Source organism: Seohaeicola zhoushanensis, from assembly GCF_014656415.1.
In the GTDB taxonomy this organism is placed as follows: domain Bacteria; phylum Pseudomonadota; class Alphaproteobacteria; order Rhodobacterales; family Rhodobacteraceae; genus Seohaeicola_A; species Seohaeicola_A zhoushanensis.
In genome coordinates this window covers 278,213-333,741 of sequence record NZ_BNCJ01000002.1, presented here as the reverse complement: position 1 = coordinate 333,741, position 55,529 = coordinate 278,213, and the positions used below count along the sequence as shown (strand labels likewise).

General features: G+C 67.1%; 52 protein-coding genes and 2 tRNA genes (1 of these 54 cut by a window edge). 32 read left to right on the top strand and 22 right to left on the bottom strand.

Translation table 11 applies throughout. The features are described from left to right. The 4 genes from IE266_RS05645 to IE266_RS05630 all read right to left on the bottom strand — a co-directional run. Positions 1–561, bottom strand: partial view of a carbohydrate ABC transporter permease gene (locus IE266_RS05645; RefSeq protein WP_189679063.1) — the 5' portion only. Its footprint begins 303 nt before the window's first position; 561 of the gene's 864 nt are visible here — the first part of the coding sequence; its start codon is at positions 559–561; the stop codon falls past the left edge of the window. 262 nt (positions 562–823) lie between these two features. Next, positions 824–1,897 carry an ABC transporter ATP-binding protein gene (locus IE266_RS05640; protein ID WP_189679062.1) on the bottom strand — a complete coding sequence of 358 codons (1,074 nt, stop codon included), beginning with the start codon at positions 1,895–1,897 and terminating at the stop codon, positions 824–826. Positions 1,898–1,906: 9 nt separating this feature from the next. Then, complete coding sequence (locus IE266_RS05635) at positions 1,907–2,971, bottom strand: ABC transporter ATP-binding protein (RefSeq protein WP_189679061.1); 1,065 nt, start codon at positions 2,969–2,971, stop codon at positions 1,907–1,909. Between the two features lie 124 nt (positions 2,972–3,095). Then, entirely contained in the window at positions 3,096–4,832 is a 1,737-nt protein-coding gene (locus IE266_RS05630) for an ABC transporter substrate-binding protein (RefSeq protein WP_189679060.1), read from the bottom strand. A gap of 149 nt (positions 4,833–4,981) precedes the next feature. Between IE266_RS05630 and IE266_RS05625 the strand changes: the two genes are divergently transcribed. The 3 genes from IE266_RS05625 to IE266_RS05615 all read left to right on the top strand — a co-directional run bounded on the left by IE266_RS05625 (position 4,982) and on the right by IE266_RS05615 (position 8,561). After that, complete coding sequence (locus IE266_RS05625) at positions 4,982–5,773, top strand: DeoR/GlpR family DNA-binding transcription regulator (protein ID WP_189679059.1); 792 nt, start codon at positions 4,982–4,984, stop codon at positions 5,771–5,773. Beyond that, positions 5,748–7,325: a glycerol-3-phosphate dehydrogenase gene (glpD, locus tag IE266_RS05620; RefSeq protein ID WP_189679058.1), complete on the top strand. Its 1,578-nt coding sequence runs from the start codon at positions 5,748–5,750 to the stop codon at positions 7,323–7,325. Before IE266_RS05625 ends, glpD begins: the two co-directional genes overlap by 26 nt. Before the next feature lie 174 nt (positions 7,326–7,499). Continuing rightward, on the top strand, positions 7,500–8,561 hold the full coding sequence (locus tag IE266_RS05615; protein WP_189679057.1) for a glycerophosphodiester phosphodiesterase family protein: 1,062 nt from the start codon (positions 7,500–7,502) through the stop codon (positions 8,559–8,561). A gap of 63 nt (positions 8,562–8,624) precedes the next feature. On the opposite strand, the gene IE266_RS05610 is transcribed toward IE266_RS05615, so the two are convergent. After that, positions 8,625–9,464, bottom strand: coding sequence for a universal stress protein (locus IE266_RS05610; RefSeq protein WP_189679056.1), 840 nt, complete (start codon positions 9,462–9,464; stop codon positions 8,625–8,627). A 202-nt stretch (positions 9,465–9,666) separates the two neighbouring features. Here IE266_RS05610 and ccoN point away from each other — a divergent pair, with 202 nt between their 5' ends. From ccoN to ccoP, 4 genes are read left to right on the top strand one after another with little or no spacing between them, the layout of a single operon-like run. Then, complete coding sequence (gene ccoN, locus IE266_RS05605; protein WP_189679055.1) at positions 9,667–11,271, top strand: cytochrome-c oxidase, cbb3-type subunit I; 1,605 nt, start codon at positions 9,667–9,669, stop codon at positions 11,269–11,271. A gap of 15 nt (positions 11,272–11,286) precedes the next feature. Beyond that, positions 11,287–12,012 carry a cytochrome-c oxidase, cbb3-type subunit II gene (gene ccoO, locus IE266_RS05600; RefSeq protein ID WP_189679054.1) on the top strand — a complete coding sequence of 242 codons (726 nt, stop codon included), beginning with the start codon at positions 11,287–11,289 and terminating at the stop codon, positions 12,010–12,012. 12 nt (positions 12,013–12,024) lie between these two features. Next, positions 12,025–12,210 (top strand): cbb3-type cytochrome c oxidase subunit 3, encoded by a 186-nt coding sequence (locus IE266_RS05595; protein ID WP_189679053.1) that lies wholly within the window; start codon positions 12,025–12,027, stop codon positions 12,208–12,210. Beyond that, complete coding sequence (ccoP, locus tag IE266_RS05590; RefSeq protein ID WP_189679052.1) at positions 12,207–13,076, top strand: cytochrome-c oxidase, cbb3-type subunit III; 870 nt, start codon at positions 12,207–12,209, stop codon at positions 13,074–13,076. Before IE266_RS05595 ends, ccoP begins: the two co-directional genes overlap by 4 nt. Before the next feature lie 134 nt (positions 13,077–13,210). On the opposite strand, the gene IE266_RS05585 is transcribed toward ccoP, so the two are convergent. Further along, positions 13,211–13,357 carry a hypothetical protein gene (locus IE266_RS05585; RefSeq protein ID WP_189679051.1) on the bottom strand — a complete coding sequence of 49 codons (147 nt, stop codon included), beginning with the start codon at positions 13,355–13,357 and terminating at the stop codon, positions 13,211–13,213. 103 nt (positions 13,358–13,460) lie between these two features. Here IE266_RS05585 and IE266_RS05580 point away from each other — a divergent pair, with 103 nt between their 5' ends. After that, positions 13,461–14,339 (top strand): LysR family transcriptional regulator, encoded by an 879-nt coding sequence (locus tag IE266_RS05580; RefSeq protein ID WP_189679050.1) that lies wholly within the window; start codon positions 13,461–13,463, stop codon positions 14,337–14,339. Between the two features lie 91 nt (positions 14,340–14,430). On the opposite strand, the gene IE266_RS05575 is transcribed toward IE266_RS05580, so the two are convergent. Continuing rightward, positions 14,431–16,533, bottom strand: a complete 2,103-nt coding sequence (locus IE266_RS05575) for a M10 family metallopeptidase (protein ID WP_189679049.1) — start codon at positions 16,531–16,533, stop codon at positions 14,431–14,433. Positions 16,534–16,882: 349 nt separating this feature from the next. Between IE266_RS05575 and ccoG the strand changes: the two genes are divergently transcribed. The 4 genes from ccoG to ccoS are packed head-to-tail and all read left to right on the top strand — an operon-like array spanning position 16,883 to position 21,117. Continuing rightward, complete coding sequence (ccoG, locus tag IE266_RS05570) at positions 16,883–18,316, top strand: cytochrome c oxidase accessory protein CcoG (protein ID WP_189679048.1); 1,434 nt, start codon at positions 16,883–16,885, stop codon at positions 18,314–18,316. Next, positions 18,313–18,771: a FixH family protein gene (locus IE266_RS05565; RefSeq protein ID WP_189679047.1), complete on the top strand. Its 459-nt coding sequence runs from the start codon at positions 18,313–18,315 to the stop codon at positions 18,769–18,771. The genes ccoG and IE266_RS05565 overlap by 4 nt, the downstream gene beginning before the upstream one ends. A 4-nt stretch (positions 18,772–18,775) precedes the next feature. Continuing rightward, positions 18,776–20,962: a heavy metal translocating P-type ATPase gene (locus IE266_RS05560; RefSeq protein ID WP_189679046.1), complete on the top strand. Its 2,187-nt coding sequence runs from the start codon at positions 18,776–18,778 to the stop codon at positions 20,960–20,962. After that, entirely contained in the window at positions 20,959–21,117 is a 159-nt protein-coding gene (gene ccoS / locus IE266_RS05555; RefSeq protein WP_189679045.1) for a cbb3-type cytochrome oxidase assembly protein CcoS, read from the top strand. The genes IE266_RS05560 and ccoS overlap by 4 nt, the downstream gene beginning before the upstream one ends. 89 nt (positions 21,118–21,206) lie before the next feature. Here the strand turns inward: ccoS and IE266_RS05550 are convergent, their stop codons facing one another. Both IE266_RS05550 and IE266_RS05545 read right to left on the bottom strand, forming a co-directional pair. Next, positions 21,207–22,748, bottom strand: a complete 1,542-nt coding sequence (locus IE266_RS05550) for a D-alanyl-D-alanine carboxypeptidase family protein (RefSeq protein ID WP_189679044.1) — start codon at positions 22,746–22,748, stop codon at positions 21,207–21,209. Between the two features lie 202 nt (positions 22,749–22,950). Continuing rightward, entirely contained in the window at positions 22,951–23,649 is a 699-nt protein-coding gene (locus tag IE266_RS05545) for an HAD family hydrolase (RefSeq protein ID WP_189679043.1), read from the bottom strand. A 99-nt stretch (positions 23,650–23,748) separates the two neighbouring features. Between IE266_RS05545 and clpS the strand changes: the two genes are divergently transcribed. From clpS to hemF, 4 genes are read left to right on the top strand one after another with little or no spacing between them, the layout of a single operon-like run. Continuing rightward, a complete protein-coding gene (gene clpS / locus IE266_RS05540; RefSeq protein WP_189679042.1) occupies positions 23,749–24,090 on the top strand; it encodes an ATP-dependent Clp protease adapter ClpS in 342 nt (113 codons plus the stop codon). Positions 24,091–24,097: 7 nt separating this feature from the next. Then, on the top strand, positions 24,098–25,087 hold the full coding sequence (locus tag IE266_RS05535; RefSeq protein ID WP_189679041.1) for a class I SAM-dependent methyltransferase: 990 nt from the start codon (positions 24,098–24,100) through the stop codon (positions 25,085–25,087). Between the two features lie 30 nt (positions 25,088–25,117). After that, on the top strand, positions 25,118–25,918 hold the full coding sequence (locus tag IE266_RS05530; RefSeq protein ID WP_189679040.1) for an SDR family NAD(P)-dependent oxidoreductase: 801 nt from the start codon (positions 25,118–25,120) through the stop codon (positions 25,916–25,918). A gap of 7 nt (positions 25,919–25,925) precedes the next feature. Then, positions 25,926–26,819, top strand: coding sequence for an oxygen-dependent coproporphyrinogen oxidase (gene hemF, locus IE266_RS05525; protein ID WP_189679039.1), 894 nt, complete (start codon positions 25,926–25,928; stop codon positions 26,817–26,819). 1 nt (position 26,820) lies between these two features. Here the strand turns inward: hemF and IE266_RS05520 are convergent, their stop codons facing one another. From IE266_RS05520 to hemC, 5 genes are all read right to left on the bottom strand, one after another. Then, on the bottom strand, positions 26,821–27,633 hold the full coding sequence (locus IE266_RS05520) for a class I SAM-dependent methyltransferase (RefSeq protein WP_189679038.1): 813 nt from the start codon (positions 27,631–27,633) through the stop codon (positions 26,821–26,823). Positions 27,634–27,750: 117 nt separating this feature from the next. After that, positions 27,751–28,002 (bottom strand): hypothetical protein, encoded by a 252-nt coding sequence (locus IE266_RS05515; RefSeq protein ID WP_189679037.1) that lies wholly within the window; start codon positions 28,000–28,002, stop codon positions 27,751–27,753. Position 28,003: 1 nt separating this feature from the next. Further along, positions 28,004–28,948 carry a fatty acid desaturase family protein gene (locus IE266_RS05510; RefSeq protein ID WP_189679036.1) on the bottom strand — a complete coding sequence of 315 codons (945 nt, stop codon included), beginning with the start codon at positions 28,946–28,948 and terminating at the stop codon, positions 28,004–28,006. Positions 28,949–29,013: 65 nt separating this feature from the next. Continuing rightward, positions 29,014–29,568, bottom strand: coding sequence for a pyridoxamine 5'-phosphate oxidase family protein (locus IE266_RS05505; RefSeq protein WP_189679035.1), 555 nt, complete (start codon positions 29,566–29,568; stop codon positions 29,014–29,016). 54 nt (positions 29,569–29,622) lie between these two features. Then, a complete protein-coding gene (gene hemC / locus IE266_RS05500) occupies positions 29,623–30,582 on the bottom strand; it encodes a hydroxymethylbilane synthase (RefSeq protein ID WP_189679034.1) in 960 nt (319 codons plus the stop codon). A gap of 116 nt (positions 30,583–30,698) precedes the next feature. On the opposite strand from hemC, the gene hemE reads away from it, so the two are divergent. Together hemE and IE266_RS05490 are read left to right on the top strand one after the other, a co-directional pair. Beyond that, positions 30,699–31,727: a uroporphyrinogen decarboxylase gene (gene hemE, locus IE266_RS05495; RefSeq protein WP_189679033.1), complete on the top strand. Its 1,029-nt coding sequence runs from the start codon at positions 30,699–30,701 to the stop codon at positions 31,725–31,727. A gap of 55 nt (positions 31,728–31,782) precedes the next feature. Then, a tRNA-Met gene (locus IE266_RS05490) sits at positions 31,783–31,859 on the top strand. 63 nt (positions 31,860–31,922) lie between these two features. Here IE266_RS05490 and IE266_RS05485 read toward each other — a convergent pair. Next, complete coding sequence (locus tag IE266_RS05485; RefSeq protein WP_189679032.1) at positions 31,923–33,569, bottom strand: tetratricopeptide repeat protein; 1,647 nt, start codon at positions 33,567–33,569, stop codon at positions 31,923–31,925. An 870-nt stretch (positions 33,570–34,439) separates the two neighbouring features. Here IE266_RS05485 and IE266_RS05480 point away from each other — a divergent pair. Next, the gene (locus IE266_RS05480) at positions 34,440–34,754 is read left to right on the top strand and encodes a hypothetical protein (RefSeq protein ID WP_189679031.1); all 315 of its coding nucleotides are present in this window, start codon (positions 34,440–34,442) and stop codon (positions 34,752–34,754) included. An 809-nt stretch (positions 34,755–35,563) separates the two neighbouring features. Here IE266_RS05480 and IE266_RS05475 read toward each other — a convergent pair. Beyond that, a tRNA-Thr gene (locus IE266_RS05475) sits at positions 35,564–35,638 on the bottom strand. A 157-nt stretch (positions 35,639–35,795) separates the two neighbouring features. Between IE266_RS05475 and IE266_RS05470 the strand changes: the two genes are divergently transcribed. From IE266_RS05470 to IE266_RS05460, 3 genes are read left to right on the top strand one after another with little or no spacing between them, the layout of a single operon-like run. Continuing rightward, positions 35,796–35,957 carry a hypothetical protein gene (locus IE266_RS05470; RefSeq protein WP_189679030.1) on the top strand — a complete coding sequence of 54 codons (162 nt, stop codon included), beginning with the start codon at positions 35,796–35,798 and terminating at the stop codon, positions 35,955–35,957. Continuing rightward, complete coding sequence (gene murA, locus IE266_RS05465; RefSeq protein WP_189679029.1) at positions 35,957–37,225, top strand: UDP-N-acetylglucosamine 1-carboxyvinyltransferase; 1,269 nt, start codon at positions 35,957–35,959, stop codon at positions 37,223–37,225. The genes IE266_RS05470 and murA overlap by 1 nt, the downstream gene beginning before the upstream one ends. Continuing rightward, complete coding sequence (locus IE266_RS05460) at positions 37,222–37,692, top strand: DUF2948 family protein (protein WP_268249746.1); 471 nt, start codon at positions 37,222–37,224, stop codon at positions 37,690–37,692. Before murA ends, IE266_RS05460 begins: the two co-directional genes overlap by 4 nt. Before the next feature lie 138 nt (positions 37,693–37,830). Here IE266_RS05460 and meaB read toward each other — a convergent pair whose 3' ends face one another. Then, positions 37,831–38,808 (bottom strand): methylmalonyl Co-A mutase-associated GTPase MeaB, encoded by a 978-nt coding sequence (gene meaB / locus IE266_RS05455; RefSeq protein WP_189679028.1) that lies wholly within the window; start codon positions 38,806–38,808, stop codon positions 37,831–37,833. Positions 38,809–39,073: 265 nt separating this feature from the next. Here meaB and IE266_RS05450 point away from each other — a divergent pair, with 265 nt between their 5' ends. The 4 genes from IE266_RS05450 (at position 39,074) to IE266_RS05435 (ending at position 42,456) form a co-directional block, all read left to right on the top strand. Next, positions 39,074–39,850, top strand: a complete 777-nt coding sequence (locus IE266_RS05450; RefSeq protein WP_189679027.1) for an ABC transporter ATP-binding protein — start codon at positions 39,074–39,076, stop codon at positions 39,848–39,850. Positions 39,851–39,876: 26 nt separating this feature from the next. Next, a complete protein-coding gene (locus IE266_RS05445; protein WP_189679026.1) occupies positions 39,877–40,605 on the top strand; it encodes a transporter substrate-binding domain-containing protein in 729 nt (242 codons plus the stop codon). A gap of 50 nt (positions 40,606–40,655) precedes the next feature. Then, positions 40,656–41,537, top strand: coding sequence for an ABC transporter permease (locus IE266_RS05440; RefSeq protein WP_189679025.1), 882 nt, complete (start codon positions 40,656–40,658; stop codon positions 41,535–41,537). Positions 41,538–41,649: 112 nt separating this feature from the next. Then, on the top strand, positions 41,650–42,456 hold the full coding sequence (locus tag IE266_RS05435) for an ABC transporter permease (RefSeq protein WP_189679024.1): 807 nt from the start codon (positions 41,650–41,652) through the stop codon (positions 42,454–42,456). Here IE266_RS05435 and IE266_RS05430 read toward each other — a convergent pair. After that, positions 42,453–43,022, bottom strand: a complete 570-nt coding sequence (locus IE266_RS05430; RefSeq protein ID WP_189679023.1) for a hypothetical protein — start codon at positions 43,020–43,022, stop codon at positions 42,453–42,455. The genes IE266_RS05435 and IE266_RS05430 overlap by 4 nt on opposite strands. Before the next feature lie 296 nt (positions 43,023–43,318). On the opposite strand from IE266_RS05430, the gene IE266_RS05425 reads away from it, so the two are divergent. From IE266_RS05425 to IE266_RS05405, 5 genes are all read left to right on the top strand, one after another. Further along, positions 43,319–44,638 (top strand): glutamine synthetase family protein, encoded by a 1,320-nt coding sequence (locus IE266_RS05425; RefSeq protein WP_189679022.1) that lies wholly within the window; start codon positions 43,319–43,321, stop codon positions 44,636–44,638. A gap of 207 nt (positions 44,639–44,845) precedes the next feature. Then, complete coding sequence (locus tag IE266_RS05420; RefSeq protein ID WP_189679021.1) at positions 44,846–46,921, top strand: hydantoinase/oxoprolinase family protein; 2,076 nt, start codon at positions 44,846–44,848, stop codon at positions 46,919–46,921. A gap of 4 nt (positions 46,922–46,925) precedes the next feature. Beyond that, on the top strand, positions 46,926–48,635 hold the full coding sequence (locus IE266_RS05415; protein WP_189679020.1) for a hydantoinase B/oxoprolinase family protein: 1,710 nt from the start codon (positions 46,926–46,928) through the stop codon (positions 48,633–48,635). Beyond that, on the top strand, positions 48,632–49,852 hold the full coding sequence (locus IE266_RS05410) for an NAD(P)/FAD-dependent oxidoreductase (protein WP_268249745.1): 1,221 nt from the start codon (positions 48,632–48,634) through the stop codon (positions 49,850–49,852). Before IE266_RS05415 ends, IE266_RS05410 begins: the two co-directional genes overlap by 4 nt. Before the next feature lie 18 nt (positions 49,853–49,870). Continuing rightward, the gene (locus IE266_RS05405) at positions 49,871–50,707 is read left to right on the top strand and encodes an NAD-dependent epimerase/dehydratase family protein (protein ID WP_189679019.1); all 837 of its coding nucleotides are present in this window, start codon (positions 49,871–49,873) and stop codon (positions 50,705–50,707) included. Here the strand turns inward: IE266_RS05405 and IE266_RS05400 are convergent. Next, on the bottom strand, positions 50,682–51,098 hold the full coding sequence (locus tag IE266_RS05400; protein ID WP_189679018.1) for a helix-turn-helix domain-containing protein: 417 nt from the start codon (positions 51,096–51,098) through the stop codon (positions 50,682–50,684). The two genes, IE266_RS05405 and IE266_RS05400, sit on opposite strands and share 26 nt — an antisense overlap. Positions 51,099–51,168: 70 nt before the next feature. Here IE266_RS05400 and IE266_RS05395 point away from each other — a divergent pair, with 70 nt between their 5' ends. Then, positions 51,169–52,488, top strand: coding sequence for an MFS transporter (locus tag IE266_RS05395; protein ID WP_189679017.1), 1,320 nt, complete (start codon positions 51,169–51,171; stop codon positions 52,486–52,488). 138 nt (positions 52,489–52,626) lie between these two features. Here the strand turns inward: IE266_RS05395 and urtE are convergent, their stop codons facing one another. From urtE to urtC, 3 genes are all read right to left on the bottom strand, one after another. Further along, a complete protein-coding gene (gene urtE / locus IE266_RS05390) occupies positions 52,627–53,322 on the bottom strand; it encodes an urea ABC transporter ATP-binding subunit UrtE (RefSeq protein WP_189679016.1) in 696 nt (231 codons plus the stop codon). 208 nt (positions 53,323–53,530) lie between these two features. Then, entirely contained in the window at positions 53,531–54,271 is a 741-nt protein-coding gene (gene urtD / locus IE266_RS05385; protein WP_189679015.1) for an urea ABC transporter ATP-binding protein UrtD, read from the bottom strand. Next, positions 54,268–55,500, bottom strand: a complete 1,233-nt coding sequence (gene urtC / locus IE266_RS05380) for an urea ABC transporter permease subunit UrtC (protein WP_189679014.1) — start codon at positions 55,498–55,500, stop codon at positions 54,268–54,270. The genes urtD and urtC overlap by 4 nt, the downstream gene beginning before the upstream one ends. Positions 55,501–55,529 lie beyond the last annotated feature (29 nt).

Below are 55,529 nucleotides of genomic sequence, written 5' to 3'. Positions count from 1 at the left end.
CTTGGCGGCCTGGTAATAGGCGTCGGGGATCGAGACGAGACCGGCATAGCAGAGCAGCACCACCAGCGAGGTCCAGTGCCAGACGTCCATCACTATGATGGTGATCCAGGCGGCAATGGGCTGCTGGGTCATGTCATAGGGGATGCCCAGCACCTCGTTCAGGAAATAGCCCATCAGGCCGATGCCCGGCAGGGTGAAGATGTTCCACATCGAGCCGACGACGTTCCAGGGGATCAGCATGGGCAGCGCCATGAGGACGAGGCAGACCGGCACCCAGAAGCCCTTCTTCGGCATCGAGAGGGCGATGACGATGCCGAGCGGGATCTCGATGGCGAGGATCATGCCTGTGAAAAGGAACTGCCGGCCCAGCGCGGCGTGGAAGCGTTCGGAGCGGAGGAGCTGCTGGAACCAGCCCAGGCCCTCCCAGAAGAACTGGTTGTTGCCGAAGGTCTCCTGCACCGAGTAGTTGACCACCGTCATGATCGGCACCAGCGCGTTGAAGGCGACGAGCAGGAGCACGGGGAGGACGAAGAACCAGGCTTTCTGGTTGACGGTCTTCATGATTGGCTTCCCCTCATTGCAATGTCGGAACTTTGCTCCCGCCCGGAATCAAGCCGAAGGCGCCGGGCGAGCGCGTCGCCATTGTCGCTCGGACCAATGGCGCTCCAATGGCGACCGTCCCGGCGGGCTGGCGCTTTGTCGACGCCGGGCCAGGCCACAGGACGGGGAGGAACGTGGCCGGCATAAAGCGCGCCGTTCAATCGTTGCGGCGCCATCCCACGGGCAGGCGCCCGCCCGGCTTGCGCAAGTCGCGCCCCGCCCCTCATCGCCCCGCCTCCGTCGCCAGCCAGCCGTCGGCATAGAGCCGCGTCTGGTCCGGCCGGAACGCCAGCGACACCACCTCGCCCTGCGCCGGGACCGGGCCCTCGACGATGGCCGAGACGCGGGTGTCGCCCACCATCGCCTCGACCACCGCGTGGCGGCCAAGGTCGGCGACCTTGCGCACCCGGCCCTCGAGCCCGCCGGGGGCGAGGCTCACGAACTCGGGGCGGATGCCGATCTCGGTCCTTGCGCCGGTGCCGGTGATCCGCCCCTCGAGCGGCACCTGAACGCCGTTGAAGAAGGCCGCGCCGTCGCGCACCTCGCAGGGCAGCACGTTCATGCCGGGCGAACCGATGAAATGGCCGACGAAGGTATGGGCCGGGCGCTCGAACAGTTCGACCGGCGTGCCGATCTGCACGATCACGCCGAGGTCCATCACCACCACCTGGTCGGCGAAGGTCAGCGCCTCGGTCTGGTCGTGGGTGACGTAGATCATCGTCGCCCGCACCCGGTGGTGCAGTTCCTTGAGCTTGGAGCGCAGCTTCCACTTCAGGTGCGGGTCGATCACCGTCAGCGGCTCGTCGAACATCACCACGTTGACGTCCTCGCGCACGAGGCCGCGCCCCATCGAGATCTTCTGCTTGTTGTCGGGCGAGAGGTGCGACGCGCGGGTGTTCAGCATCGCCGTCACTTCCAGCATCTCGGCAATCGCGGTGACGCGCCTGGCCACCACGTCCTCGCTGCGGCCGCGGTTCCTGAGCGGGAAGGCGAGGTTGTCGTAGACCGTCATCGTGTCGTAGATCACCGGAAACTGGAACACCTGCGCGATGTTGCGCCGGTCCGGCGGCAGGCGGGTCACGTCGGTCTCGTCGAACAGGATCCGCCCTTCCGAGGGCGCCAGCAGCCCCGAGATGATGTTGAGCAGGGTCGACTTGCCGCAGCCCGATGGACCGAGCAGCGCATAGGCGCCGCCGTCCTCCCAGACGTGGTCGATCCGTTTCAGCGCATAGTCGTCCTCGGCCGCGGGGTTCGGAAGGTAGCTGTGCCGCAGATTTTCCAGCGTGATCTTCGCCATTCCGCCCCCTCAGGCCGCAAGGGCGCCATCGGGCGCGAAATAGAAGCAGCGCGAGGCGTCCATGAAGAACTGGTGGTCGCGCCCGACTTCATAGGGATGCACCCCCGGCGAGAGCGAGACCCAGCTGCCGCCCGGCAGGCTGAAATGCGCGCTCGATTCCGAGCCGGAGAGCTCCGTCACCAGCACCGTGCCGGTCATCGGCACATCGGCGCCGCGGTCGCGCACCGGCAGGACGTAGTTGGGCCGCACCGCGACGGTATAGTCGCCGTCGCGCAGGTCTGCCGCCGCGCCGGTCAGCTCCCAGGAGATCGCGGACCCCATGTGCGCGCGGCTGCCGCGCTTGGTGATCGGGGCGGTGTTGATCGGCGGGTTCGAGAAGACCTGCGCCGCCGCCAGCGAGCCGGGGCGGCGATAGATGCCGGCGGTGGGGCCGAACTGCACGACCTGGCCGTCCTGCATCAGCGCCGTGCGCCCGCCGAGCATCAGCGCCTCTTCCGGTTCCGAGGTCGCATAGATCACCACCGCGCCGCGACCCGCGAAGAGGTCGGGCAGCTGGTCGCGCAGCTCCTCGCGCAGTTTGTAGTCGAGGTTGGCGAGCGGCTCGTCCAGGAACACCGCCTGGCTTTCCTTGACGATGGCGCGGGCCAGCGCGGTGCGTTGCTGCTGGCCGCCGGACAGTTCCTGCGGACGGCGCTTGAGCATCGGCGTCAGCTGCAAGAGCTTCGCCGCCTGCTCGACCCGGCCCTCGATCTCGGACCTGGCCATGCCCGCCACCTTCAGCGGCGAGGCGATGTTGTCGAAGACGCTCATATGCGGGTAGTTCACGAAGAACTGGTGCACGAGGCTGATGTTGCGCTTCTGCGTCGACAGATGCGTGACGTCCTTGCCGTTCATCCGGATGGTGCCGCTTGCCGCCGGGTCGAGCCCGGCCATCAGCTTGATGAGCGAGGTCTTGCCCGCGCCCGTCTCGCCCAGCAGCACGTTGAACTGCCCCGGCTTCAGCGTCAGCGTCACCGGCTTGATATGGGTCACCGCGCCGACGCGCTTGGTGACGTTTTCCAGCTCGATGGTCATGATATCTCCCCCCCTTCGCGCGCCCCTGCCCCCGGCGCGGTCTTCGGTTGTGGACCAGGGCCCCACGAAGGGGGCCCCGGTGGTTCGGGCCGGCGAGAGGACCGTCCGGCCCGAGGAACGGGCCTTACTTCGACCAGCGCGCCACGAGTTCGTCGTAGTTGACGGTCTCTCCCGGCGGCTTTTCGTTGTCGAGCTTGGCGTGCGGGCCGTTCGGTTTGCCGAGCCATTCGGACGGGTCCTTCGGCTCGTTCAGGCGCGGGCCGCAGCCGCCGTAGACATTTGCCGCCTCGTCGGCCTGCTGCATCCGGGCCATGGTGATGTCCATCTCCTCGGCCAGGCGGTCCATCGCCTGCTGCGGGGTGAAGGCGCCGGAGTTCACGTCACCGATCTGCTGCCACCAGATCTGCGCCAGCTTCGGATAGTCGGGCACGTTGATGCCGGTCGGCGACCATGCCACGCGGTCGGGCGAGCGGTAGAACTCGACCAGGCCACCCAGCTTCGGCGCGCGCTCGGTGAAGCTCTCGTGCCGCACGGTGCTGTCGCGGATGAAGGTCAGACCAACGTGGCTCTTCTTGACGTCGACGGTCTTGGAGACGACGAACTGCGCATAGAGCCAGGCGGCCTTGGCGCGGTCATCCGGGGTGGACTTGAGGAAGGTCCACGAGCCCACGTCCTGGTAGCCGACCTTCTGGCCTTCCTTCCAGTAGGGGCCATGCGGGCTGGGCGCCATCCGCCAGAGCGGCATGCCCTGGTCATCGACGGTGTTGTTGCCTTCCGACTTCGGCTTCACCATGTCGGCGGTGAAGGCGGTGTACCAGAAGATCTGCTGGGCGACGTTGCCCTGGCTCAGCGCCGGCAGCGACTGGTAGAAGTCATAGGAGGCCGCGCCCGGAGGCGCATACTTGCGCAGCCACTCGTCCCACTTGGCAATCGCGAAGACCGCCGCCGGGCCGTTGGCCTCGCCGCCGCGGCTGACGCTGGCGCCGGCCGGGTTGCAGGAACCGGCTTCCATGCGGATGCCCCATTCGTCGATCGGCACGCCGTTCGGCTCGCCCGGCGAGCCGGCACCAGCCATCGAGAGCCAGGCGTCGGTCATCCGCCAGCCAAGGTCGGGGGCGCGCTTGCCATAGTCCATGTGGCCGTAGATGCGGGTACCGTCGATCTCCTTCACGTCGTTGGTGAAGAACTCGGCGATATCCTCGTAGGCCGACCAGTTGACCGGAACGCCGAGGTCATAGCCGTATTTGGCCTTGAACTTGGCCTTGATCTCTTCGTTGTCGAACCAGTCCTTGCGGAACCAGTAGAGGTTGGCGAACTGCTGGTCGGGCAGCTGGTAGAGCTTGCCATCGGGCCCGGTGGTAAAGCTGGTGCCCATGAAGTCGGCCAGGTCGAGGCCGGGGTTGGTCACGTCCTTCCAGTCGCCGGCCATCTGGTCGGTGAGGTTGTAGGCCAGCTGAAGCCGGGCGTGGGTGCCGATCAGGTCGCTGTCGTTGACGTAGCCGTCATAGAGATTGCGCTGGGTCTGCATCTGGGTCTGCACCGCCTGGACGACCTCGCCCTCGCCCAGGATCTGGTGGTTCACCTTGATGCCGGTGATCTCTTCGAATGCCTTGGTCAGAACTGTCGATTCATAGCTGTGCGTCGGGATGCCTTCGGAGAGCACGTTGATCTCCATCCCGGCAAAAGGCTTTGCGGCGTCGATGAACCACTGCATCTCGGCCTTCTGTTCGTCCTTGCTGAGCGCGGACGGCTGGAACTCGTCATTGATCCACTTCTCGGCCGCAGCGGCGTCTGCATATGCGGCATTGCTTCCCGCAACCACGGCTGAGACCGCAACTGCGGAGAGAAGATACTTTCGCATCTCACACCTCCCTGTGTTTCGTTTATGCGCAAGTGACCCTGCGTCGCCTTGCTTAAACGAACACAAACGAAAGTCAAACGAATGTTCTTCTTGGAATATGCGCGCTTTTGCCCCTATACGAGCGTTAAGAATTGCGCTTTGGACAGGGTATGGAACTGAGCGGTCGCCAGCAGGAAATTCTGGAATCTCTGCGTGTTGAGGGACACGTGGAGGTTGAGGCGCTGGCGAATCGATTCAACGTCACCAGCCAGACGATCCGGCGCGACCTGGGCGAACTTTGCGACATCGGACTGGCCGCGCGCACCCATGGCGGGGCACGCAAGGTGGCCTCGGTGGCGAATCGGCAGTATCACGAGCGCCGGATGCTGAACGGCCCCGAGAAGGAGGCCATCGGCGCGCTGGCGGCGGGGCTGATCCCGAACGATTGCTCGCTCTGCCTGAACATCGGAACCACTACCGAACAAGTCGCCCGGGCGCTGACCCGGCACAGCGGGCTGGTCGTCGTCTCGAACAACATCAACATCATCAACCAGCTCATGGGCACCCGTGTGCGCGAGCTGATCCTGGTGGGCGGCGCGGTGCGCACCACCGACGGCGCCATCGTGGGCGAGGACGCGGTCGAGTTCATCTCGCGCTACAAGGTCGATTTCGCGGTGATCGGCGCCTCGGCGCTGGATACGGACGGGGCGATCCTCGACTACGACAGCCGCGAGGTTTCGGTTGCGCGCGCGATCCTGCGCAATTCGCGCACCCGCATCTGCGTGGCCGACAGCTCGAAGTTCGACCGCACCGCGCCGGTGCGCATCTGCAACGTCGCCGAACTGGACTATTTCGTCACCGACAAGCGCCCCCCGCGCGGCTTCGTCGAGGCGGCGCTGCGCGGCAATACCCAAATCATTTCACTGGAAGATCAAGATGAACACGGCAGTCTCTCCGCCTGATCCCGCGGGTGCGGTCTGCGATGTCTTCATCATCGGCGGCGGCATAAACGGCTGCGGCATCGCCCGCGACGCCGCCGGGCGCGGCCTCTCGGTGACGCTGGCCGAGATGAACGACCTGGCCTCGGCCACCTCCTCGGCCTCGACCAAGCTGTTCCACGGGGGCCTGCGCTATCTGGAGTTCTTCGAATTCCGCCTGGTCCGCGAGGCGCTGCGCGAACGCGAGGTGCTGCTGCGCGCGATGCCGCATATCAGTTGGCCGATGCGCTTCGTGCTGCCCTATTCGGGCGACATGCGGTTCGAGAGTGACACGCCCACTTCGCGGCTGATGACGCTGTTCATGCCCTGGATGAAGGGCCGCCGCCCGGCCTGGCTGATCCGGCTGGGACTGTTTCTCTACGACAACCTCGGCGGGCGCGAGATCCTGCCGGGGACCAGGTCGATCCGGCTGCAGGGCACGCCCGAGGGCGCGCCGCTCGAGGACCGTTTCGAGCGGGCCTTCGAGTATTCCGACTGCTGGGTGCAGGACTCGCGCCTCGTGGTGCTGAACGCCCGTGACGCCGCCGAGCGCGGCGCGCGTATCCTGCCGCGCACCCGTGTCGTCTCGGCCCGGCGCGAGGCCGATCTCTGGCATGTCCACCTGCGCCGCGCGGATGGCAGCGAGGAGACCGTCCGCGCCCGCACGCTGGTCAATGCCGGCGGGCCGTGGGTTTCCGAGGTCATCCACAACACGCTGAAGATCAACTCGTCGGAGAACATCCGCCTGGTGCGCGGCAGCCATATCGTGACGCGCCGGCTTTTCGATCACGACAAGTGCTATTTCTTCCAGGGCACCGACGGGCGGATCATCTTCGCCATTCCCTACGAGGACGACTTCACGCTTATCGGCACCACCGACAACGACCACCCCGACCCGGACGTGGCCCCGGTCTGCACGCCCGAGGAGGCCGATTACCTGCGTGCCTTCGCCAATGGCTATTTCAAGACCGACATCCGCGCCGAGGACATCGTCTGGACCTATTCCGGCGTGCGCCCGCTTTATGACGACGGGGCCTCCTCGGCCACGGCGGCGACCCGCGAATACGTCCTGAGCCTGGACACCGCCGGTGCGCCGCTGCTGAGCGTCTTCGGCGGCAAGATCACTACCTATCGCAAGCTGGCCGAGGCGGCGATGGCGCGTATCCTGCCGTTCTTTCCCGGCACCTCGGGCGAATGGACGGCCCGCGCAACGCTGCCCGGCGGCGACTTTCCGGTCGATGGCGCGCCGGACCTGGCCGAGGGGCTGCGCCACGACTATCCGTTCCTCACCGAGCAATGGGCGCGCCGGCTGGTGCGCACCTATGGCACCGAGGCACGGGCCTTCCTGGGCACCGCCACCAGCGCCGCCGACCTCGGGCAGGATTTCGGCGCCACGCTCACCGCGGCCGAGGTCGACTGGCTGAAGGCGCGGGAATGGGCGCAGACCGCCGAGGACGTGCTCTGGCGGCGCACCAAGTTGGGGCTGCACCTTGGGTCGGACGCCGCCGCGCGGCTCGAGGCCTACCTGAGCGCCTGAACGGTGCGCGCGGCAGCGCCGCCGGGCGTGGTTCTCCCTGCCCCTCCCCGGCTGTCACAATAAATTAATATATTTTTCTCAAACCTTTAATCGTCCCGTCACATGGCAACCGTACTGCCCTATTGCGACCATGTTCCGGCCGCATTTTAGCCAATATCCAAGACAGGATTTCCCATGTACCGCACTTTCCTCGCCGGCGCTGCCGCGGCCGCGCTGCTGGCCGCCCCGGCCCTTGCTGCCTCGTACAACACGCTCTCCGGCGAGACCCCGCTGGTCATCGCCCACCGTGGCGCCAGCGGCTATCTGCCCGAGCACACCCTGGCCGCCTATGAACTGGCGATCCGGATGGGCGCCGACATCGTCGAGCCCGACCTGCAGACCACCAGCGACGGCGTCCTGATCGCCATGCACGACAGCACGCTGAACCGCACCACCAATGTCGAGACCGTGCTGGGGATGCGCAACGGCGGCTACAAGGTGTCGGACTACACCTATGCCGAGATCCAGCAGCTGACCGTCGAGCCTGCGTCCTCGACCGCCTCGACCTCGTACCCCGGCTATACGCCGACGATGGCCGACCCGTTCAAGGTGCCGACCTTCGCCGAGGTGATGGCCTTCGTGAACGCGCACAACACTGCCAGCGGCGACGACATCGGGATCTATCCCGAGGCCAAGACGCCGAACAGCACGGCGATGAACCAGCAGATCCTGAACGAGATGAAGGCCGCCGGTTTCGACGCGCCGGAGGATCACGCAATCCTGCAGACCTTCAGCCATGCCGGCGCGCGCGAGCTGGCCGAGTTGCAGGCGCTGATGGGCATGGACAACACCATCGCGGCGCTCGGCTATGCCCGGCTGACCGATGACGGCTTTGGCCTGCTCGACGCGACCACCGGCCAGGTCAGCCTGCTGAGCGACCTCGCCGTCTTCGCAGATGGCCTGGGCGTGAGCCTGTCGGGCAGTGCGATGGGTGCCGAGTTCATCCAGGCCGCACATGCCCTTGGCATGACGGTGCATGGCTGGACCTTCAACAAGAGCAACCGGGACGATGCCTACGCCCAGTACGAGTTCTGGGTCGATGCCGGCATGGACGGGATCTTCACCAACTACACCGATCTCGCCGTGGACTACCTGGCCGAGCGCAATGCCGTGTCGGAAGTTCCGCTGCCGGCCGGTCTGCCGCTGCTGCTGGCCGGTCTCGGCGGTTTCGCCGTGCTGCGCCGCCGCAGCGCCTGAGCGCAGTCAAGGGATACGGCCGCCCCCGCCGGGAGCGGCCGTGTTCTTGCCAAGCCTGATGGCTCAATGCGCCAGGAAGACCGGCACCGCAGCCTTTTCGAGCATGTTGCGGGTTGCGCCGCCAAGGATGGCCTCGCGGAAGCGCGAGTGGCCATAGGCGCCCATCACCACCAGGTCGGCACCGGTATCGCTGGCGTGGCGGTTGATTACGTCCGAGACCCGGTTCAGCGTCTTGGAGAGCACGTCGATCTCGCAGGTGACGCCGTGGCGTGCCAGCATCTGGCCCAGCAGCCCGCCCGGATCGGAGCGTTCGGGGCCGTGCGCCGGCGGGTCGATCACCACGATGCGCACAACCTTGGCGGTCTTGAGGAAGGGCAGTGCCTTGCGGATGGCGGTCATCGCCTCGGCGCTTTCGTTCCAGGCGACCAGCACGGTTTCCGGCTCGGGTTTGACCGCGCCGGTATCGGGCACCACCAGCACCGGGGCACGGCCTTCGAACAGCGCCGCCTCGACCACCGCCTCGACCTCGGGGCCGCGATCCTTGCCATAGGGTCGGGGCAGCACGACGAGATCGGCGAAGCGGGCGTGGAAGCCGACGTGACGGCCGATGTCAGCGAGCTGCACCACGCCCTTGTCACTGGCCCAGCGCGCGCCGGTGCGGCCCAGGGTGGCGTTCACGTGCTCCTGAATCTCGGCGGCTTCGGCATGGGCGCGCTGGAGCGTCTCCTGCAGGACCATGGCGTTGGCGCCGGCGTAGTAATAGCCGGTCTGGGTCCGGTCCACGCCCAGGCAGAGCGCGTCGGCATGGGCATCGCCGGCCTCGGCGAGCGTTGCCATCGCGGCCAGCGGCGCATCGGCGAACCGAAGGTCGGTGACCACACTCAAGAGCGATTTGTAAGCCATTCTGATCCTCGCTGAATGATCCCTGGGCAAGCGACAAATTGGGGTGCCCTACAACTTTTACGGTTTCAAAGCTGACATATCGGGGGCAGAAATGTTTTGATGCAGATCAAGGTTTTCCGGCGCAGGGTCCTGCATCAAGCCACCATTCCGAATCCGTCCGGGTGGCAGAAGAACCGCCCGAGACAAGGTCAGGGGACGTAATATGTCAAACACTCTCAAGCTGATTGCGCTTGGTCTCATCACGCTGGTCGCGATGATGGGCATCAACTTCGCGCGCGATCTGGCATACATGGTGCACGCCATCATCATCATGCTGGTGGCAGGCGGTATGTTCATCTACACGCTGCGAAAGACCGGCGAGCCGGTGCCCGCGACGCCGAGCAACGAATACTTCGACTCCGTCGTCCGCGCCGGTGTCATCGCGACCTCGTTCTGGGGCGTGGTGGGCTTCCTGGTCGGCGTGGTCATCGCGCTTCAACTGGCCTTCCCGGCGCTGAATTTCGAGGTCCTGCAGGGCTACGGCAACTTTGGCCGGCTGCGCCCGCTGCATACCTCGGCGGTCATTTTCGCCTTTGGCGGCAACGCATTGATCTGCACCTCGTTCTACGTCGTCCAGCGCACCAGCGCGGCGCGGCTCTGGGGCGGCAACCTCGCGTGGTTCGTGTTCTGGGGCTACCAGCTGTTCATCGTGCTGGCGGCAACCGGCTATCTGCTGGGCGCGACCCAGTCGAAGGAATACGCCGAGCCCGAATGGATGGTCGACCTCTGGCTGACGATCGTCTGGGTGGCCTACCTGGCCGTCTTCCTGGGCACGATCATCAAGCGCAAGGAACCGCATATCTACGTCGCGAACTGGTTCTACCTGTCCTTCATCATCACGGTGGCGATGCTGCACGTGGTGAACAACCTGGCGATTCCGGTCTCGTTCTGGGGCTCGCGGTCGGTTTCGGCCTTCACGGGCGTGCAGGACGCGATGACCCAGTGGTGGTATGGCCATAACGCCGTGGGCTTCTTCCTGACCGCCGGTTTCCTGGGCATGATGTACTACTTCGTGCCCAAGCAGGCCGGTCGCCCGGTCTACAGCTACAAGCTGTCGATCATCCACTTCTGGGCGCTGATCTTCATCTATATCTGGGCCGGTCCGCACCACCTGCACTATACCGCGCTGCCCGACTGGGCCTCGACGCTGGGCATGGTGTTCTCGATCGTGCTGTGGATGCCCTCGTGGGGCGGCATGATCAACGGCCTGATGACCCTCTCGGGTGCCTGGGACAAGCTGCGCACCGACCCGGTGATCCGCATGATGGTGATCTCGATCGGCTTCTACGGCATGTCGACCTTCGAAGGCCCGATGATGTCGATCCGCGCGGTCAACTCGCTGTCGCACTACACCGACTGGACCATCGGTCACGTCCACTCCGGCGCACTTGGCTGGAACGGCATGATCACCTTCGGCTGCCTCTACTTCCTGGTCCCCGCGCTCTGGAAGCGGGATCGCCTCTACAGCCTGAGCATGGTCAGCTGGCACTTCTGGCTCGCCACCATCGGTATCGTGCTCTACGCCGCCTCGATGTGGGTGACGGGGATCCTCGAAGGCCTGATGTGGCGTGAAGTCGACGCCAACGGTTTCCTGGTGAACTCCTTCGCCGACACCGTGGCCGCCAAGTTCCCGATGTATGTGGTGCGTGCGCTGGGTGGGGTCATGTATCTGACCGGTGCGCTTATCATGGTCTACAACCTCTGGATGACTGTTCGTGGGGTCCCTGCCAAGGAGCAGAACCTCGCCACAGCCGTCCCGGCCGAATAAGGGGGGCCGAGACAGATGGCACTTCTCGACAAACACAAGGTCATCGAGACCAACGCGACCCTCCTGCTGGTGCTCAGCTTCCTGGTCGTGACCATCGGGGGCATCGTCCAGATCGCACCGCTGTTCTACCTGGAGAACACCATCGAAAAGGTGGAGGGGATGCGCCCCTACTCGCCGCTGGAACTGACCGGGCGCGAGATCTACGTCCGCGAGGGCTGCTACGTCTGCCACAGCCAGATGATCCGCCCGATGCGCGACGAGGTCGAGCGTTACGGCCATTACTCGCTGGCGGCGGAGTCGATGTACGACCACCCGTTCCAGTGGGGTTCGAAGCGGACCGGGCCTGACCTGGCCCGCGTCGGCGGCCGCTACTCGGACGAATGGCATGTCGACCACCTGCGCAACCCGCAGTCGGTGGTGCCGGAGTCGGTGATGCCGAAATACGGCTTCCTCGAAAACCGGATGATCGAGCCGACCTACGTGGCCGAACTGATGTCGACCCACCGCCTGCTTGGCACGCCATATACGGACGAGATGATCGAGAACGCGGCGGCCGACTTCACCGCGCAGGCCGATGCCGACAGCGACTCGGACGGGCTGCTGGCACGCTACCCGAAAGCGCAGGTGCGCAACTTCGACGGCCAGCCGGGCATCTCGGAAGCCGACGCGCTGATCGCCTACCTGCAGATGCTGGGCACGCTGGTCGACTTCTCGACCTTCACCCCTGACGCAAGCCGGTAAGGAGGGAGGATCATGGAGAAATATTCCTTCCTGCGCGAATTCGCGGACAGCTGGATGCTGCTTGCGCTCTTCGCCTTCTTCATCGGCGTCATCGCCTGGGTGTTCCGCCCCGGCAGCAGCACGACCTACGCAGACACGGCCGACATCCCGTTCCGTCACGCGGAGAAACCCGCCAATCCCGAGGAGACGCGGACATGAGCAAAGTTCCCCCGAAACTCTCCGGTGATCCGGAAACGACCGGCCACAGCTGGGACGGGATCGAGGAGTTCAACAATCCGCTGCCGCGCTGGTGGGTCTGGGTCTTCTACCTGACCATCGTCTGGGGCATCGGCTATACCATCGCCTATCCGGCCTGGCCGATGATCAACGGTGCCACCGCCGGCGTGCTGGGCTATTCGACCCGCGCCCAGGTGGCCGAGGAGATCGCTGCCGTCGACGCCGCCAACAAGGCGATCAACGACAAGCTGGCGGCCGCCGACCTGACCGCCGTGTCGGGCGACCCCGAGCTGAACGGCTATGCCGTCTCGGCTGGTGGCGCCGTCTTCAAGACCTGGTGCGCCCAGTGCCACGGCGCCGGTGCGGCCGGGGCCAAGGGCTATCCGAACCTGCTGGACGACGACTGGCTGTGGGGCGGCGATATCGAGGCGATCCACACCACGATCAGCCACGGCATCCGCAACACCGAGGACGACGAGGCGCGCTATTCGATGATGCCGGCCTTCGGTCGCGACGGGCTGCTCGAGCCCGCGCAGATCGACGAGGTGGCGAACTTCGTGCAGAGCCTCTCGGGCACGCCGGACGACGCCTCGAAGGTCGAGGCCGGGGCCACGGTCTTTGCCGACAACTGCGCTTCGTGCCACGGCGAGAAGGGTGAAGGGATGCGCGAACAGGGCGCGCCGAACCTCTCGGATGCGATCTGGCTCTATGGCGGCGATCACGCCACCCTGGTGCAGACCATCACCAATGCCCGCTTCGGCGTGATGCCGGCCTGGGCCGGCCGCCTGTCCGAGGCCGAGGTCCGCGCCGTCGCGCTCTACGTCCACCAGCTGGGCGGCGGCGAATAGCCCCTGCCCCACCGCTTTCCCGGCGCCCTCGGCACCGGGAGGCGGCGCCGGCCTCTCGATCTGTTCGCGCGTTTCCTGAGTGGCCGGCGCCGAAACTTTCCCACCCCGCAGAGCCTCTGCGGGGTGTTTTCGTTTCAGAGGTCGTGGCGGTGGCCGCGCGGGCGCTCCAGCCACCAATGCCCGCCGGGCAGCCAGCGCCATTTGCGCGGCGGCAGCGGGCGCAGGCGCTGCGTGTCGTGACGTGTGGCGGTCAGGAAGGTATGGGCCAGTATTCCGAGCATCTGTCAGCTCCTTCTCGTTGCGTGTTTCGTTGATCCCATACTTGACCGAAACCGGGTTGGATGCGATTCAAACAGATATTCAAAATGTAAGTCTGGATTACAGATGAACTGGCGCGAAATGCCTCCCCTCGCCGCTCTGCGGGCCTTTTCGGCCTTTGTCGAGCACGGGAACATGGAACGGGCGGGCGAGGCGCTGAATGTAACCCATGCTGCCATAAGCCAGCATCTTCGCGCGCTGGAGCGCGCGCTTGGCGTCGCGCTGTTCGACCGGTCGGGCCGGGCGCTGGAGCTGACCGAAGAGGGCCGCCGGCTGGCCGATGCGCTGGCGCTGGGGTTCGGCGCTATCGAGACCGCCCTGCGCGAGCTGAGCGGGCGTGACGCGGCGCGGCCGGTGCATGTCTCGGTCACGCCCTCCTTCGCCGCCGCCTGGCTGATGCCGCGCCTGTCGGAGTTCCGCATGGCGCATCCGGGGATCAGCCTGACCATCGACCCGACGCCGGTGCTGGCCGAACTGGCACCCGGCGGCATCGACGTCGCCCTGCGCTATGGCGACGGCAGGTGGCCGGGGCTGGAGGTCGACATGCTCTTGCCCACGCATATGGTCGTCGTCGGCGCGCCGGCGCTGGTGGCGCGGCATCCGGTGCGCTCGGTCGAGGACCTGGTGCGGGTGCCCTGGCTGGAGGAGCTGGGCACCACCGAGGCGACGCGCTGGCTCGAGACGCACGGCGTTGTCGCCTCGGAGGCGCGCAACCGGGTGCAGGTGCCGGGCAACCTGGTGCTGGACGGGGCGCGCGATGGTCAGGGGGTGGCGGTGACGACGCGGCTCTTCGTCGAGGCCGACGTGGCGGCGGGGCGGCTGGTGGTGCTGTTCGAGGACCGCGACGACTCCACCGGCTATCACATCGTCACCCGCCCCGGCGTGCTGCGGCCGGCGGCGCGCAGTTTCGTCACCTGGCTGAAACGCGCGGCCCGCGCGGGATAGGCCCGGAGTCGAACGAGGCGCCCCTTGCGGGACGCCTCGCCGCCTCCGGGCTTCGGGATATGCCCTCCGCGGCCCGTGGACGCCCCGCCGATCAGATGATCGTCAGGACGCTTTCCAGACTTGCGACATCTGTGAACCCCCGCAGCGTCAGACTGTCGCCGCCGCCGAAGTCGAAAACCGTGTCGCCGCCGATCACGCCGGCGAAGCCCAACACCTCGGCGGCGGTCCTGGAGGCACCGCCCCAGAGAGCGGCGTCGATCTGCAGGAGGTCGCCGTCGAAGTCGGTGATGATGTCGGCGCCGGCGTTGTAGATGAATGTATCGACCTTGCTGCCACCGGTCAGGATGTCGTTGCCGCTGCCACCGTCCAGGATATCGTTTCCGGCGTCGCCGTAGAGCTTGTCATTGCCGGAGCCGCCGAAAAGGCGGTCGGACCCGTTGCCGCCGCGCAAGATGTCGCGGCCGCCGCCGCCGACAAGCTTGTCGCTGCCGCCTTCGCCCAGCAGCCGGTCGCTGCCGTTCCGCCCGTTGAGGAGATCGCGACCGCCCGAGCCGCGCAGCTCGTTCACCTGCCCGTCGCCGAAGAAGACGTCGCGATAGGTGCCGCCGAAGAGGTTCTCGATCGAGATCAGCACGTCGCCCAGCGCATCGCCGGAGTTCCTGGCATTGTTGAGCAGGTCGACGCGATTGCTGACGGTGGCGTTGGAATAGTCGGCGGCATCCGTGCCGGTGCCGCCGTCCAGGGTGTCGGCACCGGTGCCGCCCTGCAGGGTATCGTCGCCCGCGTCGCCGAACAGGCTGTCAATGCCGGCGTTGCCCTTCAGGACGTTGTCGGCGCTGTTGCCCTGCACGGTGTCATTGCCCGACCCGGCGCGGAATCCCTCGATCACCGTGCCGCGGGCGATCAGCATGTTGTTGCTCTTGCCGCCAACACTGGAGATCGCCTCGGCCCGCAGGTCCACGGCCTGGGCGGCGGTCTCGTTCGAGAAGTCGATCACGTCATAGCCGCCGCGATCCCAGAAGGTGAAGGTGATCGCCTCGAAATCGAAGACCGAGGTGTCGCCGGTGCCGTTGATGGCGCTGTACATCTGGCCGAGCCAGCTGTCGCCCAGCGTGTGACCGACGCCATAGACCGTGTCGCCATCGGTGAGCGAACCGGCCCCCGCCGCCCCGTAGAGCTCCTGGATCGCCAGCACGTCGACGATCATCGGGGTCACCGTGTGGGCCTTGGAGGCAGAAATCTCGGTGTTCTCGTACTGGTCGAAGTAGGACATCACCGACATCTGCCAGCTGTCCTCGATGAAGGTATTGTCGGACCCGTAGACCGCTTCGCCATTGTAGTCGCCCAGGTGCCCGAGGCCGAGCGCATGGCCGATCTCGTGCATGTAGGTCTGGAAGCTGTAGGAGCCGATCTGGGTGCCGTGGCTGAGCCATCCGGTGCCGATGTTGACCGTCGCGGATTTAGTGTAGCCGCCGGACCAGGTGGCGTTGGCCGTGGCGCCGTCGGAATTGTCGTCGAGCGTGATGTCGGCGCTGCCCGTGGTCTCGACAAATTCGAGGTTGGCCACCGATTCCCAGGCCTCGAACGCCCAGCGGGCCAGTTTCTGGCCGTCCGCGGTCAGCCCGGTGAGGTTGACGGTGATCTGGTTGCTCGAAATGGTCCTGAACTGGTGCGGCGACGACCCGGTGTCGTACCAGTAGCCGTCGGTCAGGTAGGCGGCCATCGTGTCGATCGTGCCGCTGCTGCCGCGCTCGGCAAGCGAGGCTTCGGCCATGGTGAGCTGGTAGGTGCCGGTCGAGGTCGACAAGCCGCGGCCCACGACGTAATAGGTACCGCTGTAGGTTGCCGTGAACGACAGATGCGATTCGTAACCCGCGCCGCCATCGTCATTGGTCGCCAGCTGGTTGCCCGCGCTGTCGTGGATCGAGGTGATCGGATCCGCCAGCGTCCCGACGCCGCTGGGCGATCCCTTGACGTCGAGGTTGTAGGTCTGGCCGGCGACCAGCTGGATGGCGACCCAGTCGCTATCGCCCGCGCTGCCGAGGTTGCCGAGGAAGGTGTCGCCCGGCGACATGGAATAGATCGTGCTGGTTCCGGCGGCCGCATCGACGCCCTCGGTGATCGTCGTCGCCGCGAACTGTTGGTAGTCGCAGTCTTCGCTGTAGGGACGAAACGACGAACAAATTCCACACATGGGGCGGCACTCTCCTGACACTTATTGCGGGTCTTATGCGCAGAAACTGTGGCAAGACCTTGCCCGCGAGGGTTCCAAATCTTGGCTGTCCCCTCCCCGAATAGCCCCGACCTGCCGCGCGGGGTCAAGGCCCCGGGGCCCTCTCTCGGGCAATTTGCGGGCGAGGTGGCTGATTGCGGCGAATTTTCGTATCCTCCTTAGCGGGCGGCCCATCTTTTCGCGGGTGCGGCAAAATGTGCCCGGCCAATGCGCTTTTTTTGACTCAGGTCAATGTTGACCCGGGCCGCATTTGGGAAAAGGCTGGCAGAAACCCGCGACCCCTCTCCGGGTCCCAGACAATGTGAAGAACGTGTCAGATACCAGCACCCCCCCGAGCCTCTATGCCGCGCGCGAGCCGATCTTTCCCAAGCGCGTCTACGGTCCCTTCCGCAATCTGAAGTGGGTCATCCTCGTGGTGACGCTCGGCATCTACTACCTGACGCCCTGGATTCGCTGGGACCGCGGCCCGAACCTGCCAGACCAGGCGGTGCTGCTGGATATGGCGAACCGGCGGTTCTACTTCTTCTGGATCGAGATCTGGCCGCACGAGTTCTACTTCGTGGCCGGCCTGCTGATCATGGCGGGCCTCGGGCTGTTCCTCTTCACCTCGGCGCTGGGACGGGTCTGGTGCGGCTATGCCTGCCCGCAGACCGTCTGGACCGACCTCTTCATCCTGGTCGAACGCTGGATCGAGGGCGACCGCAACGCCCGTCTGCGCCTGCACCGGCAGAAATGGGACCTGCGCAAGGCCCGGCTGCGGCTGACCAAATGGGTGGTCTGGCTGCTGATCGGCCTGGCCACGGGCGGCGCCTGGGTCTTCTACTTTGCCGATGCGCCGACGCTGGCGCATGACCTTGTCACCGGCAATGCCCACCCGATCGCCTATACGACAATGGCGGTGCTGACCGCGACGACCTTTGTCTTCGGCGGTTTCGCGCGCGAGCAGATCTGCATCTATGCCTGCCCCTGGCCGCGCATCCAGGCGGCGATGATGGACGAGGACACGCTGGTCGTCGGCTATCGCGAGTGGCGGGGCGAGCCGCGCAAGGGCTCGGAAGCGGTCAAGGCGGGCGAGCCGCAGGGCGACTGCATCAACTGCATGGCCTGCGTCAACGTCTGCCCGATGGGCATCGACATCCGCGACGGGCAGCAACTGGAGTGCATCACCTGCGCCCTCTGCATCGACGCCTGTGACGAGATCATGGAGAAGACCGGCCGCCCGCGCGGGTTGATCGACTACATGGCGCTCTCGGACGAGAACCGCGAGCGGTCGGGCCACGCGCCGCGCCCGGTGTGGCAGCACATCCTGCGGCCGCGCACGATCATGTATACCGTGCTCTGGTCGCTGGTCGGCTTCGGGCTGGTCTTTGCCCTGTTCATCCGCCCCGATATCGAGATGACCGTCGCGCCGATCCGCAACCCGGTCTACGTGACGATGTCCGACGGGTCGATCCGCAACACCTATGACCTGCGCCTGCGCAACAAGCACGGCGAGCCGCGCGACTTTGCCGTCAGCCTGATCGGCGACCTCGGGCTGCGGGTCGAGCTGGAGGGCGTGCAGGGCAACGTGGTGACGGTTCCGGCCGATACCGCCTACCTGCAGCGCGCCTATGTCATCACCCCGCCGGGCTCGGCCCCGGCCGAGGCCGAACGCAGCGAGTTCCGCTTCTGGGTGGTCGACCAGACCAGCGGCGAGCGGGCCTACAAGGACAGCACCTTCAGCGGAGCGGGAGCACGGCCATGAGCGAGCGTCAACTGACCGGCCGGCATGTCGCGGCGATCTTCGTCGGTGCCTTCGGGGTCATCATCGCGGTGAATATCGCCCTGGCGGTGAGCGCGGTGAAGACCTTTCCGGGGCTGGAGGTGAAGAACTCCTATGTCGCAAGCCAGGAGTTCAACACGCGGCTGCACGAGCAGCTGGCGCTGGGCTGGACGGTGCGCGCCGACGAGCGGGATGGCGAGATCTTCCTGGCGATCACCGACCGGGAGGGCAAGCCGGTGCAGGTCGCCTCGCTCGACGCCGTGGTCGGGCGCGCCACCCATGTGCGCGACGACGTGACGCCGGACTTCGCCTTCGACGGCACCCGCTATGTCGCGCCGCTGGAGCTGGGGCCGGGCAACTGGAACGTCCGCATGGACGCCCGTGCACTGGATGGTACAGAATTCACCCAGCGGGTGATCCTGCACGTCAAGGAATAGAGAGATGACCGCGCTTGCGCGTCCGATGCCTGCCGCTGCCTGCCCTGGGTGCGTTGCCACCCCGGCCGAGATGCCCGCGCCCCCGCCCGAGGAGGCGCGCATCGCCCTGTCGCTGCCAGGCATCCACTGCCAGGCCTGCATCTCGACGGTCGAGCGGGCGCTGAGCGCCGCGCCGGGGGTGAAATCGGCGCGGGTGAACCTGACGCTGAAGCGCGCGATGGTCGAGGCCGACCCCGAGGTGCGGGCCGCCGACCTGGCCAGCCTGCTGCAGGGTGTCGGTTATGAGGCGCACGAGCTGGACGCCGGCGCGCTGGCCGCCACCAAGACCGATGCCGCCGGGCGTGCCCTGCTGGTGCGGCTGGCAGTGGCGGGCTTTGCCGCGATGAACGTCATGCTGCTCTCGGTCTCGGTCTGGTCCGGGGCGAGCGATGCGACGCGGGACATGTTCCACTGGATCTCGGCCATGATCGCCTTGCCGGCGATTGCCTATGCCGGGCAGCCCTTCTTCATCGGGGCCTATCGCGCGCTGAGGGCGCGGCGGCTGAACATGGACGTGCCGATCTCGCTCGGGATCGTGCTGGCGCTCGTGACCTCGCTCTGGGAGACATCGCTCTCGGGGCACCATGCCTGGTTCGACGCCGCGCTGACGCTGACCTTCTTCCTGCTGGCCGGGCGCTACCTCGACCACCGCTCGCGCGCGATTGCCCGGTCGGCGGCCGAGGAGCTGACCGCGCTCGAAGTGCCCCGTGCAACCCGCGTCACCGACGGGGCCGAGACCGAAGTGCCGGTGGCGCAGTTGGCCGTCGGCGACCTGGTGCTGGTGCGCCCCGGCGGGCGGATGCCGGTCGATGGCGAGGTGGTGCAGGGCAAGTCCGAGATCGACCGCTCGCTGCTGACGGGCGAGACGCTGCCGGTCTTCGCCGCGCCGGGCCTCGTGGTCAGCGCCGGCGAGGTGAACCTCACCGGCCCGCTGACCATCCGCGCCAGCGCGGTGGGGCAGGATACCTCGCTGCACCGCATGGCCGACCTGGTCGCGGTGGCCGAGTCGGGGCGCGCGAATTACACGCCCCTGGCCGACGCCATGGCGCGCGGCTATGCGCCTGCCGTTCACATCCTCTCGGGCGCCAGCTTCCTCGGCTGGTATCTCTTCACCGGCGACCTGCGGCTGGCGCTGAACATCGCGGCGGCGGTGCTGATCATCACCTGCCCCTGCGCGCTGGGGCTGGCGGTGCCCGCCGTGACCACCGCCGCCTCGGGGCGGCTGTTCCGCAAGGGGCTGCTCATCAAGCATCCGACCGCGCTGGAACGGCTGGCCGAGGCCGACACCGTGGTCTTCGACAAGACCGGCACGCTGACCGCGGGCACGCCCGAGGTCGAGAACCTGGGAGACCACGCCGACGACCTGCCGCTGGCGCTGGCGCTGGCGCAGGGATCGCGCCACCCGCTGTCGGTGGCGCTGACCCGCGCTGCGCGGGCCGCCGGGGTCACCCCGGTCGAGGTCGAGGACCTGCGCGAGGTGCCGGGCTTCGGCACCGAGGCCACATGGCAGGGCCGCACCGTGCGGCTGGGCCGCGCCGCCTGGGTGGGCGCCCCGGAAGAGGCGCGCACCACCGCCTGGCTCTCCGATGGCGAGGGCACGCCGCGCCCCTTCCGTTTCCACGATGCGCTGCGCCCCGGCGCCGCCGAGACGGTCGCCGCGCTCGCCGCCTCGGGCAAACGGGTGATGCTGGTCTCGGGCGATGGCGAGGGGCCGGTGCGCGCCCTGGCCGAGCGGCTGGAGATCGCCGATTGGACCGCCGGCGCCCTGCCCGCCGACAAGGCGGCGCTGGTGCATCGCCTGGGCCAGGAGGGGCACAAGGTGCTGATGGTCGGCGACGGGCTGAACGACACCGCCGCGCTGGCCGCGGCGCATGTCTCGATCTCGCCGGCCAGCGCGCTCGACGCCGCGCGCACCGCTTCGGACATGGTGCTGCTGGGCGGCAGTCTCGCGCCCATCGCGGGCGCCTGCGTCACCGCGCGCTCGGCCACGACCCGCATCCGCGAGAACTTTGCCATCGCTATACTCTACAACTTCGTGGCGGTGCCGCTGGCGATTGCCGGGCTGGCCACGCCGCTGATCGCGGCGCTGGCGATGTCGGCCTCGTCGATCACGGTCTCGCTGAACGCGCTGCGGCTGAAGGGGACGAAATGAGCATCCTGACCTACCTGATCCCGATCTCGCTGACGCTGGGCGCAGTGGGCCTGGTGGCCTTCATCTATACCGTGCGCTCGAACCAGTATGACGACCCCGAGGGCGACAGCCGCCGGATCCTCTCGGACGAATGGGACGACCATCCAAAACCGTGAGCGCGGCCATCGAATGAGAACCGCGCCCCTGCTTCTTCTCTTCGAAAATACTCGGGGTCCGGGGCAAGGCCCCGGCGCGTTCCACCCGCTCAGGACGGCCCGATCATGAAGCACGACACGTTGCGCGCCGCTAGCCGGCGGCAGGCGAGGTCGGCGTTCTCGCGGGTCATACCGAGGAAGTTGGCCTCGAAGCCGCGGTTGGTCTTGGCGACCTTGCGCAGCGAGCCGTCGAGCGTGGCCATCTCGGAGAGCGCGGTGCGCAGCAGCACCTTCTCGGCGTCGTAGCGGCTGGGGTAACGGCCGAGGTTGATGCCCCAGAGGTGGCCGCCCGAGGTGGAGAGCCGGGTGACGATCTCCTGGTCGGGTTCCTCGGCCTTGGCCGTCTCGACCGAGGCCAGGACGATGTCCTTGGGCCGCGCGGTGGGGCGCGGCACCACGGTCAGGCCGGTATCGGCCGCAGCGGTTTTCGTTTCGACGGGGGCGGTGGCGGCGGGCGCTTCGGCGGTGGCCTTGGCCGGGGCCGAGGTGCTGGCGGTCATCGTCGTGCTGGCGGTCGCGGCCGGCGCTTCGGCGACCTGCGCCACCAGCTCGGCGATATCGGCGCTGATCTGGCCCGAGTTCTCGCGCGCGCTGGCGACCACGGCGGCCGGGACCGAGGGGCGCGCCTTCGGGCGCAGGCTGGTCGTGACGGTGCCGGCGACGCGGATGGTCTTGCCGGCGGCGACGCGGTCGGATTCGACATCGCCCTGGTCCGCACTGGCGACATAGGCCGGGGCCTCGGGCACCCGAACCGGCGCTTTCGAGGGCGCGCGGCGGAAGCCCAGGTCGAGCAGCTCCGCCACCTTGTTGTTGCGCGAGGCGGTCGAACTGCCGCCGAAGACGGTGGCGATGATACGCTCGTTGCCGCGCTGCGCCGAGGCGACGAGGTTGAAGCCGGCAGCGACGGTATAGCCGGTCTTGATGCCGTCGGCGCCTTCGTAATCCTGCAGCAGCCTGCGGTTGGTGTTCGACACGGTCTTGCCGCCCGCATCGGTCGAGCGGCGCGAGAAGATGTTGTAATACTGCGGGTAGTCGTAGAACAGGTGCCGCCCCAGCGTGGTCATGTCGCGCGCGGTCGACAGGTGGCCCTCTTCGGTGAGGCCGTTGGCGTTCTTGAAGGTGGTCCGGGTCATGCCGAGCGCCTTGGCGGTGCGGTTCATGCGCCGCGCGAAGGCGGCTTCGCTGCCCTCGATGGCCTCGCCGATGGCGGTGGCGGCGTCATTGGCCGACTTCACCGCCGCGGCGCGGATCAGGTAGCGCAGCGCGATGGTCTGGCCCGACTTGAGGCCCAGCTTGGAGGGCGGTTCGGAGGCGGCGTGCTTCGAGATGCGCACCGGCGTGTCGAGCGTGATCTCGCCGTTCTTGATCGCCTCGAAGGCAATGTAGAGGGTCATCATCTTGGTGAGCGAGGCGGGGTGCAGCCGGGTGTCGGCGTTCTGCGAATGCAGGACTTCGCCGGTGCGGGCGTCGATCACGTGGTCGGCATAGGGGGCGGCGGCCACGGAAAGTGGCAGCACCAGGAGCAGCCACAGAAGGGTGAATGCATAGATAGCCCAACGGGCCTGGCTGATACGCCGTACCTGCACGATCATGTCGCCTTTTTACTGCCTCGCGCCGCCGGTTTTCCGGCTGGCATTCTTTGTTAGTGACCGCAGGCTAACACAGCAAATATCCAAAATAAACCCGGCGCTTGGCGGCGGAAGTTGAATTTGTTGCCCAAGTGCAGCCCAGATCTTGTGGCGCGCGGGAAACCGCCTGCGAGACGTTCGATTGTGGCGAAAATGTGGCGAAGCCTCAGCCGATCTCTTCCACCAGTTCGGCCAGTCCGCGCAGATCGCCGAGCAGCCGGAATCGCGGTGCCTGCGAGGGTGTCTCGGCATGTTCGAGATCCCAGGCCAGGTCGTGGGGCACATGCACGCCCCAGCCGCCGGCCTCAATCATCGGCACCACGTCGGACTTCATCGAGTTGCCCACCATCATCGCCCGCCCTGCCCCGTCGCCGTGACGCTCGAAGATGGCGCGGTAGCGGTCGGGGGTCTTGTCCGAGACGATCTCGACCGCGTCGAACAGGTTGCCCAGGCCCGACTGCGCCAGCTTGCGCTCCTGGTCGAGCAGGTCGCCCTTGGTCACCAGAACCACGCGGTGGCTCTCGGCCATGGCCGCGACCGCTTCGGCAGCATGGGGCAGAAGGTCGATCGGGTGGGCCAGCATCTCGCGGCCCGCCGCGAGGAGCTGGGAGATCACCTCGGCGGGCACCCGGCCCTCGGTGACCTCGATCGAGGTCTCGATCATCGAGAGCACGAATCCCTTGATGCCGAATCCATACTGCCCGATGTTGCGCCGCTCGGCGGCGAGAAGGCGCTCGGCCAGGTGGTCGGGATCGGCGTGATCGGCCAACAGTTCGGCGAAGCGGGCCTGGGTCAGCTTGAAGAACCGTTCATTGTGCCAGAGCGTATCGTCGGCATCGAAGCCGATTGTCGTCAGATTCCGCATTGCACCATCTTCCTTTCAGCCTGGTCTTTCCAAATCCCGCCGCGACGATATATAAGCTGAAATCTCCAAAGCTTGACGAGACCCGGTTTGCTGCACGCCATGGCACCCTTTGCTCCGATGATGTCGAACGCTCCCGATGACGGGCGCGATACCTCGACGCTTGTCGAACCGAAGGCGAAGACCCGCCGCCCGCCGCTCTACAAGGTCCTGCTGCTGAACGACGACTATACGCCGATGGAATTCGTCGTCCATGTGCTGGAGCGGTTCTTTCACCTCTCCCATGCCCATGCCTTCGAGATCATGCTGACCGTGCACAAGAAGGGTGTCGCTGTGGTCGGCGTGTTCAGCCACGAGATCGCCGAGACCAAGGTCGGTCAGGTCATGGACTTTGCCCGCCGCCATCAGCACCCGTTGCAGTGCACGATGGAAAAGGAAGAATAAACACAACATGTCCGCGCGCCTGACCCTGGCCCTGGAGGACGGTGGCCTTGCGCTGCCGCACGCCGGGCGCATTGCCGTTCTGCACCCCTCGGCCGAGGCCGACCTCGGCGCGCTGCCGCGCGACCGGGTGGTGGTTGTGCAGCCGATCTACCCCGATCACGCCGCTTTCGCCGCTGCCGGCTGGACCTGCGCGGTCGCCCTGCCCGAGGAACCGCTGGCCGCCGCGGTGGTGATCCTGCCGCGCGCCAAGGCGCTGGCCCATGCGCTGATCGCGCAGGCGGCGGCGGTGGCGCCGCTAGTCATCGTCGACGGTGCCAAGACCGATGGCGTCGACGCGGTGCTGAAGGAGGTGCGCAAGCGGGTTGCCGTCGAGGGGCCGATCGTCAAGGCGCATGGCAAGTTGTTCTGGTTCGCCCCGACGGCGGGGCTGTTCGACGACTGGCTGCCCCCTGCCCCTGCCCCGGTCGAGGGCTTCGTGACCGCTCCCGGCGTGTTCTCGGCCGACGGGATCGACCCGGCCTCGCGCCTGCTGGCCGAGGCGCTGCCCGCCGAGCTGGGCCGCCGCGTCGTCGACCTGGGCGCGGGCTGGGGCTATCTGGCCACGCGCGTGCTGGAACGCCCCGGCGTCGAACGGATCGACCTGGTCGAGGCCGACCACGCCGCGCTCGACTGCGCGCGGCTGAACGTCACCGACCCGCGCGCGCATTTCCACTGGGCCGATGCCCGCAGCTGGGCCGCCCAGGGGCGCGTCGACACGGTGGTGATGAATCCGCCCTTCCACACCGGGCGCGCCGCTGAACCGGGGCTGGGACGTGCCTTCATTCAGGCAGCCGCCCGCCTCCTGCCGCCCTCGGGGCAGCTTTGGATGGTGGCGAACCGGCATTTGCCCTATGAGTCGGCGCTGAAACAGTGCTTTGGCGAAGTGCGCGAGGCGGCGGGTGATACCCGCTTCAAGGTGCATCACGCGACGCGGCCGCTGCGCAACCGCACGGCCTGACACCACGCGCAACCACACAGGGAGACGCGCATGTCCTTTTCCATCGCTGGCAAGACGGCCATCGTCACCGGCTCGGCCTACGGGATCGGGCTGGCCATCGGCCGCACCTTCGCCGCCAAGGGCGCGAATGTCATGTTCGTCGACATGGACGAAAAGGCGCTGGTGGCCGAGCTGGGCGAACAGCCCGAGGAAGGCAACATCCGCTATTTCGCCGGCGACCTGCGCGAACGGCTGACCATCGCCAACCTGATCTCGGCCACGCTCGACAGTTTCGACCAGATCGACATCCTGGTGAACGGCGCCCGGCAGGTCACGCTGACCGACCCTCTCGACCCGGACGACGACGCGGTCAATGCCTCGCTGCAACAGAACCTGCTGCCGGCGCTGCGCCTCAGCCAGGTCGTCGCGCGGCGGATGATCAAGCAGAGCGAGGGCCAGACCGAGGGCAACGCCGGCACCATCGTCAACCTCAGCTCGATCGCGGCGCGGCGCACCCAGGCCGACCTGATGGCCTATTCGGTGGCCACCGCCGCGCTCGACCAGATGACCCGCTCGCTGGCGGTGGCGCTGGCGCCGCACCGCATCCGGGTCAACGGGCTGGCCTTCGGCTCGGTCATGAGCGCCTCGCTGCTGAACGTGCTCAAGGACAACCGCGAATACCGCGACCGGATCGAGGCCTTTACCCCCATGGGTCGGATCGCCGCTGCCGCCGAAGTGACCGAAGCGGCGCAATTCCTGGCCTCGGATGCATCGGGTTTCATGACCGGGCAGATCCTGACGCTGGACGGCGGGCGCACCCTGCTCGACCCGGTCGCGGCCCCGGCGCACTGAGGCAGAGATGAGCGAGACATTCACCGAGCAGAAGGCCGTTGCATCGGCCTGGTTCCGCGAGTTGCGCGACCGTATCGTCGCCGCCTTCGAGGGGCTGGAGGACAGCCATGCCACCGGGCCGCTGGCCGATGCCGCGCCGGGCCGCTTCGAGGTGACCGAAACGCACCGCGCCGCCGAGGATGGCGGCGATGCCGGCGGCGGGCTGATGAGCGTGATGCGCGGCGGCCGGGTGTTCGAGAAGGTCGGCGTCAACGTCTCGACCGTCTACGGCACGCTGGGCGCAAGGGCGCAGCAGGCGATGGCGGCGCGCAAGGGCATTCCCGGCATGGCAGAGGACCCGCGCTTCTGGGCCTCGGGCATCAGCCTGGTCGCCCATATGCAGAACCCGCATGTGCCGGCGGTGCACATGAACACCCGGATGTTCTGGACCCCGCACGCCTGGTGGTTCGGCGGCGGCTCGGACCTCAACCCCTGCATCGAATATGCCGAGGACACCGCCCATTTCCACGCCACCCAGCAGGCGCATCTCGACCCGCACGGGGCCGGGCACTATCCGCGCCTGAAGGCCTGGGCCGACGAGTATTTCTACATCCCCCACCGCAAGCGCGCGCGCGGCGTCGGCGGGATCTTCCTTGACGACCACTGCACCGGCGACTGGGACGCCGATTTCGCGCTGATCCGCGATATCGGGCTGGCCTTCCTCCCCGCCTTCCTGCCGCTGGTCGAGAAGCGCCGCGTGCAGGACTGGAGCGAGGCGGACAAGGACACCCAGCTGGTGCACCGGGGCCTCTATGCCGAATACAACCTGGTCTATGACCGGGGCACCAAGTTTGGGCTGGAGACCGGCCATGACGCCAATGCCGTGCTGATGAGCCTGCCGCCGCTGGCCAAGTGGGTCTGACCTAGGGCCGGCGGAACCCCGCGATCGCCCGCGCGCTGTCCTCGTCGGCCCGCCTTAGCCGGCGATAGGAGGGGTCGAGCCCTTCGCGCAGCTGGACGTCGGATTTAAGCACCGGCAGGTCGAGCGCGGTTTTCGACAGCAGCGCCGCGCGCGCGCCGGTCGAGCCGTCGAAGCGGTGGATGTGCAGCGTATCCCAGGCCAGGTGTCCGTTCTCGAACAGCAGCTGCAGGTCGGCCACGAAGTTGTGGCACTGGTGGTTTTCCATCAGCAGCACGTATTTCGACGCCTGCCGCACCATGTTCGACAGGGCGACGAAATGGCTGACGGCGGTGTGGATATGCATGACCACCGCCTGGGAATAGACCAGCTCGGCCCCCGGCCAGTGGTGGCTGAAGGGCATGGTGATGTCCTGCAGGCCCAGCTTGCCCACCAGCTCGGGGTGCCGTTCGCGGGCGAGTTCGAGCTGGGTGTCGCCCCGGTCGCCGCCGCTGACGCGGACCTGCGGATAGAGGCGCGCGACATTGGCGATGTGATCGCCGCCGCCGCAACCGACCTCATGCACCGAGGCAGGGCCGAGGCGGCCGATGACCTCGAGGATCAGCTGCTGGTTGGGGTGGATCGGAGTACCCTCCGAGATCACCGTGCCGCTGGCCTTGTCGAAGCGCAGCTGGCCGGCCTCGGACACCGCGCGGTAATTGGTCTCGACATCGCCTTCCAGCCGGCGCTGGTAGCTGTCCGACGTGTAATTGTCCCAATCGAAATCGTCGTCGTAGAACTTGCGTTTCTTGTAGAACAGCCGCCGCCAGATATTCATGAGGCACTCCCCCTGCCGTTCCGTCGAGCTAAGCAATGCTCCCCATCGGCTGCAAGCGGTGACCACATCGACGATGCAGCCGAGTCGTTTGGCAGCCACACCCGAGGGCCGTGCGCCCTAGCGCCCGCGCATCAGCCGCGCCGCCAGCATCGCGCAGAGCGCCCCGCCGACCAGCGCCCCGAAGATCAGCGCGAATTGCGGGTGGATCGGCAGCAGGTGGAAGCCGGCCCAGCCGCCGCCGAAGGTGCCGCCCACCGCCGCGACCACATAGGCGAGGTAAAGCGCCAGGCTCTCGCGGCTGGCCATCATCGAGACGAAGGCCACCATGCAGGCGGTCGAGACCAGCACCATGATGTCATAGGCGTGCATCTCAGCGGTTGGTCCAACCGGCCTCAGCCAGCGCCGCGCTATAGCCGCTGGCAACCCGCATCTGCCCGCCCAGCCCCTTGCCCAGCAGCAGCGCGTGCATTCGCGGCAGCCGCCAGCAGGGGACGTGCATCACCATGTGATGTTCGAGGTGGTAGTTGACCCAGTAGGGCGCGACGAAGAGCCGTTCCAGCGGCCCGGCCAGCGTGGTGCGTACGTTCTGCAGCGGGTTGGGCGAGACCTCGGTCGCGCCGTGTTCGGCGATGTTGCGCACGCGCAGGACGAACTGGAACCAGGTGAGATAGGGCAGCAGCCAGAAGGCGAAGCCGTACCACCACTGCCCGAGCAGCCCCATCGCGGCCATCACCGCCAGAAAGACCGGCAGCGAGAGCCAGAGGTCGCGCGCCTTGAAGGCCTGGGCGAAATCCGAGGCGGCGGCCTTTTTCGCGTCGTCGTCGCCGGCGAGCCGGAAGGACATCAACACCTGCGCGGCGAGCTGCCTGTAGCCGGTCTGTCCGGTCAGGTCGCGCACGAACTTGCGGATCAGCGAGGCACGGGTGGTCGGGAACTTGGACGAGAGGACCAGGTCGGGGTCCTTCTCGGTCTGGGTGAAGCGGTGGTGGGTCAGGTGGTAGTGGCGGTAGGCGGCAAGCTCGGCCAGGATCGGGCGGCCGCAGAGCCATTCGCCGGCGAACTCGTTCCAGGCGCGGTTGCGGAACAGCGCGTTATGCGCCGCCTCGTGCATCAGGATGGCAAGGCCCAGCTGGCGCGAGCCGATCACCATGACCGCGATCAGGAAGCTCAGCGGGTTGGGCCAGAGCGCGAAGAGCGAAACCGCCAGCGCGATGGTGCCCCAGCAATGGGCCACCAGCCAGGCGCCCATCAGGTTCGACCGCTCGGCCAACGGACGAATCTCCTCGCTCGTCAGATAGGACTTGCCAGGTGTCATGTCGCGTTCCTCCCCGGCGGCAAGTCTCTGCCCCCGCCCCGCGGCCTGTCAACCGGAGCGCGGCGTCACTCGGGCACGTGCAACCCGGTCGACAGCCCGTCGAGGCTGGTGAGGTTCTTCTCGGCCCAGTAGTCGCGCAGGCCCTCGGGGCCCTTGTTGTTGTGCCAGTTCTCGAGCGAGGCGCGTTCGCCCTTGTAGTCGAACAGCGGCACGCCGTAGCCGCAGGAGGTCTGCACCAGCTCGACATGCAGCTTCATGATCTGGCGGGTGCCAAGCGGCACCTCGCCATACTGCGCGGCGATCACCTCGCGGAAGCCGTCGCTGTCCCAGCCCAGCGATTCCCCGTGCCCGTAGAGCCGCAGGATCTGCGGCGGGCCCGCGAAGGCGCAGACCATGATGGTCAGCCGCCCGTCGGCCAGCATATGCGCCGCCGTCTCGTTGCCGCTGCCGGTGCGGTCGAGGTAGCAGACCGTGTTGTCGTCGAGGATGCGCAGCGCGCCGATCTCGCGCGGGGTCAGGTTGACCCGGCTGGAGGCGGTCGCCGAAGCGGTGAAGAAGATGTGCTGACGCAGGATGAAGTCCCGCAGATCCGCGTTGAGCGAGTCGTATTGCGTGGCCATTCCTGTTGCCTCCCTGTGCCGATGCGATGATCCATGCCGGAGCGGAAAGTGCAACTACCCGCGCCAGGCGAAGAAGCCGGGGCCCGCCTCTTTCAGCAGATGCGCCGCCATCTCGCGGCCCATGGCGGCGCCATCGGCCACCGCGCAGCTTCGCTCGTCGGAGATCGCCGCCGAGCCGTCGGGGCGCAGAACCTGGCCACGCAGGCGCAGGGTCGTGCCTTCGATCTCGGCCAGGCCGGCAATGGGCGTCTCGCAGGAGCCGTCGAGCGCCGCCAGCAGCGCGCGTTCGGCGGCGAGGCGCTGGCCGGTCACCGCGTCATGGATCGCCTCCAGCATCTCGGCCACGCGGGCGTCATTTCCGCGCCGCTCGATCCCGATGGCGCCCTGCGCGATGGCGGGCAGCATGTCGTCGGGCTCGATGGGGGTTGCCGGCACGTCGCTGCGCCCCAGCCGGTTCAGCCCGGCCATGGCGAGGAAGGTGCAGCTCGCCACGCCTTCCGACAGCTTTTTCAGACGGGTCTGCACGTTGCCGCGGAACTCGACCACCTTCAGGTCGGGGCGGCGGTGCAAAAGCTGCGCCCGGCGCCGCAGGCTCGAGGTGCCGACCACCGCACCCGGCGGCAGCTCGGCGATCCGGCGGACCGTTTCCGAGACGAAGCCGTCGCGCACGTCCTCGCGCGGGAGGTTGCAGTCGAGCACCAGCCCCTCGGGCTGGGCGACCGGCATGTCCTTCATCGAATGCACCGCGATATCGATGCGCCCCGCCAGCAGGGCCTCCTCGATCTCCTTGGTGAACAGCCCCTTGTTGCCGATCTCCTTGAGCGGCCGGTCGGCGGCGATCAGCGCGGCATCGTCACCGCTTGTCTTGATCACCACGATCTCGAAGACCTCGGGCGCCAGCCCGAAGGCGGCGGCCAGCCGGTCGCGGGTCTCGTGGGCCTGCGCCAGCGCCAGCGGCGAGCCGCGGGTGCCGATCTTCAGCGGTGCATCGGGCGTGGGGAGCAATAGGGTCATGGCCATCTCTTAGACGCGTCAGATTGCCCTGACAACGGCCCCGGCGCTTGACATTCGGCCCGCCGACCGTGACGCATCGCCCCAGTCGATGAACGTCCGGTAGCGAGGGAAAGAGCATGGCCAAGAAACTGATGCGGGCGCTGGCGGGAGAAACGCTGGACACGCCACCGATCTGGATGATGCGGCAGGCCGGGCGCTACCTGCCCGAATACCGCGCGACCCGCGAGAAGGCCGGGGACTTCCTGTCGCTCTGCTACAACCCCGAGCTCGCTGGCGAGGTGACGCTGCAGCCGATCCGCCGCTATGGCTTCGACGCCGCGATCCTGTTTGCCGACATCCTGCTGGTGCCCCAGGCGCTGGGCGCGGACCTGTGGTTCGTCACCGGCGAGGGGCCGCGCCTGTCGACCGTCACCACCCAGGCCGATTTCGACAAGCTGGGGCCCGCCGCCGATATCCACGAGACCCTGTCGCCGATCTACGAGACGCTGCGCATCCTGACCCGCGAGCTGCCAAAGGAAACGGCGCTGATCGGCTTTGCCGGCGCGCCCTGGACCGTGGCCACCTACATGATCGCCGGGCGCGGCACCCCCGACCAGGGCCCGGCCCATGCGCTCAAGGCCGAGAACCGCGCGCTGTTCGAGGCGCTGCTGGCGCGGATCACCGAGGCGACGATCCTCTACCTCTCGGCGCAGATCGAGGCCGGGGCCGAGGTGGTGAAGCTGTTCGACAGCTGGGCCGGTTCGCTCAAGGGCGCGGATTTCGAGGCCTATGCGGTCGACCCCGCCCGCCGCATCATCGCCGCGCTCAAGGCAATGCACCCGGAGGTGCCGGTGATCGCCTTCCCGCGCGAGGCCGGCCCCGCCTACGAGGGATTCGCCCGCGCCACCGGCGCCGACTGCGTGGCGCTCGACAATTCGGTCGACGCGGCCTGGGCGGCAGCGCATGTGCAGAAGGACGGCTGCGTGCAGGGCAACCTCGCGCCCGGCCACATGGTGACCGGCGGAGCGGCGCTCGACACCGCCGTGCGCGAGATCGTGGCGGCCTTCCGGGGCGGCCCGCATATCTTCAACCTCGGCCACGGCATCACGCCAGACGCCGACCCCGCCAACGTCCAGCGCATGATCGACGTGGTTCGCGGCGGATAGTGCAGATTGTCTCTTGACGCCCCCCGCGGCCTGCCTTAGGTCCGGCCTCGCCTGTGGCGGAGTAGCTCAGTTGGTTAGAGCAGCGGAATCATAATCCGCGTGTCGGGGGTTCAAGTCCCTCCTCCGCTACCAAAATTTCCCAAAGTCCCAGACGATTGCTCCCTGCCTTTCCGGGGCTGTCGTTTCGCGCGCCCCTCACGCCGCCCTGGCGGATTTGCGGCAGTAGCACGAGGCGCGGATCGGCACGGTGGCGCGGGCGACGGCCTGGTCGAGCAGCAGCTTCAGGTGCCGCGCCTCGGTCAGTTCGCCGCGATGCACCAGGCATTCGTGCAGGCCGTGCAGGCTCCAGACGTTGCGGGGGTGCTGGCAGGGCCGCGCCAGCGTGTCGTCGAGGCCCAGATCGGCGCGGTAGACCGCCTCGGCCTCGTCCAGCAGCCGTGCGTCCATCAGCAGCGCGCCGAGGGCGTGGCGCGCGGGCTGCATCCAGCCCCAGGGCTCGTCGTAGAGCAGGTTGTCGTCCAGTTCGACCGAGCGGCGCAGGTGGTCGAGTCCCTCGTCGGTGCGGCCCGACTTGAAGGCGATCTCGCCGTCCATCATCGCCTCGCCGACCAGCAGCACGTCGTTGGCGGTATTGTTGAAGACCATCCAGTCCTCGGGGATGCTCTCGCGGGCCTTCACGGCCAGCTCGCGTTCCACCACTGCCTCGTCGTGCCGCCCCAGGTTCGCCAGCGCCGTGGCCCGCGCCTGGTGCATGGCGGCAGTTGTATAGCGGTAGAGGTCGCGGTCCTTCGGGAAGGGTTCGTCGAGAATCGCCTGCCACTGGCCGAAGCGCACCATCACGTGGATCTTCTTGCCGTAGAAGCTCTCGAACAGCTCGGGCATGAAGCGGACCACCTCCTCGGGCAGCATCTCCATCAGCCGCTCGGCGGCCTTCAGCGCGACCTCGGGCTGGCCGAGGAACATCGCGCCGTAGGATACGAAGTGCACGTTGTGGATCCGGTAGAGCGTGTAGAAGTTCTGCGAGCCTGCCTCCGCCTCGTATTTCCGGTCGATCTCGGCGGCGGCATGGTTGCGTGCCACCACGTTCTGGTAGTCGCCGCAGAGCACGTCGATATGCGTCGCCATATGCACGAGATGGCCCGAATCGGGCACCAGCAGGGTCAGCCGGTCGCCATGTTTCAGCGCCTTCTCGGGCGTCGGCGACATTTCCATCAGGTGGATGTACATGTGCAGCAGGCCGGGATGGTCCCAGGCGCCCGGCAGTGTCTCGAAGGCGCGCTCCAGCGCCGCCTGCGCCTCGAGCGTCGAAGCGCCCTCCTTGGGGCCGCCCGTCTTGAGATCCCAGAGCTGCCAGGGCGTGCGGTTCATCAGCGCCTCGGCGAAGATGGCCACAACGTCGAGATCGTCGGGATGGGCGGCATAGACCTTGCGCATCGCCTCGGAGAAGGCGTCGTTCCACGGGCCATAGTCGTCGATGCCCGGATCGGTCGGATAGCGTTCGGCCAGGGCGGCGATTAGGTCGCGCTCCACCGCCGTCAGCCTGGGAGAGGCCGTCTTGGCGGCCCCAATCGCCTCATGTGCCGTGGCCAGTGACGACTTGCGCTCGTCGGCGTCGAAGAATTCCCAGGGCTTGTTGTAATTGGGGCCGATCGCATAGGCGAATCCCCAGAGCGCGGCGCCGCAGCCGGGATCGGCCTGAGCCGCCTCCTGGAAGGCCGCCGCCGCCGCTTCGTGGTTGTAGCCATAGAGCCAGACCAGCCCGCGATCGAAAGCCGCCTGCGCCTCGGCGCTGGCGGCGGTGACCTTGCGGGAATAGGTGCCGAGATCGAAATGCGCCCCCATCGGATCGTCCCCCTGTTGTGGCTGCCCGCCGCGAAAGGTCGACCGCAACCATTGTCACCCAGGCATACTAGCACAAAATCGGGAAATTGGGCTCCTGGCCATCCTGAGCCGGTGCGGAAAGCACGCGGGCGGCCACACGCAGGGCTGCGGCACGAGGCAGGCGTCTCAGATCCCTTGGCCGAAGGCGGGGCATCGCGGGGGGATCGGCGGGGTTCAATGACAGGGTTTTCGTTCTCCCGTGGGACGCCATGTCAAATCAGGTGAATTCCTGAAAAACACCCAAACCATGACACCCCCAGCCCTGGCGTTTTCTCAATCAATCCGTTCTTTGGTGTCTGCGTTAGGCCAAACTGGTTTGCCATGCGTCAAACTCAGGGTGCAGTCGCGATAATACCAAATGCCGCATTTTGCATAGAGAACAGGTTCACAGATGGACATTTCCGCCCTCCGACTAGGCCGCAACGGAGATTGCGAGAAGTGGGCGAGCACACGGCCTGGAGGTCGAGAACCATGAAATTACGCCTATAGGTAGAATTTGTAATTTTCTTAACGCAACCTGTTAATTTCACTTGCCATGTTAACGGACATAAAGGTTAGTTAAAGAAAGAGGTGATTCCATGACAAATACCGAATTTCTCGCCGATATCTAGCGCTCTGTCCTCCTTGTCTTCCACAGGCATCGATGGATCAAAAACGAACGCGGGAACATGCGACGCTGCTCGGTGTGCGAGCGGGTCGAACACAACCAGTCCACCGGCGAACCCGCAATCTCGACCCGAGCCACTGACCAGATCCACGCGCTTGCAAAGGATCCAGACCGCACGATCATGGATCGCCGGTCCAGTGGATAAACAAACCGTACGACGCCTCATGCCTGATTTCGAATCCCTGAGCGAAGCGGTGGCCGCAGGCTGCCCAGGAACTCACGAGCAGCATTTGGCAGCTTTTGGGCACTCCGAATACCAGCGCAAGTTCTCCGAAATCATCGATCGGGACAACCTTCAAGCAGTAGACGACGCCGAGGCACTGTTCAACGAACTGCTGCCTGGGTGGAATTGGGGGCGCGCCTTCAAAGGCGTCTTCTGGGCTTCTCGGGGACGCGTTGAACACAGGGCCTCCCACGAAATCCCAGCATACGCATTCTTGCTGCTAATCCTGAAAGCCGTGAAGGCGAGACATGCTTGAGATCATCCTGTGGGTTTTCGGCGGGGTAGCAATTGCCTATGCGGCCTGGATCATCTTTCTGATTCTGCTGCCCTGGTTCGTGGATCCTTTCGATGGCGAGGATGGCCGATAGTCCAAATGCGGCAAAACGAAAACTCACTCGTGCACAAATCGGAACCTTTCGAACTTTCCAAGCAGCCAAAAGCCACCACGACGGGGTGCAACGATCGGATCCGAAGCCTAGACAGGCCGATCGTCGGTGGCGAGTAGCAAGACCCGAAGGTAGCGCGGAAATGTATTGAAGGCTTTTGTAATCCGCCCCCAACGAAGGAGACAGACGGTATGATAAGGTTGTTCCAGTTTCTGCTTCATGGCTGCGCGCACAAGTGGATACCCACCTCGCAGTCCGTATACGAAAACGACTCCGGTTCGGACGGACCGATTGTCTACGTCCGATGCGAGAAGTGCGGGCGGCGCTCATACTTCAAGAACGCAACCATCGGCGTAGACGAAATGCGCCACGCACCGCGGGCAGAGGCCCACTGAACGCCTGAGCGGATCGGGAACCGCCCGCGCAGCCATTCGATCTCATCGCGGGATCAGGGTTGCCCTTCCCCGTTCCCTTTGGCTTGCACCGAACTCGAAGGTTTGGTCGCAGCGCACGGCGTGTCCGCGCTCTGGAAGGGCTGTTGACGTCGCAGAATCCCCTGCCCCGGCAAGTTCGCCAGGTTCTCGCCAATAGCCGACGCGCATTCCTGCACCGATCCGATTGACCGGGCGGCGGGGCTTTCCTGCTCTTGCCGGAAAGTGTTTGTTTTCTATGAGTTGGATGGTGCTGCTGGACAGGATTGAACTGTCGACCTCTCCCTTACCAAGGGAGTGCTCTACCACTGAGCTACAGCAGCCCGCTGTTGTCTGCCCCCCGAGACCCGCTTGTGCGACCCTCGCCGGCGCGGCCCGGAGGGCGGCGCGCCTTGGCGGCGTGGCGGGTGATTAGACGCATTCGAAGCAGGGCGCAAGGGCAATCTGGACGCTTTTTGCGCCCTGCGTTAGAGAGGGTGCATGGCAGACAAACCGACCCCCACCAAGGGCGCGAAAACCGAACCGAGCCGCGACGAACGGCTGAAGGCGGCGCTCAAGGCGAATCTGGCGCGGCGCAAGGCGCAGGCGCGGGCACGGGCGGAGGGCGGAGTGGCCGCGGGCAAGCACGAGGAGCAGGACTGATGGATTCGATCATTGTGACCGGAAACGGCCCGCTGGCAGGGCAGATCCCGATCGCCGGGGCGAAGAATTCCTGTCTCGCGCTGATGCCGGCGACGCTTCTGAGCGACGAGCCGCTCACGCTGACCAATGCGCCGCGGCTGAGCGACATCGCCACGATGACGACGCTGCTGCAATCGCTGGGCGCCGAGGTCTCGGCGCTGCAGGAGGGCAAGGTGCTGGCGATGTCGAGCCATGACCTCACCAGCCATACCGCCGACTATGACATCGTGCGCAAGATGCGCGCCTCGATTCTCGTGCTGGGGCCCCTGCTGGCCCGCTACGGCGAGGCGGTGGTCTCGTTGCCGGGCGGCTGCGCCATCGGCGCGCGGCCCGTCGACCTGCACCTGCGGGCGCTGGAGGCGATGGGCGCCGAGCTGGACCTGCGCGACGGCTATGTCCACGCGAAGGCGCCGGGCGGGCTGAAGGGCGGCGTGGTCGAGTTTCCCTTCGTCTCGGTCGGGGCGACCGAGAACGCGCTGATGGCGGCCACGCTGGCCAAGGGCACCACCGTCCTCAAGCGCGCCGCGCGCGAGCCGGAGATCGTCGACCTTGCCCAGTGCCTGCGCAAGATGGGCGCGCAGATCGAGGGCGAGGGCACCGACACGATCACCATCCAGGGCGTCGACCGGCTGCACGGCGCGACTCACCCGGTGGTGACCGACCGGATCGAGCTGGGCACCTACATGCTGGCCCCGGCGATCTGCGGCGGCGAGGTCGAGCTGCTGGGCGGACGGCGCAACCTGCTCGCCGCCTTCTGCGACAAGCTGGACGAGGCCGGGATCGAGGTGACCGAGACCGAGAAGGGCCTGCTGGTGAAGCGGCGCGCGGATCACATCAAGGCGGTGAACGTCACCACCGAGCCTTTCCCCGGCTTCCCGACCGACCTGCAGGCGCAGATGATGGCGCTGCTGACCACCGCCGAGGGGGTCTCGGTGCTGGAGGAGAAGATCTTCGAGAACCGTTTCATGCATGCGCCCGAGCTGATGCGGATGGGGGCGAAGATCGACGTGCATGGCGGCACTGCCACGGTGACGGGCGTGAAGAAGCTGAAGGGCGCGCCGGTGATGGCGACCGACCTGCGGGCCAGCGTCTCGCTAATTCTCGCCGGGCTGGCGGCGGAGGGGACGACGCGGGTGGCGCGGGTCTATCACCTCGACCGGGGCTATGAGCACGTGGTGCGCAAGCTGGAGGGCGTGGGCGCCAAGATCGAGAGGGTACACGGCAGTTGAGCGGCGATGCGAGCTTTGAAGAGGGCGCCGAGCGCCCGCTGAACCTCGGCGCGATGGATGCCGACGACCTGGGCGTGATCTCGGCGCTGGTGCAGGACGCGGTGCTGCCGATCACCGAGATCTCGTGGCAGCCGGCCGCGCGGCGGCTGGCGCTGCTGGTCAACCGGTTTCGCTGGGAAGATGGCGGCCGCGAGCGGCACGGGCCCGAGCGGGTGCGGGCGCTGCTGGTGGTCGACAACGTGATCCGGGTGGCGAGCCAGGGCATCGACCGCAAGGACCGCGGGCTGGTGCTTTCGCTGCTCTCGGTGAGTTTCGAGCCGGGTGAGGACGAGGCCGGGCAGGTGCTGCTGACGCTGGCGGGCGACGGGGCGATCCGGCTGGAGGTCGAGGCGCTGGAGGTCACGCTGAAGGATGTGACCCGGCCCTACAAGGCCCCCTCGGGGCATGTGCCGGGGCACGAAGACTAGACCCGTTTCCGGTGTCCCAGCTAGGACGGGGGGTCAGGCCACTGGAATCAAACGACATTTCCGGGGAGTGAATCCGGGACACCAGTTTGACCCCGGTTCAGCCCCGTGCGGGTGGCGGGGTAAACCCCGCCCTACCCCTCACCTTTCGGGCAGCGCGTCGAGCACCTGTTGCGCCGCCGCCACCGGGCCGAGCGCGCCTTCGGCCACCTGAGCGCCGAAGCTGGTCATCAGCGCGCGCGCCTGTGGCGTTTCGAGCCGGGCGAGCAGCGCCTGGCGCACCTCCTGGACGAACCAGCTTTGCGCCTGTTCGGCGCGGCGGTTGGCCCAGTGGCCGTGTTCGCGGCGCCAGTCGGCCAGGGCGCGCATCTCGGCCCAGGCCGATTCCAGGCCGGTCTGTTCCACCGCCGAGACGGTCATCGCCTTGGGAAAGCCCGGCGGATCCTGCACCCGCTTACGCAGCAGCCGCAGCGCGCCGGCGTAATCGGCGCAGGTGCGGGTGGCCGTGGCCTTCAGGTCGCCGTCGGCCTTGTTGACCAGGATCAGGTCGGCCATCTCCATGATGCCGCGCTTGACGCCCTGCAGTTCGTCGCCGCCCGCAGGCGCGAGCAGCAGCAGGAAGAGGTCCGACATCTCGGCCACCACGGTCTCGGACTGGCCAACCCCCACCGTCTCGATCAGCACCACGTCGTAGCCGGCGGCCTCGCAGAGCGCCACTGCCTCGCGGGTGCGGCGGGCGACGCCGCCGAGGTGGGTCTGGCTGGGCGAGGGGCGGATGAAGGCGTTGGGGTCGCGGGCGAGGTGCTCCATCCGGGTCTTGTCGCCCAGGATCGAGCCGCCAGAACGGGCGCTGGAGGGGTCGACCGCCAGCACGGCGACGCGCAGCCCCTGCCCCGTCAGCATCAAGCCGAAGGATTCGATGAAGGTGGACTTGCCGACGCCCGGCGTACCCGAGAGACCGATGCGCAGCGCCTCGCGCCCCGAGCGCGCCAGCAGCGCGAGAAGCTCGGTCGCGGCGGCGCGGTGATCGGCGCGGCCGCTTTCCACCAGGGTGATCGCGCGGGCCAGCGCGCGGCGGTCGCCGGCGAGGATGTTCTCGCTGAGGGCCTTGATGTCCATGCAGCTTGTCTCCGGTGCTTCGGGGGGTAATGCCGCGGGCGCGGGCGCTTGTCCAGACCGGCCCGGACAGGGCAAGGACGAGGCACGGACGGAGCAACGACGGGGCGCAGACGGGCCGGCAACAAGGCCCGAAAAGGCGGCAGAATGCGCATTCCCTGTCGTCAAGCGGCCGGTTTGTGCGCCTTCGGGGTCGTATTGGCGATTGCAATATGGCCGGAATTCCGCCCTATTAGCCAACTAGTGAGCGCCAACACGCGGACAAGCCGTGCCAGACACAACGCCCGTCATAGAGATCCGGAACCTGCACAAGAGCTATGGCGAGCTCGAGGTTCTGAGGGGTGTCGACATCACCGCCCCCGCCGGCCACGTGGTCTCGTTGATCGGCTCTTCGGGGTCGGGCAAGTCGACGCTGCTGCGCTGCGCCAACCTGCTGGAGGACAGCCAGCAGGGCGAGATCCTGTTCAAGGGCGAGCCGGTGCTGTGGAAGGGCTCGGGGATGGCCCGGCGGCCGGCCGATGCCAAGCAGGTGCTGCGGATCCGCACCAACCTGTCGATGGTATTCCAGCAGTTCAACCTCTGGGCCCATATGACCATCCTGCAGAACGTGATGGAAGCGCCGGTGACGGTGCTGGGCCGCGACAGGGGCGAGGTCGAGCAGTCCGCGCGGCGTTACCTTGCCAAGGTCGGCATCGGCGACAAGTGCGACGCCTGGCCGGCGCAGCTCTCGGGCGGGCAGCAGCAGCGGGCCGCCATCGCGCGGGCGCTCTGCATGGAGCCGCAGGCGCTGCTTTTCGACGAACCGACCAGCGCGCTGGACCCGGAACTGGAACAGGAGGTGGTCAAGGTCATCAAGGATCTGGCCAACGAGGGGCGGACGATGCTGATCGTCACCCATGACATGAAACTGGCCGCCGATGTATCGGACCACGTGGTCTTCCTGCATCAGGGCCTGATCGAGGAACAGGGCGCGCCGGACGCGGTGTTCGGCGCCCCGAAATCGGAACGTCTGCGCGGTTTCCTTTCCGCGACCCGCGCCGCGTGAACCATAAAAAACCTAGGGAGTTACCCATGAAGAAACTGATCATCAGCACCGTCGCGCTCGCCGTGGCCGCGGGCATGGCCTTCGCGGAAGGCAAGACCATCCGCATGGGCACCGAGGGCGCCTATCCTCCGTACAACTTCATCAACGACAAGGGCGAGATCGACGGCTTCGAGCGCGAGATGGGCGACGAGCTGTGCAAGCGCGCCGAGCTGACCTGCGAATGGGTGAAGAACGACTGGGATTCGATCATCCCGAACCTGGTCAGCGGCAACTATGACACCATCATCGCCGGCATGAGCATCACCGACGAGCGCAAGAAGGTGATCTCCTTCACCCAGGATTACTATCCGCCGACCGAATCCGCCTATGTGGCGGCCTCGGACAGCGTCGACCTGAAGGGCGGCGTGATCTCGGCGCAGACCGCGACGATCCAGGCCGGCCATGTCGCCGAGAGCGGCGCGACGCTGGTGGAATTCGCGACCCCGGAAGAGACCATCGCCGCCGTGCGCAACGGCGAGGCCGACGCGGTATTTGCCGATTATGACTACCTTGCCCCGATCGTGGCCGAGAGCAACGGCGAGCTGGTCTTCGTGGGCGACCGCGTGCCGCTGGGCGGCGGTGTCGGCATGGGCCTGCGCCAGAGCGACGCCGAGCTGCTGGGCAAGTTCGACGCGGCCATCACCTCGATGAAGGCCGACGGCACGCTGAACACGCTTCTGAAGAAGTGGTTCGGCGACGAAGTGGCCACCTACTGAGCCCCAGGGGCCGGGCGCAAGCCGTCCGGCCCCGTTTCGCGTAAGGGCGGATGTTCTCCTATTGCACCGATCCGGACACGCTTGGGCAGCTGGCCTGGCTCAGCTGCTACCTGACGACGGGTGTCCATCTCTCCTTTTATCTCGCCTTCCTGAAGGTGCTGGGCCTGCTTGCCGTCACCGCGCCGGTGGCGCTGGCCTTCGGCTTTCTGGGCGCCATGGCCGCGCGGTCGCATATCCTGCCGCTGTCCTGGCTGGGCCGGGGCTATATCGCCATCGTGCGCGGCGTGCCGGACATCGCCTTCTTCCTGTTCTTCGTGATCGCGCTGGACCAGCTGTTCGAATATGTCCGCCACCGGATCAAGTGCCCCGACTGGACCGGGCCGGTGCGGCAGGGCAACGATTTCATCGTCTGCCCGGCGGCCAAGCTGCCGCTGGGGACGAGCCCGGAATGGGTGCATGAGACCTATGGCTTCTTCCTGGCGGTGGTGACTTTCGCCATCGTCTTCGGGGCCTTCGCGGCCAATGTGCTCTACGGCGGGATGCGTGCGGTGCCGCGGGCGCAGCTGGAGACCGCCGAGGCCTATGGCATGAGCCATCGCCAGACCTTCTGGCGGGTGCTGGTGCCGCAGATGTGGGTCTATGCCCTGCCCGGCCTGTCGAACACCTGGATGGTGCTGATCAAGGCGACGCCGTTGCTGTTCCTGCTGGGAATCGACGATATCGTCTACTGGGCGCGCTCGCTCGGGGGCACCAAGACGGCGCAGTTCACCGACTATCCGCATGGCGACTGGCGGATGTGGTATTTCCTTTTCCTGCTGGTCTTCTACCTCGGCTTCACCCGGGTGTCGGAGGTGGTGCTGGAACGGCTGATGAAGCGGTTGACCCACGGGCAGGCGACCACCGGCGGCGAAGCCCAGAGGAAGGCGGCGTGATGCGGATCGGACGTTTTTCGCCCTTGCAGCCCGGCTGCGACCTCGAGCGGGTGCCGCACGCAGGCGCCTTGCGCCCGCTTTCGCGCACGCGGCGCCTCTTGCGGAGGCGCCGGTGACCTGTTTCGAGACCTTCCAGGCCTATGCGCTGCGCTCGATCGGGATCGGGGAGCGGCTGCTGCCGAGGAGCGACTTCACCCTCTGCGATCACTTCGTGCTGATCGGTTCGGGGATGATCTGGAACATCTATTTCGCGTTGATGGCGCTGGCTTCCGGCTTCTTCCTGGCCACGGCGCTGGCGGTGGCGAAGGGGGCGGCCAATCCCTGGGCGCGCAAGCCGGCGGAGTGGTTCATCTTCGTCTTCCGTGGCTCGCCGCTGTTCATCCAGTTCTTCTTTGCCTACTTCTTCTTCCTCGGGCTGAAGGGGCAATATGCCTTCTTCGACGCCTTCACGGCCGCCTGGCTGGGCGCGCTGATCGTGCTGTTCCTGAACACCTCGGCCTATAGCGGCGAGATCTTCTACGGCGCGCTGCGGTCGATCCCGAAGGGCGATGTCGAGGCGGCGGACGCCTATGGCATGTCGGGCTGGCCGCGGTTCCGGCGGATCGTCTGGCCGACCATGCTGCGGCTGGCCTGGCCGGCCTATACCAACGAGGCGATCTTCCTGTTCCACGCCACGACGCTGGTGTTCTTCTCGGCCTTCCCGGCCTGGCAGCAGCGGGGCGACGCGCTCTATTACGCCAATTACTTCGCCGACAAGACCTATAACCCCTTCATCCCCTACCCGATCCTGGCGATGTATTTCATCCTGTTCACGCTGGTGATCGTCGGGGGCTTCGGGCTGGTGAACCGCCACCTGAACCGGCACCTGCCGGCCGAGCGGCGCGCGAAGATCAAGTATCGGCCGAAGCTGATCCGCTAGGCCCCGCGTTCGAGCCGGTCGAAGGGGTCGGCGGAAAACGCTTCCGGGGCCTCCTCGGGTTCGAAATCGGGCAGGTAGAGGCCACGGGTCCAGCGGTCGGGCAGATAGCCGAGCATATGGTCGAGACGGCGCGAGAGGCCGGCCGCGCGCAGGCGCAGCGCCTCGGCGCGGGCCGGGTCGGCGGCCTGGATCGCGTGGAAGCGCGCAAGCACCATGCGGCGAATGCGGTCGTGGCCGAGCCCCCAGGCAAGACCCGCGCAGGCGAGCAGGACGAGCAGCGCGAGGATCGCCAGCAGATGCAGCGGCACCACCGCGAAGACGGCGATGGTGATGGCCAGCGCGCGGGTGCGTTTCCGGTTGCGCGCCGCGTCGCGATGCGGCCTGCGCGGCGCGGCGGCCGAGCGGGTCACCTGTTTCAGCCGGTCCCAGCCGTTGGGTGGCGCCTCTTCCGCCCCTTCGGTGGTGCCGGTCACCCGGCGGATCATCGCGACCATCTCGGGGTCGGTTGCGGTTTCGGCCCCGGTGACGGCCGGGCCGGGTTCGAATGTCTTCGCAATCGAGTTCATCGCCATATCCTGTGCCAGTCGCGGTCCCTGCCCGAGAGGTCCTGGCGGCGCTCTGCCGGCGCCTTCGAGGCGTTTCCCCCGCAAGCGGACCCGGTTGCCGGGCCGGCCAGGCGGGAACACCAAATCGCCATGATCCGCCGGAAGATGGCGAAAATGCGGTGGCGCGATGGCGCAACTTTGGTCGAAGCGCGGTTTGCGACGGGACGGCACGCAGGATTTGATCAAATTATCGGTGACAGCCCGGAACGGCTTGGCTAGGCTTCGGGAACGCGCATGGAAACCACTTCCGAGGGAACATGGACCTAAGACAATTCGCCACCTTCCGGGTGGCCGCCAGCGACCTGAACGGCCAGATGCGGGGCAAGCGCGTGCCCTCGGCCTATGCCAAGCGGTTGGACCAGGACATTGTCCGGATGCCGCTTTCGGTGCTGAACGTCGATCTCTGGGGCGATGACATCGTCGGCAGCCCTCTGGTCTTCGACAGCGGCGATGCCGACGGGGTGCTGCGCCCGACGCCACGCGGGCCGGTGCCGATGCCCTGGCTCGACGTGCCCTCGGCGCTGGTGCCGATGTCGATGTATACCGACAAGGGCATCCCCTTTGCCGGCGACCCGCGCCATGCGCTGCAGGCGGTGATCGACCGCTATTCGGCGCGGGGCTGGACGGTGATCGCGGCGACCGAGATGGAATTCACCCTGATCGACGACCGCAACGGCGCGCCGCTGGCGCCGATCAACCCGATCACCGGGCGGCCGCTGCAATCGAGCGCCATCCTCTCGCTGCGCCAGCTCGACGCCTTCGACAACTATTTCACCGCACTCTACCAGGCCTGCCAGGAGATGGACATCCCGGCGGACACGGTGATCTCGGAAAGCGGGATCGGCCAGTTCGAGGTGAACCTGAGCCACCAGGAGGCAATGCTGGCAGCCGATGACGCCTGGCTGTTCAAGACGCTGGTGCGCGGGCTGGCGCGCAAGCAGGGGTTCGCGGCGACCTTCATGGCCAAGCCCTATCCGGACGACAGCGGCAACGGGATGCACCTGCATTTCTCGGTGATCGACCGCAACGGGCGCAACATCTTCGACAACGGCGGGCCCGAGGGCACCGACCTGTTGCGCCACGCGGTGGCGGGCTGCCTGGCGGCGATGCCGGCGAGCACGCTGATCTTCGCGCCGAACGGCAATTCCTACGACCGGCTGGTGCCGGGGGCCCATGCGCCGGTGAGCGCGGTCTGGGCCTATGAGAACCGCACCGCGGCGATCCGCATTCCCGGCGGCTCGCCCGCGGCGCGGCGGATCGAGCACCGGGTCGCCGGGGGCGACGTGAACCCCTATCTCGCCATGGCGGTGATCCTGGGCGCGGCGCTGGCGGGGATCGAGGACGCGATGGAGCCCTCGGCCCCGATCACCGGCAATGCCTACGAGATCACCGGCGTGCCACGGCTGGCCGCGAGCTGGGAGGCGGCGGTCGATCTTTTCGAGCACGACCCGATGATGCGGCGGATCCTGCCGCCCGAGCTGGTCGACCTGATGGTGATGACCAAGCGGCAGGAGATCCGCCGCTTTGCCGAGGTGGCGCCGGAACAGCACTGGCTGACCTATCTCGAGGCGGTCTGAGGTCAACGCCCGCTGGCCGGCGTTGATTGGGGGCGCTGCCCCCGCCGCCTTCGGCGGCTCCCCCGGAGGTATTTGTTGAAGAAGAGAAGCCAGGGGGCGGGGCGCGTCGGAGGATAGAATTTCTTTATCCAATCCAAAAAATCAAATAATTTGCCCTGATTATCTGCCGGTCCTAGGCTGAGCCGCGACTCCAGCAGGGACAGAGACATGGCACAGACGATCCGCATGGGAATCGATATCGGCGGCACCTTTACCGATGTGGTGCTCGAGATCGGCGCGCGGGCCTTTTCGACCAAGGTGCTGACGACTTATGCCGCCCCCGAGGATGCCATCGTCGAGGGCATTCACCGGGTCTGCGGGCAGGCCGGGATCGGCCCCGGCGAGATCGGGCAGATCATCCATGGCACGACGCTCGCCACCAATGCGCTGATCGAGCGGCGCGGGGCGAAGACGGCGCTGATCACCACCGAGGGCTTCCGCGACGTCATCGAGATGCGCACCGAGAGCCGGTTCGAGCAGTATGACCTGAACCTGACCCTGCCCGAGCCGCTGCTGCCGCGCCAGTTCCGCTATACGCTGCGCGAGCGGATGGATGCGCAGGGCAATGTGCTGATCCCGCTGGAGCGGTCGGAGATCGAGGCGCTGGCGGATCGGTTGAAGCTGGCGGGCTTCACCTCGGTCGCGGTGGGGCTGCTGCATTCCTACCAGAACGATGCCCATGAGCGGATGGTGCGCGAGGTGCTGGCCGAGCGGCTGCCCGAGGCGATGATCTCGCTCTCGTCCGAGGTCAGCCCGCAGATGCGGGAATACGAGCGGTTCAACACGACGATTGCCAACGCCTATATCAAGCCGCTGATGAAGAGCTATCTCGGGCGGCTGGAGGCGCGGCTGCGGGCCGAGGGTGTGAATTGCCCGGTCTTCCTGATGCATTCGGGCGGCGGGATCATCTCGATCGAGAGCGCGGCGGAGTTTCCGGTGCGGCTGGTGGAATCCGGGCCGGCGGGCGGCGCGGTCTTTGCCGCGCATATCGCGGCGCGGTACGGGCTGAACAAGGTGCTGAGCTTCGACATGGGCGGCACCACGGCGAAGATCTGCCTGATCCGCAACCTGGCGCCCAAGACGGCGCGGGTGTTCGAGGTGGCGCGGTCCTACCGGTTCAAGAAGGGGTCGGGTATGCCGATCTCGATACCCGTCATCGACATGGTGGAGATCGGCGCCGGGGGCGGGTCGCTCGCCCATGTGGACGCGATGCGGCAGATCCGGGTGGGGCCGGAATCGGCGGGGTCGGAGCCGGGGCCGGCGTGCTATGGGCGCGGCGGGGAACGGCCGGCGGTGACGGATGCGGACCTGACGCTGGGCCGGCTGGATCCGGCGAATTTCGCGGGCGGGTCGATCCCGCTGTATCCCGAGCAGTCGGCGGCGGCGCTGGATGCGGCCATCGGCGGGGTGCTGGAGATGGACGCCGAGGCGGCGGCCTTCGGACTGTCGGAAGTGGTCGACGAGAACATGGCCAATGCGGCGCGGGTCCATGCGGTGGAGAACGGCGAGGATCTGAGCGAATACACGATGATCGCCTTTGGTGGCGCGGCGCCGCTGCACGCCGGGCGGCTTTGCGAGAAGCTGGGGGTGGCGCGTTGCCTGGTGCCGCCGGGGGCGGGTGTGGGCAGCGCCATCGGCTTCCTGCGGGCGCCGTTCAGTTTCGAGGCGAACCGGAGCGTCTATACCCGGCTGTCGGATTTCGAGCCGGGCAAGGTCAGCGCGCTGCTGGGTGATCTGGAGGGAGAGGCGACGCGGTTCGTGCGGACCTGCGATGCGACCTCGCCCATCGAATGCGATTACAAGGTCTACATGCGCTATCGCGGGCAGGGTTGGGAGATCCCGGTGCCGCTGACGCGCGAGGATGCGGCAAGGCCCAGCGCCGAGCGGTTCCTGGCGCTGTTCGAGACGGAATACACCCAGCTGTTCGGCCGCACGGTCGAGGGGCTGGATGTCGAGATTGCCGTCTGGTCGGTCAATGCCACCACGCCGTCGCAGCCGGCGACGCCGGTCGAGGCGGTGACGCGCGGGCGGACGGTGGAGGCACCGGAGGTGCGCGCGATCCTGGACCCGGCCATCGGGCAGCGGGTGGAGGCGGGCATCATCGCCCGCGCCAGCCTGGAGAGCGGCGCAGGCGTGAACGGCCCCGCCGCCATTACCGAGAACGAGACGACGGTGATCGTGCCCTCGTCGCGCCGCGCCGTCCGGCAGCCCGATGGCTGCATCGACCTGAGCCCCAAGGAGTAAGCCGATGAGTTCCGTCAGCAAGGCCGTCTCGCACCAGGTGATGTGGAACCGCCTGATCTCCATCGTCGAGGAACAGGCGCAGGCGCTGGTGCGCACCGCCTTTTCGACCTCGGTGCGCGAGGCGGGCGACCTGTCCGCAGGGGTCTATGACGCCAAGGGCCGGATGCTGGCCCAGGCCGTCACCGGCACGCCGGGCCACGTCAACGCCATGGCCGACGCGGTGGCGCATTTCATCCGCCGGATCGGGCGGCAGAACATGTTCGAAGGCGACGTCTACCTGACCAACGATCCCTGGGAGGGGACCGGCCACCTGCATGACATCACGGTGGTGACGCCCTCCTTCCTCGACGGGCAGCTGGTCGGCTTCTTTGCCTGCACCGCGCATGTCGTCGACGTCGGCGGGCGCGGGTTCGGGGCGGATGCGCATTCGGTCTATGAGGAAGGCATCTACCTGCCGATCATGAAGTTCGCCGAGCGGGGCGAGGTGGACCGCACGCTGGTGCAGATCGTGCGGGGCAACGTGCGCCAGCCCGACCAGCTGATCGGCGACATCTATGCGCTGGCCGCCTGCAACGAGACCGGGCATCGCCGCCTGATCGACATGATGCGGGAGTTCAAGCTGGTGGATCTGGAAGAGATTGCCGGATTCATCCTCGACAATTCGCTGCGCGCGACGCTGGAGCGGATCAACGCCCTGCCCCGCGCGAGCGCCTCGGGGAGCATGTCGATCGACGGCTATGACCGGGAGATCCACCTGAAGGTCAAGGTTGCCATCGAGCAGGACCGGATTACCTGCGATTTCGCCGGGACCAGCGGGGTGGATGCCAAGGGCATCAACGTTCCGCTGGTCTATACCAAGGCCTATGCCTGCTATGCGTTGAAATGCGCGATCGCGCCGGAGATTCCGAACAACGCGGCCTCGCTGGCGCCTTTCGAGATCACCGCGCCCGAGCATAGCATCGTCAACGCGCCCCATCCCGCGCCGGTGGCGCTGCGCCATATCATCGGGCACATGATCCCGGACACGGTCTATGATGCGCTCGACAAGCTGCTGCCCGCCACGGTGCCGGCCGAGGGTGCCGGGTGCCTCTGCAACTTCCAGGTCTCGCTGCGGCCTGCCGCCGATGGCGGGCTGCCGAAGGATGCGCCGCGCGCCGAGGTGCTGACCTTCAACTCGGGCGGGTCCGGGGCGCGGCCCGCGATGGATGGGATGAGCGCCACCGCCTTCCCCTCGGGTGTGATGACCATGCCGGTCGAGGCGACCGAGCAGACCGGGCCGATCCTGATCTGGCGCAAGGAGCTGCGGCCCGACTCGGGCGGCGCCGGGGCCTATCGCGGCGGCCTTGGACAATACATGGAAGTGGGCGCGACCGAGGGCTATGAGTTCGACTTCCAGGCGATGTTCGACCGGGTGAACCACCCGGCGCGCGGGCGCAACGGCGGCGGCAATGGCGCGCCGACCACCATCGCCCGTGCGGACGGCGCCCAAATGAAGGGCAAGGGCAAGCAGTTCGTGCCTGCCGGCACCCGCGTCCTGCTCGCCTTCCCCGGGGGCGCCGGCTACGGTGCCGCAAGCGACCGCGATCCGGAAGCCGTGCGCCGCGACCTCGCGCGCGGGTACATCTCGGCCGAGGCGGCGCGGGAGATCTACGGAATGAGCCAGGACAGGATCGACGCCGTGATGGCGGCAACCGAACGGGGAGAGACGATTTGAGCGCAAAGGGCTGGGCCGCGACACCGAAACACGCGGCCTATGACGTGGTGATCGTCGGAGGCGCCATGTATGGCGCCTCGGTCTCGTGGTGGCTGTCGGGAATGCCCGACTTCAAGGGCCGCATCCTGGTGATCGAGCGCGACCCGGCCTATAATTTCGCCTCGACCTCGCACACCAATTCGAGCATCCGCCAGCAATACAGCCAGGCGATCAACGTGGAGATCAGCCGGTTCGGGGCCGAGTTCATCCATAACTTCAAGCAGTTCATGGGCGGCGACGAGCGGGTGCCGCCGATCGTGCTGCAAAGCTTCGGCTATCTCTACCTGGCCGATACGCCGGCCTTCGCCGAGGCGCTGAAGGCGGCGCAGGCGGTGCAGGCGGCATGCGGGGCGGCGACCCGGTTCTGGTCGGTCGACGAGATCGCCGAGGCCTATCCCTTCTACAACCTCGACGGCATCCTGGGCGGCAACCACAACCTGGTCAACGAGGGCTATTTCGACGGCGCGACGATCTTCGACTGGTTCAAGCGCGTGGGCCGCGAGCGGGGGGTGGAGTATATCCACAACGAGGCGGTGGCGATGACGCTGAACGCCGCCGGCACGCGGGTGGAATCGGTCACGCTGAAGTCGGGCGAGACGGTGGCCTGCGGCCAGGTGGTCAATGCCTCGGGCCCGCGGGCGGTGCTGACGGCGCGGATGGCGGGCATCGAGATTCCGGTGGAGCCGCGGAAGCGCTTCACCTTCATCTTCGACGCCGAGAAGCCGCTCGACCGGGCGCTGCCGCTGACCATCGACCCCTCGGGCGTGCATATGCGCAGCGACGGGCGCTATTACATGTGCGGATGCCCGCCGGATGACGACCACGCGGTCGATTACACCGATTTCGACATGGATCATTCGATCTGGGAAGAGAAGATCTGGCCCGCCGTCGCCACCCGCGTGCCACAGTTCGAGGCGGTGAAGGTGGTGAACAGCTGGGCCGGGCATTACGCCTATAACACGCTGGACCAGAACGCGATTGTGGGGCCGCATCCGGTCGTGACGAACTTCCACTTCGTCAACGGTTTCTCGGGGCACGGGTTGCAGCAATCGCCCGCCATCGGGCGCGGCATGGCCGAGATGCTGGTCTTCGGCGAATACCGCACGCTGGACCTGACGCCCTTCGCCTTCGAGCGGATTGCGGAAAACCGCCTGCTGCTTGAAAAAGCCATTATCTGAGATAACGGGAGACCCGACATGCTGAAGAAGATCGTTCTGACAGGCGCCGCCGGCGCATTGGGCTCGCGCCTGCGCGCGCCGCTGGCCGCCATGTGCGAAACGCTGGTCTCCACCGACCTCGCCGCGGCGCTGGACGGGGTGGCCGACAACGAGACCTACGTGAAGGCCGATGTCGGCAATGCCGAGGAGATGATGGCGCTGATCGAAGGGGCCGAGATGGTCGTCCACTTCGGCGCCATCGCCGACGAGGCGCCCTTCGAGCAGATCATGCATTCGAACTTCATGGGTGCCTACAATGTCTGGAACGCCGCCCACAAGCATGGCGTGCGACGGATCGTCTATGCCTCGTCGATCCACGCGATGGGGATGTATCCCAAGACCACCCGCATCACCGGCGACATGCCGCACCGCCCGGACTCGTTCTATGGCCTCTCCAAATGCTTCGCCGAGGACATGGGCCGGATGTATTGGGACAAATACGGGATCGAGGCGGTCTGCCTGCGAATCTATTCCGCGCCGGGGTCGGTGGCCAACGCGCGCGCGCTGGGGTCGTATCTGAGCTATGACGACTGCGTGCAGCTGGTGCAACGCTCGGTCGACACGCCGGTGGTCGGCTTCACCGTGATCTACGGCGTGTCGAACAACGACCGCTCGCCCGTCGACAACTCGGCCGCCGCCTTCCTCGGCTACCGCCCGAAGGACAACGCCGAGGAATTCGCCGAGGCGATCCTGGCGAAGACGCCCAAGGCCGACCCGCTGGACAAGGCGCAGATGTGCCACGGCGGGCCGTTTGCCACCGTGCCGCTGGGCGTGAGCGGGGTGCAATACATCAAGAAGATGAGCGAGGGGAACTGACCCCCCGCCCCGCGATTCGCACCAGCTTGCGGAAACGCGGGCATTCCAGGTGCGAGGGCGCGGGACAGTCGGCGACATGGCGCACCATGTCGCGCAGCGCGGCGAGGTCGCGGACCTGGCGGTCCAGCGCCTCGGCGCGCTCGTGCAGGGCCGCGCGCGGCAGATCCGCGGCACCGTTCCTGCCGAACATGCCGGAGATCTCGTCGAGCGAGAATCCGGCCATTTTCCCCAGCGAAATCAGCGTGAGCTGCAAGAGCGCATCCGGCCCGTACTGCCGCCGCAGCCCCTTCCTCCCGATCGAGGGCACCAGCCCGATCTCGTCGTAGTAGCGCAGCGTCGATGGCGGCACGCCCGAGGCCGAGGCGACCTCTCCGATATCCATCACCTTCATGCTTGACCTCAAGTTGACTTGAATTCGTAGCCTGCCGGCGCGACTCGTTCCTGCCAAGAGGTTTCCTGCCATGATCGCCCTTTTCTCCCTCGCGCTCTGCGTGCTTTCCGCATCGCTGGGCGTCTCCATCGCCGCCGTCGCCCTGCCCGCCTTCGCCGCCGATTTCGCGGTGCCGATGGCGGGTGCGCAATGGGTGGTGCTCGCCTATCTGCTGGCCACCACGGTGGCGAGCGTGCTGGCCGGCCGGCTGGGCGACGTGCTCGGCCGCCGCGAGGTGCTGCTGGCCGGCATCGCGCTCTTCGCCGTCGCCTCGCTGGCGGCGGCGCTGGCCCCCGGCTTTGGCGCGCTGATCGCCGCCCGCGCGGCGCAGGGTGTCGGGGCCGCCGTGCTGATGGCGCTGCCGCTCTCCTTCGTGCCCGACATCGTGGCGCCCGAGCGCACCGGCCGTGCGATGGGGCTGCTCGGCTCGGTCTCGGCCTTCGGCACCGCGCTGGGGCCATCGGCGGGCGGGCTGGTCCTGGCCGAGTTCGGCTGGCGCGCGGTCTTCCTGGTGCTGGTGCCGCTTGGCGTGCTGGCCTTCGCGCTCGCCCTGCGCCTGCCGCGCGAAACCGCCAGCCGGAGTGGCGGGCTCGACCTGCCCGGCACGCTTGCCCTCGGGCTGACGCTGGCCGCCTATGCGCTGGCCACCACGCTGGGTGCGCCCTGGCTGCTGTTGCCCGCTGCCCTGGGCCTTGTCGCCTTCCTCTGGATCGAGACGCACGCCGCCGCGCCGCTGCTGCCGCCCGCGCTGCTGCGCGAGCCGGGTCTCGCCGCCGCCCTCGCCATGAGCACGCTGGTCGCCACGGTGATGATGTCGACGCTGGTGGTGGGGCCGTTCTACCTGACCACGGGGCTCGGCCTCGGCGCGGCGACGATGGGCCTGGTGATGGCCGTCGGCCCGGCCACCGCTGCGCTCAGCGGCATTCCGGCGGGGCGCGTGACCGACCGGCTCGGCCCCGCCCTGACGCTGCGGCTGGGCCTGCTGGTGAGCCTTGGCGGCACCATCGCGCTCGCCAGCCTGCCGCCGCTGCTGGGAACCCCCGGCTATATCCTTGCGCTGATGATGCTGACGCCGGGGTTCCAGCTGTTCTTCGCCGCGAACAGCACCGCCGTGATGGCCGAGGTCGACCCCGCCCGGAAGGGCCTCGTCTCGGGCCTGCTGAACCTCTCGCGCAACCTCGGCTTCATCACCGGCGCGGCGGTTCTGGGCGCGGTGTTCGCCGCCGCTTCGGGCCCGACGCCCGAGGCGATGGCCACCGGGCTTGGGGCAACCTTCGGCACCGCCGCCGCCCTGCTGCTGCTCGCGCTCGTCCTTGGGGCGGCTTCTCGGACGCGACAGCGCACGGTATGACGGAACATCCCGATCAGGGGGCTCGCAGCTATCCAGCTCCTGAAGCGTCGAAGGCAGGCGTGCGGCACGCAGAATCTGCCAGGCGGCGAGACTGCCCTTTCGCGGCAAGGTCAAGGTGCAGGCCGTGGCGGCGAAGGGCTAGACCGAGATCGCCGCCAGAAGCTGTTCGCGGCTGAGGTCGTCATGGGTGCCGCGCTGGGTGACCGCGCCGCGTTTCAGCACGACGAAGCTGTCGGCGATGCGGTGGGCGAAGTCGAAATACTGCTCGACCAGGATGATCGCCATGTCGCCCTTGTCGCGCAGATAGCGGATCACCTCACCGATCTGCTGGATGATGTTGGGCTGGATGCCCTCGGTCGGCTCGTCCAGCAGGAGGAGCTTGGGCTTGGTCAGCAGGGCGCGGGCGATGGCAAGCTGCTGCTGTTGCCCGCCCGAGAGGTCACCTCCGCGGCGGTGGAGGAATTCCTTCAGGATCGGGAAGAGCTCGTAGATCTCGTCGGGGATGACGTGTTCGGAGCGCGGCAGGCAGGCATAGGCGGTTTCCATGTTCTCGCGCACGGTCAGCAGCGGGAAGATCATCCGGCCCTGCGGGACATAGCCCACCCCCATGCGCGCCAGCGCGTGGGAGGGTAGCTTGCCGATGGCCTTGCCGTCGAAGCTGATCTCGCCGCTGGTGCGCTGGTGCGTGCCCGAGAGCGCCTTCAGGAGCGAGGTCTTGCCGACGCCGTTGGTGCCCATGACGCAGGTGACCTTGCCGTAATCGGCGGTCATCGAGATGTCGTAGAGGATCTGGCTGCCGCCGTAGTGCAGGCAGAGGTTGTCGACCTTCAGCATGAGGGGTCTCCCGAAACGGAGGCGGCGCGCCGGGCAGCGCCTGCCTGGGTAGGCGCTTTGGCGTGACGGTCAAAGCGGCGGGCGCGCGCGCACCAGACCAGCGTGGCCACAGGCGGAGAGGTCGAAAGCGCCTGCCGGGGGGCAGGCAGGCGCTGCCCGGCGTGCCGCCGGGCAAGAGGAGATATGGGTTGGGTTGCGCTCATGTCCCTCACCTCCCCAGATACACGTCGATGACCTGCTGGTTGGCGGTGACGTGGTCGAGGCTGCCCTCGGCCAGCACCGAGCCCTCGTGCAGCACCGTCACCCGGCAGTCGAGCCGGCGCACGAATTCCATGTCGTGCTCGACCACCACCACCGCGCGGGTCTTGGCGGCCTGCACCAGCAACGAGGTCGTATGTTCGCGCTCTTCGGGCGTCATGCCCGCCGCCGGTTCGTCGACCAGCAGCAGCTGCGGCTCCTGCGCCAGCAGCATCCCGATCTCGAGCCATTGCTTCTGGCCGTGGCTCAGCTCGCCCGACTTGCGCGGCAGCTGGTCGGCCAGCCCGATCTCCTCGGCCAGGGCGTGCACCCGCTCGGTATCGGAGGGCGTCTTGCGGTAGAACAGCACCGAGAAGGGCCCGCGCTTGTTCTTGAGCGAGAGCAGCAGGTTGTCGAAGACGCTCTGGTCCTCGAAGACCGTGGGGCGCTGGAACTTCCGGCCGATGCCGATCTGGGCGATCTTCGCCTCGCTCATCCGGGTGAGCGAGATGGATTTCTCGCCCCAGAGCACGCGGCCCTCGTCTGGCCTTGTCTTGCCGGTGACGATGTCCATGAAGGTGGTCTTGCCGGCGCCGTTCGGGCCGATGATCGCGCGCATCTCGGCCGGGCCGATGTTGAACGACAGGTTGCGGATGGCGCGGTAGCCGTCGAAGGTGACGGAGACGCCGGAGACTTCGAGCAGCGTGCTCATTCGCGGCCCTCCCGCTCCATCAGCGCGCCCTGGTCGGGGCCGTAGTCGGCACCGTGCCGGTTGGGCACCAGCCGGCCCTGCGCCAGGTCGAACAGCCCGCCGATGCCCTTGGGCGCGAAGAGCGTGACCAGCACGAAGGACAGGCCCAGGATCACCTGCCACCATTCGACCCAGTTGATCGTGTAGACCCCGAGGTTGACCGAGGGCACCTGCCCGCCGGTGAACCAGCTCGAGACCAGCGAGACGAAGGCCGCGCCGATCACCGCGCCATAGAGCCGCCCGCGCCCGCCGATGGCGACCCAGACGGCGAGGTAGATCGAGGCGATGGGCGCGACCTCGGCGGGGTTGATGATGCCCGCCTGCGGGTAGTAGAGCGCCCCGGCGATGCCGGCGATCAGCGCCGTCAGGGTGAAGATGAACAGCTTGTAGCCCTCGACCGAATAGCCGAGGAAGCGCACCCGCGCCTCGTCGTCGCGGATGCCGCGGATGACGCTTCCGAACTTGCCCGAGACCACCCAGGCCGCGAGCAGGTAGCCGAGCCCCAGCGCCAGGGCCGAGGCCCAGAGGAACCAGACCGAGACCACCGCCTGCGACGCGGTGACGCCGGGCAGGTTCTGCAACCCCGACAGCCCGTTGTTGCCGCGCAGGCCGGAGTCGTTCTGGAAGAGGTAGAGCGCGAGGGCCAGGGTCATCGCCTGGGTCAGGATCGAGAGATAGACGCCGGTCACGCGCGAGCGGAAGGCGAGCCAGCCGAAGATCAGCGCCAGCAGCCCCGGCACCAGCAGCACCAGCAGCAGCTGCATCACCAGGCTGCCGGAGAAGAACCAGATCGCCGGGAATTCGGACGATCCGACGACCCCGAAGATCTGAGTGCCGATGGCGGCGTCGATCTCGGCCGGGGTCGGCGGGATCGGGGCATTGGCCATGGAGGCGACGACGATGTCGCGGGTGCGCTCGTACATCAGCCACATGCCGACCATGTAGCCGCCCAGCCCGAAGAAGGCGAAATGGCCAAGGCTGAGGATGCCGGCGAAGCCCCAAACCAGGTCCATCGCCACCGCGATCAGGCAGAGGCAGAGCGTCTTGCCGAGCGTCTTGATGAAGGAGGTCGAGATCAGCCCGGCGCCGAAGGCCTCGGAGGCCAGCGTCACGCCAAGGGTGAAGAGCGCAAGGATGGCGATGAAGACCAGTACCGAGGGATTTCGGGCGAAGAAGCTCTCTCGTTTCATGTCCACGCCTCTGGCTGCCGGGTCGGGGG

Bases quoted from the DNA above. Each gene is read 5' to 3' on its own strand.
- IE266_RS05615 (WP_189679057.1), top strand. From the start codon at position 7,500: ATGTACCGCACTTTCCTCGCCGGCGCTGCCGCGGCCGCGCTGCTGGCC.
- ccoP (WP_189679052.1), top strand. From the start codon at position 12,207: ATGAGCAAAGTTCCCCCGAAACTCTCCGGTGATCCGGAAACGACCGGC.
- IE266_RS05580 (WP_189679050.1), top strand. From the start codon at position 13,461: ATGAACTGGCGCGAAATGCCTCCCCTCGCCGCTCTGCGGGCCTTTTCG.
- IE266_RS05430 (WP_189679023.1), bottom strand. From the start codon at position 43,022: ATGAACTCGATTGCGAAGACATTCGAACCCGGCCCGGCCGTCACCGGG.
- IE266_RS05630 (WP_189679060.1), bottom strand. From the start codon at position 4,832: ATGCGAAAGTATCTTCTCTCCGCAGTTGCGGTCTCAGCCGTGGTTGCG.
- IE266_RS05535 (WP_189679041.1), top strand. From the start codon at position 24,098: ATGTCCGCGCGCCTGACCCTGGCCCTGGAGGACGGTGGCCTTGCGCTG.
- IE266_RS05505 (WP_189679035.1), bottom strand. From the start codon at position 29,568: ATGGCCACGCAATACGACTCGCTCAACGCGGATCTGCGGGACTTCATC.
- glpD (WP_189679058.1), top strand. From the start codon at position 5,748: ATGAACACGGCAGTCTCTCCGCCTGATCCCGCGGGTGCGGTCTGCGAT.
- IE266_RS05445 (WP_189679026.1), top strand. From the start codon at position 39,877: ATGAAGAAACTGATCATCAGCACCGTCGCGCTCGCCGTGGCCGCGGGC.
- clpS (WP_189679042.1), top strand. From the start codon at position 23,749: ATGGCACCCTTTGCTCCGATGATGTCGAACGCTCCCGATGACGGGCGC.
- IE266_RS05510 (WP_189679036.1), bottom strand. From the start codon at position 28,948: ATGACACCTGGCAAGTCCTATCTGACGAGCGAGGAGATTCGTCCGTTG.
- IE266_RS05480 (WP_189679031.1), top strand. From the start codon at position 34,440: ATGCCTGATTTCGAATCCCTGAGCGAAGCGGTGGCCGCAGGCTGCCCA.
- IE266_RS05635 (WP_189679061.1), bottom strand. From the start codon at position 2,971: ATGACCATCGAGCTGGAAAACGTCACCAAGCGCGTCGGCGCGGTGACC.
- IE266_RS05515 (WP_189679037.1), bottom strand. From the start codon at position 28,002: ATGCACGCCTATGACATCATGGTGCTGGTCTCGACCGCCTGCATGGTG.
- IE266_RS05395 (WP_189679017.1), top strand. From the start codon at position 51,169: ATGATCGCCCTTTTCTCCCTCGCGCTCTGCGTGCTTTCCGCATCGCTG.
- IE266_RS05560 (WP_189679046.1), top strand. From the start codon at position 18,776: ATGACCGCGCTTGCGCGTCCGATGCCTGCCGCTGCCTGCCCTGGGTGC.
- hemC (WP_189679034.1), bottom strand. From the start codon at position 30,582: ATGACCCTATTGCTCCCCACGCCCGATGCACCGCTGAAGATCGGCACC.
- IE266_RS05545 (WP_189679043.1), bottom strand. From the start codon at position 23,649: ATGCGGAATCTGACGACAATCGGCTTCGATGCCGACGATACGCTCTGG.
- IE266_RS05470 (WP_189679030.1), top strand. From the start codon at position 35,796: ATGGCAGACAAACCGACCCCCACCAAGGGCGCGAAAACCGAACCGAGC.
- ccoS (WP_189679045.1), top strand. From the start codon at position 20,959: ATGAGCATCCTGACCTACCTGATCCCGATCTCGCTGACGCTGGGCGCA.
- IE266_RS05405 (WP_189679019.1), top strand. From the start codon at position 49,871: ATGCTGAAGAAGATCGTTCTGACAGGCGCCGCCGGCGCATTGGGCTCG.
- murA (WP_189679029.1), top strand. From the start codon at position 35,957: ATGGATTCGATCATTGTGACCGGAAACGGCCCGCTGGCAGGGCAGATC.
- IE266_RS05625 (WP_189679059.1), top strand. From the start codon at position 4,982: ATGGAACTGAGCGGTCGCCAGCAGGAAATTCTGGAATCTCTGCGTGTT.
- IE266_RS05530 (WP_189679040.1), top strand. From the start codon at position 25,118: ATGTCCTTTTCCATCGCTGGCAAGACGGCCATCGTCACCGGCTCGGCC.
- IE266_RS05640 (WP_189679062.1), bottom strand. From the start codon at position 1,897: ATGGCGAAGATCACGCTGGAAAATCTGCGGCACAGCTACCTTCCGAAC.
- IE266_RS05585 (WP_189679051.1), bottom strand. From the start codon at position 13,357: ATGCTCGGAATACTGGCCCATACCTTCCTGACCGCCACACGTCACGAC.
- IE266_RS05565 (WP_189679047.1), top strand. From the start codon at position 18,313: ATGAGCGAGCGTCAACTGACCGGCCGGCATGTCGCGGCGATCTTCGTC.
- IE266_RS05425 (WP_189679022.1), top strand. From the start codon at position 43,319: ATGGACCTAAGACAATTCGCCACCTTCCGGGTGGCCGCCAGCGACCTG.
- IE266_RS05575 (WP_189679049.1), bottom strand. From the start codon at position 16,533: ATGTGTGGAATTTGTTCGTCGTTTCGTCCCTACAGCGAAGACTGCGAC.
- IE266_RS05610 (WP_189679056.1), bottom strand. From the start codon at position 9,464: ATGGCTTACAAATCGCTCTTGAGTGTGGTCACCGACCTTCGGTTCGCC.
- ccoN (WP_189679055.1), top strand. From the start codon at position 9,667: ATGTCAAACACTCTCAAGCTGATTGCGCTTGGTCTCATCACGCTGGTC.
- IE266_RS05440 (WP_189679025.1), top strand. From the start codon at position 40,656: ATGTTCTCCTATTGCACCGATCCGGACACGCTTGGGCAGCTGGCCTGG.
- IE266_RS05415 (WP_189679020.1), top strand. From the start codon at position 46,926: ATGAGTTCCGTCAGCAAGGCCGTCTCGCACCAGGTGATGTGGAACCGC.
- IE266_RS05400 (WP_189679018.1), bottom strand. From the start codon at position 51,098: ATGAAGGTGATGGATATCGGAGAGGTCGCCTCGGCCTCGGGCGTGCCG.
- urtD (WP_189679015.1), bottom strand. From the start codon at position 54,271: ATGAGCACGCTGCTCGAAGTCTCCGGCGTCTCCGTCACCTTCGACGGC.
- hemE (WP_189679033.1), top strand. From the start codon at position 30,699: ATGGCCAAGAAACTGATGCGGGCGCTGGCGGGAGAAACGCTGGACACG.
- meaB (WP_189679028.1), bottom strand. From the start codon at position 38,808: ATGGACATCAAGGCCCTCAGCGAGAACATCCTCGCCGGCGACCGCCGC.
- hemF (WP_189679039.1), top strand. From the start codon at position 25,926: ATGAGCGAGACATTCACCGAGCAGAAGGCCGTTGCATCGGCCTGGTTC.
- ccoO (WP_189679054.1), top strand. From the start codon at position 11,287: ATGGCACTTCTCGACAAACACAAGGTCATCGAGACCAACGCGACCCTC.
- urtC (WP_189679014.1), bottom strand. From the start codon at position 55,500: ATGAAACGAGAGAGCTTCTTCGCCCGAAATCCCTCGGTACTGGTCTTC.
- urtE (WP_189679016.1), bottom strand. From the start codon at position 53,322: ATGCTGAAGGTCGACAACCTCTGCCTGCACTACGGCGGCAGCCAGATC.
- IE266_RS05550 (WP_189679044.1), bottom strand. From the start codon at position 22,748: ATGATCGTGCAGGTACGGCGTATCAGCCAGGCCCGTTGGGCTATCTAT.
- IE266_RS05485 (WP_189679032.1), bottom strand. From the start codon at position 33,569: ATGGGGGCGCATTTCGATCTCGGCACCTATTCCCGCAAGGTCACCGCC.
- IE266_RS05420 (WP_189679021.1), top strand. From the start codon at position 44,846: ATGGCACAGACGATCCGCATGGGAATCGATATCGGCGGCACCTTTACC.
- IE266_RS05595 (WP_189679053.1), top strand. From the start codon at position 12,025: ATGGAGAAATATTCCTTCCTGCGCGAATTCGCGGACAGCTGGATGCTG.
- IE266_RS05520 (WP_189679038.1), bottom strand. From the start codon at position 27,633: ATGAATATCTGGCGGCGGCTGTTCTACAAGAAACGCAAGTTCTACGAC.